The organism is Nocardia camponoti, assembly GCF_014646135.1.
Taxonomy (GTDB): domain Bacteria; phylum Actinomycetota; class Actinomycetes; order Mycobacteriales; family Mycobacteriaceae; genus Nocardia; species Nocardia camponoti.
Genome location: NZ_BMMW01000005.1, coordinates 1 through 54,663 on the forward strand (window position 1 = coordinate 1; position 54,663 = coordinate 54,663).

General features: G+C 64.9%; 49 protein-coding genes. 32 read left to right on the forward strand and 17 right to left on the reverse strand.

Translation table 11 applies throughout. The features are described 5' to 3' along the window. Window positions 1–93 precede the first annotated feature (93 nt). Genes bioD through IEX78_RS21080 form a run of 3 tightly spaced genes read right to left on the reverse strand, consistent with a single transcriptional unit; the run spans window position 94 to window position 3,241 of the window. Window positions 94–762, reverse strand: a complete 669-nt coding sequence (bioD, locus tag IEX78_RS21070) for a dethiobiotin synthase (protein ID WP_188830787.1) — start codon at window positions 760–762, stop codon at window positions 94–96. After that, window positions 759–1,922 carry an 8-amino-7-oxononanoate synthase gene (locus IEX78_RS21075; protein WP_188830788.1) on the reverse strand — a complete coding sequence of 388 codons (1,164 nt, stop codon included), beginning with the start codon at window positions 1,920–1,922 and terminating at the stop codon, window positions 759–761. The genes bioD and IEX78_RS21075 overlap by 4 nt, the downstream gene beginning before the upstream one ends. Before the next feature lie 26 nt (window positions 1,923–1,948). Further along, window positions 1,949–3,241 carry an adenosylmethionine--8-amino-7-oxononanoate transaminase gene (locus tag IEX78_RS21080; RefSeq protein WP_188830789.1) on the reverse strand — a complete coding sequence of 431 codons (1,293 nt, stop codon included), beginning with the start codon at window positions 3,239–3,241 and terminating at the stop codon, window positions 1,949–1,951. A gap of 105 nt (window positions 3,242–3,346) precedes the next feature. Here IEX78_RS21080 and IEX78_RS21085 point away from each other — a divergent pair, with 105 nt between their 5' ends. Genes IEX78_RS21085 through treY form a run of 3 tightly spaced genes read left to right on the forward strand, consistent with a single transcriptional unit; the run spans window position 3,347 to window position 8,539 of the window. After that, the gene (locus IEX78_RS21085; protein WP_188830790.1) at window positions 3,347–3,901 is read left to right on the forward strand and encodes a cupin domain-containing protein; all 555 of its coding nucleotides are present in this window, start codon (window positions 3,347–3,349) and stop codon (window positions 3,899–3,901) included. 47 nt (window positions 3,902–3,948) lie between these two features. Next, entirely contained in the window at window positions 3,949–6,126 is a 2,178-nt protein-coding gene (gene glgX, locus IEX78_RS21090) for a glycogen debranching protein GlgX (protein ID WP_188830791.1), read from the forward strand. Next, entirely contained in the window at window positions 6,110–8,539 is a 2,430-nt protein-coding gene (gene treY, locus IEX78_RS21095) for a malto-oligosyltrehalose synthase (protein ID WP_188830792.1), read from the forward strand. The genes glgX and treY overlap by 17 nt, the downstream gene beginning before the upstream one ends. Here treY and IEX78_RS21100 read toward each other — a convergent pair. Further along, entirely contained in the window at window positions 8,536–8,784 is a 249-nt protein-coding gene (locus tag IEX78_RS21100) for a hypothetical protein (protein WP_229684192.1), read from the reverse strand. The genes treY and IEX78_RS21100 overlap by 4 nt on opposite strands. Before the next feature lie 97 nt (window positions 8,785–8,881). Here IEX78_RS21100 and IEX78_RS21105 point away from each other — a divergent pair, with 97 nt between their 5' ends. Together IEX78_RS21105 and ilvA are read left to right on the forward strand one after the other, a co-directional pair. Beyond that, window positions 8,882–9,319: a nitroreductase family deazaflavin-dependent oxidoreductase gene (locus tag IEX78_RS21105; RefSeq protein WP_188830793.1), complete on the forward strand. Its 438-nt coding sequence runs from the start codon at window positions 8,882–8,884 to the stop codon at window positions 9,317–9,319. A gap of 96 nt (window positions 9,320–9,415) precedes the next feature. Next, window positions 9,416–10,729 (forward strand): threonine ammonia-lyase IlvA, encoded by a 1,314-nt coding sequence (gene ilvA, locus IEX78_RS21110; protein ID WP_373291640.1) that lies wholly within the window; start codon window positions 9,416–9,418, stop codon window positions 10,727–10,729. Here the strand turns inward: ilvA and IEX78_RS21115 are convergent. From IEX78_RS21115 to IEX78_RS21125, 3 genes are all read right to left on the reverse strand, one after another. After that, window positions 10,726–11,976: a serine hydrolase domain-containing protein gene (locus tag IEX78_RS21115; protein ID WP_188830795.1), complete on the reverse strand. Its 1,251-nt coding sequence runs from the start codon at window positions 11,974–11,976 to the stop codon at window positions 10,726–10,728. The two genes, ilvA and IEX78_RS21115, sit on opposite strands and share 4 nt — an antisense overlap. Window positions 11,977–12,043: 67 nt before the next feature. Next, window positions 12,044–13,768: a malto-oligosyltrehalose trehalohydrolase gene (gene treZ / locus IEX78_RS21120; RefSeq protein WP_188830796.1), complete on the reverse strand. Its 1,725-nt coding sequence runs from the start codon at window positions 13,766–13,768 to the stop codon at window positions 12,044–12,046. A 72-nt stretch (window positions 13,769–13,840) separates the two neighbouring features. After that, window positions 13,841–16,318 (reverse strand): hypothetical protein, encoded by a 2,478-nt coding sequence (locus IEX78_RS21125; protein ID WP_188830797.1) that lies wholly within the window; start codon window positions 16,316–16,318, stop codon window positions 13,841–13,843. Window positions 16,319–16,631: 313 nt separating this feature from the next. Here IEX78_RS21125 and IEX78_RS21130 point away from each other — a divergent pair, with 313 nt between their 5' ends. Further along, window positions 16,632–17,912, forward strand: a complete 1,281-nt coding sequence (locus IEX78_RS21130) for an ATP-binding protein (RefSeq protein WP_188830798.1) — start codon at window positions 16,632–16,634, stop codon at window positions 17,910–17,912. Here IEX78_RS21130 and dnaE read toward each other — a convergent pair. Next, window positions 17,886–21,431 carry a DNA polymerase III subunit alpha gene (gene dnaE, locus IEX78_RS21135; RefSeq protein WP_188830799.1) on the reverse strand — a complete coding sequence of 1,182 codons (3,546 nt, stop codon included), beginning with the start codon at window positions 21,429–21,431 and terminating at the stop codon, window positions 17,886–17,888. The genes IEX78_RS21130 and dnaE overlap by 27 nt on opposite strands. 290 nt (window positions 21,432–21,721) lie before the next feature. Here dnaE and IEX78_RS21140 point away from each other — a divergent pair, with 290 nt between their 5' ends. From IEX78_RS21140 to IEX78_RS21230, 19 genes are all read left to right on the forward strand, one after another. After that, a complete protein-coding gene (locus IEX78_RS21140) occupies window positions 21,722–22,057 on the forward strand; it encodes a hypothetical protein (protein WP_188830800.1) in 336 nt (111 codons plus the stop codon). Then, on the forward strand, window positions 22,054–22,692 hold the full coding sequence (locus IEX78_RS21145; RefSeq protein ID WP_188830801.1) for a DUF3558 domain-containing protein: 639 nt from the start codon (window positions 22,054–22,056) through the stop codon (window positions 22,690–22,692). Before IEX78_RS21140 ends, IEX78_RS21145 begins: the two co-directional genes overlap by 4 nt. 84 nt (window positions 22,693–22,776) lie before the next feature. Then, on the forward strand, window positions 22,777–23,133 hold the full coding sequence (locus IEX78_RS21150; protein ID WP_188830802.1) for a hypothetical protein: 357 nt from the start codon (window positions 22,777–22,779) through the stop codon (window positions 23,131–23,133). Continuing rightward, a complete protein-coding gene (locus IEX78_RS21155; RefSeq protein ID WP_229684226.1) occupies window positions 23,133–23,765 on the forward strand; it encodes a DUF3558 domain-containing protein in 633 nt (210 codons plus the stop codon). The genes IEX78_RS21150 and IEX78_RS21155 overlap by 1 nt, the downstream gene beginning before the upstream one ends. A 97-nt stretch (window positions 23,766–23,862) precedes the next feature. Further along, the gene (locus IEX78_RS21160; RefSeq protein WP_188830804.1) at window positions 23,863–24,549 is read left to right on the forward strand and encodes a hypothetical protein; all 687 of its coding nucleotides are present in this window, start codon (window positions 23,863–23,865) and stop codon (window positions 24,547–24,549) included. Between the two features lie 175 nt (window positions 24,550–24,724). Further along, a complete protein-coding gene (locus IEX78_RS21165) occupies window positions 24,725–25,063 on the forward strand; it encodes a hypothetical protein (RefSeq protein ID WP_188830805.1) in 339 nt (112 codons plus the stop codon). Between the two features lie 29 nt (window positions 25,064–25,092). Further along, a complete protein-coding gene (locus IEX78_RS21170; RefSeq protein WP_188830806.1) occupies window positions 25,093–25,692 on the forward strand; it encodes a DUF3558 domain-containing protein in 600 nt (199 codons plus the stop codon). A gap of 2 nt (window positions 25,693–25,694) precedes the next feature. Next, window positions 25,695–27,032, forward strand: coding sequence for a hypothetical protein (locus IEX78_RS21175; protein ID WP_188830807.1), 1,338 nt, complete (start codon window positions 25,695–25,697; stop codon window positions 27,030–27,032). After that, complete coding sequence (locus tag IEX78_RS21180) at window positions 27,029–27,706, forward strand: ESX secretion-associated protein EspG (RefSeq protein WP_188830808.1); 678 nt, start codon at window positions 27,029–27,031, stop codon at window positions 27,704–27,706. The genes IEX78_RS21175 and IEX78_RS21180 overlap by 4 nt, the downstream gene beginning before the upstream one ends. A gap of 3 nt (window positions 27,707–27,709) precedes the next feature. Continuing rightward, window positions 27,710–28,042, forward strand: coding sequence for a hypothetical protein (locus IEX78_RS21185; RefSeq protein WP_188830809.1), 333 nt, complete (start codon window positions 27,710–27,712; stop codon window positions 28,040–28,042). A 53-nt stretch (window positions 28,043–28,095) separates the two neighbouring features. Next, on the forward strand, window positions 28,096–28,641 hold the full coding sequence (locus IEX78_RS21190) for a hypothetical protein (RefSeq protein WP_188830810.1): 546 nt from the start codon (window positions 28,096–28,098) through the stop codon (window positions 28,639–28,641). A 128-nt stretch (window positions 28,642–28,769) separates the two neighbouring features. Further along, window positions 28,770–29,918 (forward strand): sensor histidine kinase, encoded by a 1,149-nt coding sequence (locus IEX78_RS21195; protein ID WP_188830811.1) that lies wholly within the window; start codon window positions 28,770–28,772, stop codon window positions 29,916–29,918. A 44-nt stretch (window positions 29,919–29,962) separates the two neighbouring features. Continuing rightward, window positions 29,963–30,742 (forward strand): LytR/AlgR family response regulator transcription factor, encoded by a 780-nt coding sequence (locus IEX78_RS21200; protein ID WP_188830812.1) that lies wholly within the window; start codon window positions 29,963–29,965, stop codon window positions 30,740–30,742. After that, complete coding sequence (locus IEX78_RS21205; RefSeq protein WP_229684194.1) at window positions 30,739–31,092, forward strand: hypothetical protein; 354 nt, start codon at window positions 30,739–30,741, stop codon at window positions 31,090–31,092. Before IEX78_RS21200 ends, IEX78_RS21205 begins: the two co-directional genes overlap by 4 nt. Continuing rightward, the gene (locus tag IEX78_RS21210; protein ID WP_188830813.1) at window positions 31,092–32,876 is read left to right on the forward strand and encodes a sodium/solute symporter; all 1,785 of its coding nucleotides are present in this window, start codon (window positions 31,092–31,094) and stop codon (window positions 32,874–32,876) included. The genes IEX78_RS21205 and IEX78_RS21210 overlap by 1 nt, the downstream gene beginning before the upstream one ends. An 83-nt stretch (window positions 32,877–32,959) precedes the next feature. Beyond that, a complete protein-coding gene (locus IEX78_RS21215) occupies window positions 32,960–33,313 on the forward strand; it encodes a DUF485 domain-containing protein (RefSeq protein WP_188830814.1) in 354 nt (117 codons plus the stop codon). Continuing rightward, window positions 33,310–34,941 (forward strand): monocarboxylic acid transporter, encoded by a 1,632-nt coding sequence (locus IEX78_RS21220; RefSeq protein ID WP_188830815.1) that lies wholly within the window; start codon window positions 33,310–33,312, stop codon window positions 34,939–34,941. Before IEX78_RS21215 ends, IEX78_RS21220 begins: the two co-directional genes overlap by 4 nt. Window positions 34,942–35,002: 61 nt before the next feature. After that, window positions 35,003–36,826: an acetate--CoA ligase gene (acs, locus tag IEX78_RS21225; RefSeq protein ID WP_229684195.1), complete on the forward strand. Its 1,824-nt coding sequence runs from the start codon at window positions 35,003–35,005 to the stop codon at window positions 36,824–36,826. 50 nt (window positions 36,827–36,876) lie between these two features. Further along, complete coding sequence (locus IEX78_RS21230) at window positions 36,877–37,467, forward strand: Uma2 family endonuclease (RefSeq protein ID WP_268240922.1); 591 nt, start codon at window positions 36,877–36,879, stop codon at window positions 37,465–37,467. Between the two features lie 395 nt (window positions 37,468–37,862). Here the strand turns inward: IEX78_RS21230 and IEX78_RS21235 are convergent, their stop codons facing one another. After that, window positions 37,863–38,153 carry a helix-turn-helix transcriptional regulator gene (locus IEX78_RS21235; RefSeq protein ID WP_229684196.1) on the reverse strand — a complete coding sequence of 97 codons (291 nt, stop codon included), beginning with the start codon at window positions 38,151–38,153 and terminating at the stop codon, window positions 37,863–37,865. A gap of 292 nt (window positions 38,154–38,445) precedes the next feature. On the opposite strand from IEX78_RS21235, the gene IEX78_RS21240 reads away from it, so the two are divergent. Continuing rightward, the gene (locus IEX78_RS21240) at window positions 38,446–39,078 is read left to right on the forward strand and encodes an LON peptidase substrate-binding domain-containing protein (protein WP_229684198.1); all 633 of its coding nucleotides are present in this window, start codon (window positions 38,446–38,448) and stop codon (window positions 39,076–39,078) included. 162 nt (window positions 39,079–39,240) lie between these two features. Here IEX78_RS21240 and IEX78_RS21245 read toward each other — a convergent pair whose 3' ends face one another. Together IEX78_RS21245 and IEX78_RS21250 are read right to left on the reverse strand one after the other, a co-directional pair. Continuing rightward, window positions 39,241–40,503, reverse strand: a complete 1,263-nt coding sequence (locus tag IEX78_RS21245; RefSeq protein ID WP_188830817.1) for a Fic family protein — start codon at window positions 40,501–40,503, stop codon at window positions 39,241–39,243. A 50-nt stretch (window positions 40,504–40,553) separates the two neighbouring features. Next, window positions 40,554–41,009, reverse strand: a complete 456-nt coding sequence (locus IEX78_RS21250; RefSeq protein ID WP_188830818.1) for a VOC family protein — start codon at window positions 41,007–41,009, stop codon at window positions 40,554–40,556. 113 nt (window positions 41,010–41,122) lie between these two features. On the opposite strand from IEX78_RS21250, the gene IEX78_RS21255 reads away from it, so the two are divergent. After that, complete coding sequence (locus IEX78_RS21255) at window positions 41,123–41,965, forward strand: TIGR03619 family F420-dependent LLM class oxidoreductase (protein ID WP_188830819.1); 843 nt, start codon at window positions 41,123–41,125, stop codon at window positions 41,963–41,965. 5 nt (window positions 41,966–41,970) lie between these two features. On the opposite strand, the gene IEX78_RS21260 is transcribed toward IEX78_RS21255, so the two are convergent. Next, complete coding sequence (locus IEX78_RS21260; RefSeq protein WP_188830820.1) at window positions 41,971–42,672, reverse strand: sensor domain-containing protein; 702 nt, start codon at window positions 42,670–42,672, stop codon at window positions 41,971–41,973. Further along, the gene (locus IEX78_RS21265; protein WP_188830821.1) at window positions 42,672–43,625 is read right to left on the reverse strand and encodes a hypothetical protein; all 954 of its coding nucleotides are present in this window, start codon (window positions 43,623–43,625) and stop codon (window positions 42,672–42,674) included. The genes IEX78_RS21260 and IEX78_RS21265 overlap by 1 nt, the downstream gene beginning before the upstream one ends. Window positions 43,626–43,683: 58 nt before the next feature. On the opposite strand from IEX78_RS21265, the gene lspA reads away from it, so the two are divergent. From lspA to IEX78_RS21280, 3 genes are read left to right on the forward strand one after another with little or no spacing between them, the layout of a single operon-like run. Continuing rightward, the gene (lspA, locus tag IEX78_RS21270; RefSeq protein ID WP_229684199.1) at window positions 43,684–44,358 is read left to right on the forward strand and encodes a signal peptidase II; all 675 of its coding nucleotides are present in this window, start codon (window positions 43,684–43,686) and stop codon (window positions 44,356–44,358) included. Next, complete coding sequence (locus IEX78_RS21275) at window positions 44,355–45,281, forward strand: RluA family pseudouridine synthase (RefSeq protein ID WP_188830822.1); 927 nt, start codon at window positions 44,355–44,357, stop codon at window positions 45,279–45,281. Before lspA ends, IEX78_RS21275 begins: the two co-directional genes overlap by 4 nt. Next, window positions 45,274–46,107: a hypothetical protein gene (locus IEX78_RS21280; protein WP_229684201.1), complete on the forward strand. Its 834-nt coding sequence runs from the start codon at window positions 45,274–45,276 to the stop codon at window positions 46,105–46,107. Before IEX78_RS21275 ends, IEX78_RS21280 begins: the two co-directional genes overlap by 8 nt. Window positions 46,108–46,109: 2 nt before the next feature. Here the strand turns inward: IEX78_RS21280 and IEX78_RS21285 are convergent, their stop codons facing one another. Together IEX78_RS21285 and IEX78_RS21290 are read right to left on the reverse strand one after the other, a co-directional pair. Continuing rightward, complete coding sequence (locus IEX78_RS21285; RefSeq protein WP_188830823.1) at window positions 46,110–46,274, reverse strand: hypothetical protein; 165 nt, start codon at window positions 46,272–46,274, stop codon at window positions 46,110–46,112. Window positions 46,275–46,292: 18 nt separating this feature from the next. Next, entirely contained in the window at window positions 46,293–48,680 is a 2,388-nt protein-coding gene (locus tag IEX78_RS21290) for a cation-translocating P-type ATPase (protein WP_188830824.1), read from the reverse strand. A gap of 35 nt (window positions 48,681–48,715) precedes the next feature. On the opposite strand from IEX78_RS21290, the gene rarD reads away from it, so the two are divergent. Next, a complete protein-coding gene (gene rarD, locus IEX78_RS21295; RefSeq protein WP_188830825.1) occupies window positions 48,716–49,630 on the forward strand; it encodes an EamA family transporter RarD in 915 nt (304 codons plus the stop codon). 125 nt (window positions 49,631–49,755) lie between these two features. Continuing rightward, window positions 49,756–50,649 carry an ADP-ribosylglycohydrolase family protein gene (locus IEX78_RS21300; RefSeq protein ID WP_229684203.1) on the forward strand — a complete coding sequence of 298 codons (894 nt, stop codon included), beginning with the start codon at window positions 49,756–49,758 and terminating at the stop codon, window positions 50,647–50,649. 281 nt (window positions 50,650–50,930) lie between these two features. On the opposite strand, the gene IEX78_RS21305 is transcribed toward IEX78_RS21300, so the two are convergent. Both IEX78_RS21305 and IEX78_RS21310 read right to left on the reverse strand, forming a co-directional pair. Beyond that, the gene (locus IEX78_RS21305; RefSeq protein ID WP_229684206.1) at window positions 50,931–54,161 is read right to left on the reverse strand and encodes an arabinosyltransferase domain-containing protein; all 3,231 of its coding nucleotides are present in this window, start codon (window positions 54,159–54,161) and stop codon (window positions 50,931–50,933) included. A gap of 11 nt (window positions 54,162–54,172) precedes the next feature. Beyond that, entirely contained in the window at window positions 54,173–54,418 is a 246-nt protein-coding gene (locus IEX78_RS21310) for a hypothetical protein (protein ID WP_188830826.1), read from the reverse strand. Window positions 54,419–54,663 lie beyond the last annotated feature (245 nt).

Consider the following 54,663-nt stretch of genomic DNA (forward strand, 5'->3'; position numbering starts at 1 on the left):
CGTTATCCCTGCCGGTGAAGGCCGGGTCGGTGTCCGTGTCGCTCTGACTCGAATAAAGTTACGTGTTGATCGGGACGATGTCAACTCCGCAGGTCAGGGGCACCATTTGGGCTCAAACCAGCTTGGCGCCGTGACTGTGAACCGCTCCTGCGACCACTTCCCGACCCCGGCGGGCACGATCCCGCGTACTTCTTCGCCAGTAATGCGCGGGAGATCGTCGCGATTGCATCGCTCGGCCAGTCCAGGCTCGCTCGGCCACGACCCAATGACCAGTCCCGCGCACTCCACGCCCGATGCCGCGAGCAGTCGGGTCGTCAGCTCGCTGTGGTTGAGCGTGCCCAGCCCGGCGGCGGCTACAACCAGGACCGGAGCGCCGATCTTTTGCGCTAGGTCGAGGAGGGTGAACTCGCCCATTCGCACGAGCAGTCCGCCCGCGCCTTCAACAAGAACCAGGTCGGCATCGCGCAAAGTGTCGATGGCAGAAGCGGTTTCGGCTAAGCCGAGCAGCGGCATCCCCGCGCGACGGGCAGCGGTGTCGGGTGCGAGCGGTTCGGGGTAACGCGCGAGTTCGAGCGTGCGCGTGACACCAGACAGCCGCGTGACCTCGGCTAGATCGCCCGGTTCACCCGGCGCGATCCCGGTCTGAGCTGGCTTACATACCGCGACGGTTCGACCGGCGGCGACTGCGGTGGCAGCGAGCGCGGCCGTGACGATCGTCTTGCCAACATCGGTCGACGTGCCACTAATCAGCAGGATGCTCACGCACTGACCGCCTCGCGCGCACCGGCGAGAACATCGCCGAGCACGTCAGCGATCACGTCAAGCTCAGCCGACGTCAAGTTCGCGCGAGCGGTCAATCGAAGTCGCGACGTGCCCGCCGGGACGGACGGCGGCCGGAAGCAGCCGACATCGAGCCCGCGTGCTCGGCACGCTTGCGCGGCGTCGAACGCGACCTGCGCTTCGCCAAGGACAACCGAGACGACCGCGGATTCCGGCGCGGGCACGTCAACGCCCGCCGCCCGCGCGACATCCGCGATGGCCGTCGCCCGCTCAAGCACCCGACCGGCCATTGCCGGATCGCGGCGAAGCAGCGCGAGCGCGGCGCGGGCAGCGCCGACGGCGGCTGGCGCGAGCCCAGTGTCGAAAATGAAACTGCGCGCGGCGTCGATGAGGTGCGCGCGTACGCGCGCATCGGCGAGCACAACGCCACCCTGGGCGGCGAACGCCTTCGACAGCGTCGCGGTGACGATCACGTCCGGTTCGCCAGCGAGGCCGACCTCGTGAACGAGTCCGCGCCCACCAAGACCACGGACGCCAAGGCCATGCGCCTCGTCGACAACAAGCAGCGCACCCGCAGCTCGGCACACGCGATGCAGCTCAACAAGCGGGGCTAGATCGCCGTCGGCACTAAAGACAGAGTCGGTGAGGACGAGCGCCCGCGCCTCAACCCGCTCACCAAGGAGGCGTTCGACGGCAGCGACATCGCGATGCGGCGCGACGGCGACGCGAGCCCGCGACAGTCGACAAGCGTCGACAAGCGACGCGTGACTGCCCGCATCGGAAACAACAAGATCCTCACGCCCAGCGAGCGCGGTCACCACGCCAAGGTTGGCCGCGTACCCGCTCGCGAACACCAATCCGCTTGCGGCACCGACGAATTCAGCGAGTTCATCCTCAAGCTGAGCGTGCTCGGCGGTGGTTCCGGTGACGAGTCGCGAGCCGGTCGCGCCGGTCCCCCACCGTCGCACTGACGCGATCGCGCCATCGACAACGTCGGGGTGCTTGGCTAGTCCGAGGTAGTCGTTGGACGCTAGATCGATCGCGGTCGAAACGGGTTCGCGCACGCGCAGGTTCCTGCGTAATCCGGCGTCGACGCGTTCGGCCGCGTAGCTGTCCAACCAACTCAACGGATCAATACTCACAGCTGACGACTGTACTTGAACGGTGTTCAGGACGGGTCAGGTTGGCCCGTTGACGCCGCGACGGCCGCTCGCACGCCCGCGGTGATCGTCGCGATGTCCGCGGTGGAACTAATGAACGGCGGCATCGTGTAAACGAGATCGCGGAATGGGCGCAACCACGCGCCGGCCGCGACGGCGGCGTCGGTCGCGGCAACCATGTTCACCGGCTCAGCCAGTTGAACAACGCCAATCGCGCCAAGAATGCGCACGTCAACGACGCCGGGCTCGTCGATGAGCGGCTTCAACCCGGCGGTCAGCTCGGCATTGATCCGCGACACCTCGCCGCGCCAATCGCGGGTGGCGAGCAGTTCGAGCGAAGCGACCGCGACCGCGCACGCGAGCGGGTTGCCCATGAAAGTGGGCCCGTGCATGAGCCCGCCGTGGGCAGCGCTGATCGTCTGGGCGATCTCGGACGTACACAGCGCGGCCGCCAGGGTGAGGTATCCGCCGGTCAGCGCCTTGCCGACGCACATGACGTCGGGTGCGACGCGCGCGTGGTCGGCGGCGAAGAGTTCGCCGGTGCGGCCAAAGCCGGTCGCGATCTCGTCGAAGACCAGCAGGACATCGTGTTCATCGCAGATGCGACGGAGTTCGGTCAGGTAGCGCGGATCGTGGAAGCGCATCCCGCCCGCGCCCTGCACGACCGGTTCGACGATCACCGCGGCGACCTCATCGCGATGCTCGGCAACGGCCGCTTCGAACACATCTACATAGGAAAGGTCGAACTCGGTCGGGGGCGCGGGGACAAAGACCTGCTCGGTGAGGACGTCGGTCCAGAGCGAGTGCATGCCGCCTTCGGGGTCGCACACGCTCATCGGGGTGAAGGTGTCGCCGTGGTAGCCGCCACGCCAGGTGAGGAGCCGATACTTCTCCGGTCGACCGAGCGCGCGCCAATATTGCAGGCACATCTTCGTCGCGACTTCGACCGAAATCGACCCCGAATCACACAGGAACACCTTGTCCAGTCCGTCTGGCGTCAGGTCGACAAGCAGTTTCGTGAGCGCGACGGCAGGCTCATGGGTGAGGCCGCCAAACATCACGTGACTCATCTTGCGCGATTGCGCGAGCAGCGCGGCGTCGAGGACGGGATGTTGGTAGCCGTGGACGGCGGCCCACCACGAACTCATTCCGTCGACGAGTTCCCTGCCATCGGCGAGGGTCAGTCGAGTGCCGGACGCGCTCGCCACGATCAGTGGCTCGGTCGTCGCGGGGAATCCGCCGTAGGGATGCCACACATGCTCGGCATCAAGGGCGGAAATCTGCTCGGGGGTGAGGTGCACGGCTATCCCGTCATCAGCGGCGTTGAAAATAAGCGGCCTTGAACGGTGTTCAAGTTAGCACTGAACCCCTCCCCCAAGCACCCGCATTCCGGCATAATTCAGTCTATGGCTGAGACGGGATCGGTCCTGAACTTCCGCAGCGGAAATCGCATCACCCTCGTCGACCAAGGCGCCGACGGCGATGGCGAATACCTGCGAATCGAACACGTGATTCCGCAAACGGGTCGGCTAGTTGGACCGCACTGGCATCCGATCCTGCAAGAGACCTTCCACGTCCGGGCTGGACAGCTCAGGTTCCGCGTCGACGGCGTCGAAACGACGGCCGGTCCTGGCACGACTGTTGTCGTGAAACCGCGTGCGACGCACGAGTTTTGGAATGATTCCAGCGAAACAGTGCTTGAGCACGAGGTTCGTCCACCGCTGCATCACTGGGAGATGTTCGAGTTCATGAGCCGCCTCGACCAGGCCGGGCGCATGACCAAGCTCGGCCTTCCACGCAACCCGCTCGCGCTCGGGTTGCTGTGGGAATACGGCGACGGGTACGTGGCAGGGCCGCCGCCCGCGCTGCAACGGGCGGTGTTCGGCAACATCGCCAAGCTCGCTCGCACGCTCGGATATGAGCGCAAACTAGTCGCGTCCACCAGCGCTGACCAGGGCTAATCCCGCAGCCCGCGCGGCGGCGACGGGGGTTCCATTACTGTCGTTACATGTCGAGCTCGCAGGATGCTGACTCCGATGCGAGTCCGCTGAACGTCTGGCCGGGAACCGCCTACCCACTCGGCGCGACCTACGACGGCGCTGGCACGAACTTCTCGGTCTTCTCCGAGGTGGCAACGGGCGTTGACCTGTGCCTGCTCGCCAAAGATGGCTCAGAGACTCGCGTTCCGCTCGATGAGGTGGACGGCTACGTCTGGCACGCCTACCTCCCGACGATCACGCCAGGTCAGCGCTACGGGTTCCGCGTGCACGGGCCGTTTGAGCCCGAACGCGGATTACGGTGCGACCCAAGCAAATTGCTGCTCGATCCCTACGGCAAAGCGTTCGACGGGCGCTTCGTCAACAATCCTTCGCTCTACACCTACGGCCTCGATTCGCTCGGGCACACGATGGCCGGGGTGGTGATCAACCCGTTTTTCGATTGGGGAAATGACCGTCCGCCGAATCGGCCGTACCACGAAACGGTGATTTACGAAGCGCATGTCAAAGGGATGACGATGACGCATCCCGACGTGCCGCCCGAATTACGCGGCACCTACGCGGGATTGGCGCATCCGGCGATCATTAGTCATCTGCAAAAACTGGGCGTCACCGCGATCGAACTGATGCCCGTGCACCAGTTCTTCCACGACCACGTGCTGACCGATCAGGGGTTACGAAACTACTGGGGTTACAACAGCATTGGCTATCTAGCCCCGCACAATCAATATTCCGCGCGCCCACGCGGCGACGCTGCCGTCGCGGAATTCAAAGCGATGGTGCGCGCCATGCACGCGGCAGGCATCGAGGTGATTCTCGACGTTGTCTACAACCACACCGGCGAAGGCAATCACCTCGGCCCGACGCTGAGTTTGCGCGGCATCGACAACGCGGCCTATTACCGACTGGACGAAGCCGACCCCGCCCACTACCGCGACTACACCGGCACCGGCAACAGCCTCAACGTGCGACACCCGCACACGTTGCAGCTGATCATGGATTCGCTGCGGTACTGGATTCTCGACATGCACGTCGACGGTTTCCGGTTCGACCTCGCCGCCACGTTGGCACGCGAATTGCATGATGTCGATCGGCTTTCCGCGTTTTTCGACTTGGTCCATCAGGACCCGGTGGTGAGTCAGGTGAAGCTGATCGCCGAACCTTGGGACGTCGGCGAAGGTGGCTACCAAGTCGGCAATTTCCCCAGCCTGTGGACCGAATGGAACGGCAAATATCGCGACACCGTCCGCGACTATTGGCGCGGCGAACCAGCGACGCTTGGCGAATTCGCGTCCCGGCTCACTGGGTCATCGGATTTGTATGAATCAACCGGCCGAAGGCCAGGCGCGAGCATTAATTTCATCACCGCGCACGACGGGTTCACGTTGCGAGACCTGGTGTCCTACAACGAAAAACACAACGAGGCCAACGGCGAAGACAATCGCGACGGCGAGAGTCACAATCGATCGTGGAACTGCGGGGTCGAAGGCCCAACCGACGATCCGGCGATCGAAACGCTGCGCGCGCGTCAGCAACGCAATCTGCTCGCGACGCTGATCCTGAGCCAGGGCACGCCGATGCTCGCGCACGGCGACGAGATCGGGCGCACGCAACTGGGCAACAACAACGTCTACTGCCAGGACAGTCCGCTCGCGTGGATGGACTGGTCGCTGGTCAACCGCAACGCCGACCTGCTCGCGTTCACCCAACGCGCGATCGCGCTGCGCACCGCGCACCCGGTTTTCCGGCGCAGACGCTTCCTGATCGCCGGGCCAAGTGACAGCGGCCAGCGCGAAATCGCCTGGTTCACCCCGGCAGGCACCGAGATGACTACCGCCGATTGGGACAGCGGCTTCGGCAAATCGCTCGCGGTCCTACTCGACGGCGACGGCATCGTCGAGCCAGGTCCGCGCGGCGAACGCGTCACCGACGACTCCTTTCTGCTGTGCTTCAACGCCCACGACGAGCCGATCGATTTCGCGCTCCCACCTGTGGAGTTCGGCAGAGGATGGACCGTCGCGCTGGACTGTTCAACGCCAACCGGGGCAGCCGATGCGAACTACGAGGTCCCCGCGCGCGGCGAGTCAACCGAACCTGCGACGCTGTCGGTACCCGGGCGCTGTTTGCTTGTGCTCCGGCGAACCGACACCCAACCGCCGACTCTCACCACCCATGACAACGAATTTTGAGACATACGTGACCGATCCCCTCACCCTGCTGCATCGTGCGCCCGTGCGCGGCAGCAACGTGCGCAGCACCTACCGGCTGCAGTTGCGCCCCGACGCGCTCACTTTCAATGATGCGCGGGTCATCGCGGAGTACTTGCAACAGCTGGGTGTTTCGCACCTGTATCTGTCGCCGGTGCTCACCGCCGCACGTGGGTCTACGCACGGCTACGACATCACCGACCCGACGACGGTGTCGCTTGCGCTGGGCGGCCCGACTGGGCTCAAAGCGCTGTCGGATGAGGTACGCAGTCGCGGCATGGGGCTCATCATCGACTGGGTGCCCAACCACGTTGGCGTCGCCGATCCGAGGCAGAACGCGTGGTGGTGGGATGTCCTGCGGCATGGGCGAGAATCCAAGTACGCCAAGTACTTTGACATCGACTGGAGTCCGGGCAACGGCGCTGGCGGTCGACTCGCGCTGCCCGTACTCGCGAATGAGAACGACCCCGCCGCGCTGACCGTCGACCGGTCGGGCCCCGAACCGATGCTTGCCCTGCACGACCTGCGCTTCCCCATCGCACCCGGCACCGACGGCGACAACGCGCTGCGCATTCACGACCGGCAGCACTATCGCCTCGTAAGCTGGAAAGCGGGCGTGTGCACCTACCGCCGCTTCTTCGCGGTGAGTAGCTTGGCGGCGATTCGCCAGGAAGATCCCGAGGTTTTCGAGGTCACGCACCGCGAGCTTGCCGCGTGGTGCGAACACGACCTCATCGACGGCGTGCGCGTCGACCATCCCGACGGGCTCGCGCACCCGAGCACGTATCTGACCCGCTTGCGCCGACTGATTGGTCCGAATCGGCTGCTGCTCATCGAGAAGATCCTCGCCCACCGCGAGCCGCTCGACGCGACGCTGCCGGTCGACGGGACAACCGGTTACGAAGCGCTCGCCGACATCGGCGGCGTGCTGATCGACCCGACCGGCGAAACAACGCTCACCGAGCTGTCGCAACACGTCGCCAACCACGGCAGCGATCGCGCCTGGTTCGGCGAAACCGAGCATCGGATCAAACGCGCGGTCGCCGAAACGATCCTCGCGCCCGAAATTCGACGCCTGGTCGCCGCCATCAAGCGCGACGGCAACGCAGGCAGTTTCGACACTCTCGCGATCAGTAACGCGACGATCGAAGTGCTCGCGTTCATGCCCGTCTACCGGGTCGACTACGCCCCGCTCGCGGGCGTGACCGCCGCGATTGTCGGCGAGGTCGAGCGACGCAATGCTGAACTGACAGCACCACTTTCGGTGTTGGTGACCGCGCTCGCGGCCGGTGGTGAAGCGGCGATGCGCTTCAGCCAGGTATGTGGGGCGATCACCGCGAAGTCGGTCGAAGACACCATGTTCTACCAGGGCGCGCGGCTGGTCTCGTTGCAGGAAGTCGGCGGCAATCCCGCGCGATTCGGCCACTCCCCCAACGACTTTCACCTTGCGAACAGCGAACGCGCGCATCGATGGCCCGCCACGATGACGACGATCTCGACCCACGACACCAAGCGCGGCGAAGACGTCCGCGCGCGCATCGGCGTGTTGTCGCAGGTCGCGGACAAGTGGTCGGCGCAGGTGCGCACGTGGCTCGAACTCACGCCAGCACCCGACGGCGCGACGGCATTGTTCTTGTTGCAGAACATGTTTGGTGTGTGGCCAGCCGACGGTCACCCGGCATCGTCGGTACCGGGCTTGCGTGATCGTCTGCATCGCTTCGCCGAGAAATCCATGCGCGAAGCGGGAACGAAGTCGTCGTGGGAAGAGCCGGATGCCCAGTTCGAAGCGGCGGTGCACGGGTGGCTCGACGCGGTAATCGACGGTCCGGTCGGCACCGGCATCGGCGATTTGGTGTACGAACTCGCCCCGCACGCGTGGTCAGATTCGTTGGCGCAGAAGCTCTTACAACTCTGCGCGCCCGGCATTCCCGATATCTATCAGGGCACCGAGTTGTGGGAAGACTCGCTCGTGGACCCCGACAATCGACGGCCGGTGAACTTCGCGCACCGCATTTCGAAACTGCAATCGCTTGCCGACACGCCCGCGCTCGACAACACCGGCGCGGCGAAGATGTGGGTGGTCGCCTATGCGCTGTGGTTGCGCAGAGAACGGCCGGAATGCTTTGTTGGCGGCAACTATTCGCCGCTGTACGCCGTTGGTGAGCACGCCCATCGCGTTGTCGCTTACGGGCGCGGGCCCGCTGGGGAGTCGCCTGAGGTGATCGTCGCGGTGACCCGACATTCGGTGGGCCTTGGTGCGAACGGCTGGTTGGACACGACGTTGTCGCTGCCCGAGGGCACCTGGACGGACCGACTGACCGGCAATGTGTTCGCGGGAGCGGCACGGATGGACAAACTGTTCACCCGATTGCCGGTGGCGTTGCTGGTGCGCTAGCCGTGGTGTGCGTGGCGCGAACCGACGAGCATCGCCGAACCGAGCACCCACCGCAGGGTGGCCGCGCCCGCGGCGGCAAGCACCGCGACGTCGACGCTTGAGGTGACAACCAACAGCAGCAGACCAACGACAAGCCCGACGACGAGCGCCTGCAGCTTGTACAGCGGCCACGCGCTGCCCGCGATATCCACGGTCGACGTCCCACCAAGGGACGCTGCCGTCGCGCGTCGGGTCACCATTGCCATGTCAATAGGATAGCCGGACGCCAGAGTTCGGTCCACCTAACTTTCGCCCAGCGCGACTGTCGGGAACATCACATCGGGCGAACTCGTTGTGCAGGTCATGCCACTACAAGGAGAGTACGCACCCAGCACATCCGAGTGGGCCCGCAAGCAGGCCGAGACGTATGAGAACTCAGGCGGCACCGCGGGCAATGAAATGCAGGGCGTCCCGATCGTGCTGCTCACCACGGTCGGCGCGAAAACGGGCAAGCTGCGCAAGACCCCGCTGATGCGCGTCGAGCACGACGGCGAGTACGCGGTTGTCGCCTCCCTGGGCGGCGCGCCGAAGAATCCGGTTTGGTACTACAACATCAAGGCCGACCCGCACGTCGAGCTGCGCGACGGCACAACAACCAAGGACTACACCGCGCGCGAGGTGTTCGGCGACGAACGTCAGCAGTGGTGGGATCGCGCGGTCAAGGTGTGGCCGGACTACGCCGAATACGCGAAGAAGACCGATCGCGTGATCCCGGTGTTCGTGCTCACTCCCGACAACTGAGCAGGTAGGGCAGGCCCCGGCGTGCTGACGCCTGTCAGCCGCCGGGGACGTGCTCGGTACCATAAGCGCGTGTCCTCCTTCGCGAACGTCGCCGACGTGCCCCTATCTCTGCCGCCGCTCACCGCGGACGAGATCGATGCTGCCGCGAAGCGAATTTCGGGGATTATCGAGCCGACGCCGCTGCAATACAGTCCGCGACTCTCCGCGGCAAGCGGCGCGAAGGTGTATCTCAAGCGCGAAGACCTCACCGCAGTCCGTTCCTACAAGCTGCGCGGCGCGTACAACCTGATGATCCAGCTCACCGAAGCTGAGCGGGCCGCTGGCGTTGTCGCGGCGTCGGCGGGCAATCACGCGCAAGGTGTCGCGTTCGCGTGTCGGGCGATGGGCATTCAGGGGCGCATTTACGTGCCGACAACCACGCCTAAGCAAAAGCGCGACCGGATTCGCGTGCACGGCGGCGAGTTCGTCGAACTCATTGCCATCGGCGAGACTTATGACGCCGCTGCCGCTGCCGCTGCCGCCGATGTCGAGCGCACCGGCGCGACGATGGTTCCGCCCTTCGACGACCCGCGCACCGCGGCCGGGCAGGGCACGATCGCGACCGAATTCCTCGATCAACTCGACACCACGCCCGACCTTGTTGTCGTGCCGGTCGGCGGTGGCGGTTGCCTCGCGGGCGTCAGCACCTATCTGCGCGAAAGGTCGCCTGGCACAAGCATTCTCGCTGCCGAACCGTCGGGGGCAGCGTCGATGACCGCCGCGCTCGTTGCTGGCGGGCCGGTCACGCTGCCCGAAATCGACCCGTTCGTTGACGGTGCCGCCGTGCGTCGCATTGGCGACCTCCCCTACCGCGCCGCCGCCGGGTTTGGCGCGCATGTGGTGTCGCACGCGTCGTTGCCGCTGGTCGCGGCGACGGATTCGTCGAGTTTCCAGATGATGCAGGTCGACGAAGGCGCGATCTGCACCGCGATGCTCGGGCTGTATCAAAACGAGGGCATCATCGCCGAGCCCGCGGGGGCGTTGGCGACAGCCGCGCTCGCCGAGGTCACGGTCACGCCGGGTGCCACCGTTGTCGTGCTGGTTTCCGGCGGCAACAATGACGTGTCACGCTACGGCGAGATCATCGAGCGGTCGCTTGTCCATCGCGGCCTCAAGCACTACTTCCTCGTCGACTTCCCGCAGGAACCGGGCGCGCTTCGCCGCTTCCTCGATGACGTGCTCGGCCCCGACGACGACATCACCATGTTCGAATACGTCAAGCGCAACAACCGCGAGACCGGGGCCGCGCTCGTCGGTATCGAACTCGGCGCGACCGACGACCTCACGTCGCTCATGCACCGCATCGCCGAGTCCCCGATTCAGGCGGAACGCCTGGAACCGGGGTCGCCCGCGTATCGCTACCTGACCTAGGCGGCAGCTTGGTCTTCGCGTGGATCGGGGGTGCGGCACGCACGTGCCCCCGAAACCACAAGTGGCAGTAGCCAACTCAGCGCGAATTGGTCGTACGGCAGCGACAGTTGGTCAAGTCGGTTGTGCACGAACGCAACTGAGAGGCCAGACGCCGGGTCGACCCAGCCGAACGAGCCGCCCAGGCCGATGTGGCCAAAAGCGTTGCGCGCGCCGGGCATTGGCATCGAGTGGTAGCCAAGGTGCCACATCATCGGGAAGTAGAACAGCGAGTGGTCGAGGCGGTAGGTCTGCACGCGCCGGATCTTCGCGTGCGTGCGTTCGCTGAGGAACGGCTGGCCGTCGACGGTGACGCCGTCGGCCAACCCCGCATACATTTGGGCCAGCGCGGGCGCGGTCGCTACCCCGTTGCCCGCAGGCAGTTCGCCATGCAGCACCGGCGGGTCGTCGCCGTCGAGGATGCTTGCGAAACCGGGGATGAACAGGCAACGCGCCGCCGCGCCGAGCGCACCGGGCATCCACGCGCCCACTTTGCTGAGTACCGCGGCGGCTAGTGGGTTGGCCGTGACGCTGAGATGCGCGCCCGCGAGTCGCGCGAAGTCGGCGGGGGCCCCGACGCTCGGGTAGCCGAGGCCGATGCCGGTGATGCCGAGCGGTTCGGTGACTTCGGTGCGAATCAGTTCGCTCATCGACTTGCCGGTGACCGCGCGGGCGAGGCCCGAGACGAGCCAGCCATAGGTAAGCGCGTGGTAGGCAGGCGTGCCGAGGAGGTGGTCGGGCTTGGCGAGCGCGATGCGGTCTTCCATGAGTTCGCAGTCGAGCGATTCTTCGGCCGAGTGCGCGACCGCGCCGAGCGAGGAAAGGCCGCTGCGATGGGTGAGGACGTCGGCGACGGTGATGCCGCCCTTACCGTTGGCGGCGAAGCGCGGCCAGTACTGCGCGACCGGAGTGTCGTAGTCGAGTAAGCCCTGGTCAGCGAGGCGATGGATGACCGTTGCCGCGATGCCCTTGGTTGCGGAGAAGACGATCGCGCCGGTGTCGGCCGTCCACGGGCGACCGCCCGCGCTGCCGGTGTAGATGTGGGCGAGTGGTTGCCCGTTTCGATAAATCGCGAGCGCACCGCCCGCGTCCGTGCGATGACCGATCAATGCGGAGAATGCCCGGACCAGCGGGCCGAACCCGGGCGGGGCGAATCCGCCCATGCCAGCGGGGAGGGCAGCGCGATCCTGCCCGTAAGCGTCGTTGCTCATCGCCTAACGGTACGGGTCAGATGTCCAAGTCGGCAATGAATGATTTTCGAATGTGGCCTTGTTGTGTTCAGTGCTCGTCAAGAACAGCGAAGCTGTGGGGCGAAAAGAGTGTGCCCGCGACGGTTTCCGTTGCTGGCGACCACGCCAGCAGCACCCGTCCCCGAATCGGGACGACCACTTCGTCCTCGCTCAAGTTCACGACAACCGCGACGTGGCCTCGGCGCAGGACGAACCAGCGTTGGGTTTCGTCGTAGTCGCACCACACGTTCGTGAGCCAGGGGTCGGTGAATTCCGGGCGGGAGCGGCGCAGCGTGAGCAGGCCGCGGTAGCACGCCAGCAGACGGGCGTGGGGGTCTGCGGCGAGCTCGGTCCAGTCGAGTTTCGAGCGGAGGAAGGTGGCGGGGTCTTGTGGGTCGGGGACTTCGTCGGCGGTCCAGCCGTGGTCGGCGAATTCGGCGCGTCGACCTTCGCGGGTCGCGTCGCCGATCGCGGGGTCGGTATGGGAGGTGAAGAATTGGAACGGGCTCGTCGCGCCCCATTCTTCGCCCATGAACAGCATGGGTGTTTGGGCGGAAAGCAGAACGAGTGCGGCTTTGCTCGCGAGTTGGCCGGGGCTCAGGTAGGCGCTTGGGCGGTCACCGGTCGCGCGGTTGCCGACTTGGTCGTGGGTGCAGGTGTAGCCGATCAGCGCGCTGGCGGGCACGAGGTCACGGCGGATCGGGGCACCGTGGGTTCTACCTCGGAAGCTGGAATAGGTTGCGGCATGGAAGAACCCGTGTGTGAGGGTGCGGGCGAGGCAGGCTAACGAACCGAAATCGCTGTAGTAGCCCTGTCTTTCGCCGGAGATGGCGGTGTGCACGGCGTGATGGAGGTCGTCGTTCCACTGCGCGGTGAGGCCCAATCCGCCTGCGGCGCGCGGGGTGACGACGCGGGTGTCGTTGAGGTCGCTTTCGGCGATGAGCGTGAGTGGTCGATTGAGATGTGTTGCGAGCGTTTCGGTTTCGCGGGAAAGCTCGGCGAGGACGTGGGTTGCGCGGTGGTCGACTAGGGCGTGGATCGCGTCGATGCGGAGGGCGTCGATGTGGAAGTCGGCGAACCAGCGCAGGGCGTTGTCGATGATGTGTTTGCGGACGGCGTCGGAGCCGGGACCGTCGAGGTTGAGTCGCTGGCCCCAGGTGTTGCGGTCGTCGGCGAGATAGGGGCCGAAGCGCGGGAGGTAGTTGCCGGACGGGCCGAGGTGGTTGTAGACGACGTCCAGGCACACGGCCAGGCCGCGCAGGTGGCAGGCGTTGACGAAGCGTTGCAGGCCGTCGGGGCCGCCGTAATTTTCGGTGACGGCATACCAGCCGACGCCGTCGTAACCCCAGTTGTGGGTGCCGTCGAAGGCGTTCACCGGCATGATTTCGACGGTGGTTATCCCCAGGTCAACGAGGTGATCGAGGCGGTCGATCGCGGCGTCGAATGTGCCTTCCTGGGTGAAGGTGCCGATGTGGAGTTCGTAGAGCACCGAGCCGGGGAGTGGTCGACCGGTCCAGTTGTGGTCGCTCCATTGCGTTGGGTCGACATCGTGCACCGCTGAGCGTGCGTGGACGCCGTCTGGTTGGCGTGGGCTGCGCGGGTCGGGCAGGACCTGCGGGTTGTCGTCGATGGAGTAGCCGTATCGGTCGCCTTGGTTGGCCGTCGCGCGAACCCACCACCAGCCGCCGCCGTTGCGGGTGAGCGGGTGGATGTCGTCGTTGAGGTGGAGCTGGACGGAGTGTGCGGTGGGAGCCCATACCCGAAACAGCCTCATCTGGCGATGATCGCATGTTGGGTGTGGGTGTGCAGGGTGGTGCTGCCGGTGGCTATTGGTGGCCACTGGCGGCTACTTGTGTGCGACGACGCCGACGGGGCCGACGCCGACGCAGATCGACTGGGTCGGGTCGAGAGGGCGGACGTGGAGGGCGCTGCCGCCGCCGAAGATGCGGACGTAGCGCGAGTTCAAGCCTGGTTGGAGGTCGACCTGGGTTTCTTCGCCGCCGTCGAACGAAACCGCGACCGTCGTTGCCTCGTCGGCCAAGTAATTGAGTTGAGTTGTCCAGTCGCGCACCTGCATTGGGCCGTTTAGGGGTAGGAGCGCGCCGGTTTGGCCGGTGACGCGGTAGCCGCAGTTCGGGTCGGGGCCGGGGGTTATCGCGCGGTTCCACCAGAGTTCGGCGTCGACTACGCGGCCGTCGTCGTTGAGCATGCGGAGCTGCGGGGTGCTCGTTGTGAAGGCGTCCGGGGCAATGGGGGCGAAGAAGTGGTCGGTGTAGTTGCGGGGAAAGGCTAAGGGGGCCAAAACATTCCACGGGACGGCCTGTGGGAGGAGCGGGGCGTCGAGTGGGAGTTGGGCGCGGAATTCGGTGACGTAGGTGCGGGCGGGGCTTGGGGACCAGGAGGTGGTGAAGGTTGCGGTGGTGAGGAGGGCGCTGGCGAGGTAGGTGACGGTTACGGCCGTCTGGATGACACGGGCTCGGGGTGGATTCCGTTGGGAGGGTGCGCCTTTCGGTGTTCTGGGCGCATTCCGTTGAGCGAGTTTGGCTTTCGGGGCTCTGGCCGCACTCCGGTGGGCGAGTTCGACTTTCGATGTTCTGGGCGCATTCCGCTGGGCGAGTTCGCCTTTCGATGTTCTGGGCGCATTCCGCTGGGCGGGTTCGCCTTTGGGCGTTCTGGTCGCATTGCGTTGGACGGGGTCGCCTTTCGGGGTTTGTGGCGCTAGATTTCCGGTCGATTCGCGTTGTTTGTTTGGGTGCTTGTCGGAGGCGTCAGTTGGCGTGGTCGTGTGCGCTGGCTGGCCGTTCGCATCGTTGGTCGCGTCCGAAGGTGCGTGGTCAGCGGTTCGGGGCGGTGCGGCGAGTCGGCCGGGTGGAGCGGTTCGCCGGGGCGCGGCGAGGCGGCTGAGTGCAGCAGTTCGCCGGGGCGCGGCGAGGCGGGGTGCAGCGGTTCGGCGCAGTGCAGCGAGTCGGCGCGGTGCAGCGAGTCGGCGCGGTGCGGCGAGGATCAGGGCCAGTGCGGCCGCCGCGATTACGCCGACGTCGGCGAAGTAGCGCATCGATTGGCCGAGAAAGGCGACGGTTTCCGGGCCGTCGCGCAAGATCATTACCGGCAGCAGCGCGACGACGACGTAGGCGGCGAAGCACGCCCACACCGCGCCGACCCGTTCGCGCGTTCGGATGGTCGCGACGATTACCGCGATCAGCAGGACCGCCGACGCGACGACGGCGAAGGTCGGCGGCGCTGCCCACGGGGTGGCGGGTTGCCAGCGTTCCCAGCCCCACGGTCCGCCAAAAAGGGCGGGGACCAGGGCGTCAGCAAAGGCACCTCGCAGGAGGGCGAGGGGCTGGCCCGGGCGGGAGAGGCCGTCGGGGCGTTGGACAACGGCGAAGTAGAACGCGGCCCAGGCGAGGGTGATGGCGGCGAGTGTGGTCCAGAGGATGATGCCGTCGCGGGCTACTTCTCGGACCGCTGGGAAACGTGAGCGGGCTTCTGGCCGCTCGGGTGATTTGGACCCGACGCTGCGGTTTCGGCCGACGGATGTGGGAGCACGCGACGCGGCGGCGTGTGCGTTGGTATCGGCTCCGCCGCCGCGAGCCTGGTCGTTATCGGCTCCCCCACCGCGAGCCTGGTCGCTATCGGCTCCCCCACCGCGAGCTCGGTCGGTGGCGCGGGGATCTCGGTCGAACTCCTGCTCCCTCGGGGCGCGATGCGCGCACACATGGACCGCGAGCACGGTGATGCCGAACGCGACCGGCGCGACAACCACGGCCTTCTCGAAGAACGCGAGACCGCCCGCGAAAACCAGCGCGGCGGAAATGACGTAGCGGCGGCGACCTGTTCGCAGGTAGGCGAGGGCGTCGGCGCTCACCCAGGCCAGTGCGAATTGCAAGGGCAGCGCGTTAATCGCCGCCGCCCACCACGCGAACGCGGGCAGGGTGAGTGGTGAGAACAGGTAGAAGGTGAGCGGGATCAGGACGGCCGGTCGCACGCCGAGCAGCGCGACTAGCAACCTGGCAACCGCGAGCGACGCCGCCAACTGCATGACAAGCAGCGCTCCGACCGCGACCGACCAGTTCATCGGCGAGATGGCCGTCACGAGCCAGGTGAGCGCGAACGCCCCTGGCATCACATGCCCATCGTGGCTGGTCAGGAGCAAATCAGCCGACCACAATGGTTCAGCGAACGCATGCTCGATGAGCAGAAAGTCATCCCAGTAGAAGAACCCGCGCCCGGCGACAACCCCCCGCACGACAAGCTGCGCGAGCACAAGCACGGCGATCCCCACCCAGACCCAGCAACCCGCCCGCCTACCCTGCACCGCCACGCCCGGCGACCCTAGTCGCTCGCGCGAGCCACATCCACCACCCACACTTGGCGGTTACGTTGCGATTGTTGGCAGCCGTTTTGCACGTCCGCGGCGAGATGCACTTGTGAGCGACCGGCCATCTCGCCTCAGCGGCAAGTTCGCCACATGAGCAGCGGCAAGTTCACCACGCGAGCAGCGGCAGATCCACCAGGACTCCAGCGGCAGATTCACCACAAGGTTAGCGGCAGCTTCACCAGCAACCTAGCGGCAGATTCACCAGTAGACTAGCGGCAGATTCACCACCAGCCGAGGTGCGAAAGGCGGATTTTCGATGCACACCCTGCTTGGACCTGCGGTTCCTCGGCACGCTGAAGCTGTCGTGAGTGAGGCGATGGACGACACGCGTGTGGTGTTGATCAACGGTGCCCGACAGTGCGGAAAAAGCACGCTCGTTCGGCTCGCGGGCAAAGGCCGCGACGCCCAGTGGCGCGATCTCGACACCGCACTAACACGCCAGGCCGCGCTTGCCGATCCGGACGGGTTTGTCGATGTCGGCGAACCGATGATCATCGACGAAATTCAGCGAGCTCCCGAACTGCTGCTATCGATCAAAGCCCGCGTCGACACCGACCCTCGGCCAGGTCGCTTCCTGCTCACCGGATCGGCGCGCGTGCTTGGACTGCGAGCCCTGCCCGATACCTTGGTCGGCCGGATGGAGACGGTTGAGCTATGGCCGTTTTCGCAGGGTGAGATCGACGGAAAACCCGACAGATTTATCGACGCGGCGTTCGCGCACGGCGACGAACTGCGGCATGAGTCGACGGTCAGCCGGGCCGAGTACGCGGAACGCATTGTGCGAGGAGGGTTTCCAGAAGCAATCGCGCGGATCAACGAGAAGCGCCGTCGGGCCTTCTTCAGCTCTTATCTCGGTGACCTCATCGCACGTGACATCACCCAACTCGCCGAAATAGAGCGCACCACCCAAATGCGTGCGTTGGTGAAGATGCTCGCCGCTCGGTCAGGACAGTTACTCGCGATTAGCACGTTGAGCAACGAACTCGGCATTAGCGCGTCAACGGTCACGCGGTATCTCGCGTTGCTCGAAGAAGTCTTCCTGGTCAAACGCATCCCGGCCTGGTCACGCAACATCAGCAGCCGCGCGACAAGCACCCCGAAGCTAGCTTTTGTCGATTCGGGAATCGCCGCGCACCAACTCGGGGCAGACGCGCGGAGCCTCCTTCGCCCAGATAGTGCGTTCGGTGGGTTGCTTGAGGGATTCGTGCTTTCTGAGCTTGCACGACAGATCACCTGGTCAGACGAAGATGTTGAACTCTTCCACTACCGCACCCGTGACCAGATCGAGGTGGATGCGGTACTGGAAAATCGTCGCGGCGAAGTTGTCGGTATTGAGGTGAAGGCAGCGTCGACCGTCACAGACCGCGATTTCCGTGGGCTCCGCCACCTAGCCGAGCGGCTGGGTGACGATTTCCGCGTCGGAATTGTTTTTCACACTGGTCAGCAGACATTTTCCTTCGGGCCGAAGATGCTTGCTGTTCCGATTTCGGCCCTCTGGGAAACGGCTGGGCTAGCCCAAACAGCCGGGGCCGAGTAGGGCCTTCAAATCGCCCATCAATGCCGATGACGGGGAGACGCGCCATGCGTCGTCCAGTTTCAGCAGTGTTGTTTTGTCGCGCGCACCAACGTGGCGCACGTGCACATCCGACGTTCCCGGGTGCCGAGCCAACACCTTCTTCAACTCGCCAACCTTGTCCGGGGTGCACATTCGCGTTGTCATCACCACCGCCACCGGCTTCGCGACGCCGATCGCGGACAGGTCGGGAACAACTAGATCGTTGGCAATCAACGAGATTCGGTCGTCGCGCACCGACACGCGTGCCTTCACCAAAACGACGGCGTCCTCGACCACGTCCATGCCATAGACCTGATACGACTGCGGGAAGAACAGCACCTCGACACCACCGGTGAGGTCTTCCAGCTGCGCGGACGCCCACGCGAGGCCGTTTTTGTTAATGCGCCGGTTGACCGAGGCGAGAATGCCGCCGATGGTCACCTGCGCGCCGTCCTTCACGTCGCCTTCGAGAATCGCCGGGATAGGCGTGTCGACCTGGGCGGCGAGCACGTGTTCAACACCGTTGAGCGGGTGCCCCGAAACGTAGAGACCAAGCATTTCCCGTTCAAGGGCCAGCTTGTGTTTGGTTTCCCATTCTTCGTCGGGCACCTTCACGTTGAATACCGACGCCATCGAGTCGTCGCCGTCGTCCATGCCGCCGAACAGGTCGAATTGGCCGATGGCCTCGGCCTTCTTCGTCGACATCACCGCGTCGATCGCATCGGAATGGATCAGCAGCAAGCCCTTGCGCGGGTGGCCGAGCGAGTCGAATCCGCCTGCCTTGATGAGGGATTCGGTGACCTTCTTCGAACACGCGATGGCGTCGATTTTGTTCAGGTAGTCAGAGAAGTCGGTGTATTTCGATTTCTCTTTGCGCGCGGAGATGATCGACGCGACCACGTTGGCACCGACGTTGCGCACCGCGCCGAGCCCGAAGCGGATGTCGGTACCGACCGAAGCGAAGTTCAGTTCGGATTCGTTGACATCCGGCGGCAGCACCGTGATGCCCATCTTGCGACAATCCGAAAGGTAAATCGCGGCCTTGTCTTTATCGTCACCAACTGAGGTGAGCAAGCCAGCCATGTATTCGGCGGGATAATTCGCCTTGAGATACGCGGTCCAGAACGAGACGAGACCATAACCGGCGGCGTGCGATTTGTTGAACGCGTAGCCGGCGAACGGGAGAATGGTGTCCCACAGCGCTTTAATCGCGGGTTCAGAGAACCCGTTGTCGAGCATGCCCTGACGGAAGCCAGCGTAAGCTTTTTCCAGCTCGGAAAGCTTCTTCTTACCCATCGCGCGGCGCAGAATATCGGCCTGGCCGAGCGAATACCCGGCGACCTTCTGCGCGATCTGCATGATCTGTTCCTGATAGACGATCAGGCCGAACGTGTCGGCGAGAATCTCTTTCAGTGGTTCTTCCAGCTCAGGATGAATCGGCTTAACTTCTTGCCGCCCGTTTTTGCGGTCGGCGTAGTCGTTGTGCGCGTTCATGCCCATCGGGCCCGGGCGATACAGTGCGAGCACCGCGACGATGTCTTCGAAGCCGGTGGGCTGCATGCGACGCAGCAGATCGCGCATCGCGCTGCCGTCGAGCTGGAACACGCCCAACGTGTCACCGCGCGCGAGCAATTCGTACGTGGCGGGATCGTCGAGCGGCAGATGATCCATGTCGAGGTCGATGCCGCGGTTGGCCTTGATGTTTTCCAACGCGTCACCGATGACGGTGAGGTTGCGCAGGCCAAGGAAGTCCATCTTGAGCAGGCCGATGGCCTCACATGACGGGTAATCCCAACCGGTGATGATCGCGCCGTCTTGGGCGCGCTTCCACACCGGAATCGCGTCGGTGAGCGGTTCCGACGACATAATGACCGCACAAGCGTGCACGCCCGCGTTGCGGATCAGGCCTTCAAGACCGCGCGCGGTCTCATAAATCTTGGCGACATCCGGGTTGTTGGCGATGAGCTCGCGAACCTCGGCTGCTTCCTTATAGCGCTCGTGATCGGGGTCGGTAATGCCCGACACCGAAATGTCTTTCGCCATGATCGGCGGCGGCAGCGCCTTGGTGATTTGATCGGCGATAGCAAAACCGGGCTGGCCGAAAAGGACGCGCGCGGAGTCTTTAATCGCGGCCTTGGTCTTAATAGTGCCGAAGGTAATAACCTGCGCGACGCGGTCGCTGCCCCACTTTTCGGTGGCGTAGCGAACCATTTCACCGCGACGACGATCATCGAAGTCGATATCGATATCAGGCATCGACACGCGCTCGGGATTCAGGAATCGCTCGAAAAGCAGGCCGTGCGGAATCGGGTCGATATTGGTAATGCCCATCGCATACGCGACGAGCGAGCCAGCGGCCGAACCACGACCCGGGCCGACGCGAATGCCCACGTCGAGCGCGTGGCGAATCAGGTCACCGACGACGAGGAAGTAGGCGGGGAAGCCCATTTCGCAAATAACGCCGAGTTCGTAGTCCGCGCGCGCGAGGTATTCCTGCGGCGGCCCGTCGGGGAAACGGCGATCGAGGCCGTCGAGCACCTCTTTCCGCAGCCAGGTGGCCTGCGTGTGCCCCTCGGGGACTGGGAAGACTGGCATGCGGTCGCGGTGTTTCCACACGTCTTCATACGACTGGACGCGTTCACCGATGAGCTCGGTGTTGTCGCACGCGCCGGGCACTTCCGCGTCCCAGATCGCGCGCATTTCGGCGGCTGATTTGAGGTAGTAACCGTCGCCGTCGAATTTGAAGCGCGTGGGGTCGGACAGGGTTTTACCTGTCTGAATGCACAGCAGCGCTTCATGATTGGTCGACTGATCTTTGGTGACGTAATGGCAGTCGTTTGTCGCGATCGGCGGAATTTCGAGCTGGTGGCTGATCGCGATCAGCCCCTCGCGCACCCTTCGCTCAATGGACAGGCCGTGGTCCATCACTTCGAGGAAGAAGTTGTCTTTGCCGAAAATCTCTTGCCACTTCGCGGCCGCCTCGAGGGCTTCGCGTTCGTGACCGAGGCGCAGCCGCGTCTGCACCTCACCCGACGGGCAGCCGGTCGTGGCGATAATGCCTTCGGCGTGCTCGGCGATGATTTCCTCGTCCATGCGCGCCCACTTGCCGAGCTGGCCTTCAATCGAGGCGAGCGACGACAGTTTGAACAGGTTGCGCAGGCCGGTCGCGTTTTCGGCGACCATCGTCATGTGGGTGTAGGCACCCGAGCCCGAGACGTCGTCGCCCTTTTGGCCGGGATCGCCCCACTGGACACGCTTGGTGTCGAAGCGCGAACCGGGCGCGATGTAGGCCTCGATGCCGATGATGGGCTTGATGCCCGCCTTGGTTGCCGAGTTGTAGAACTCGGACGCGCCGTACATGTTGCCGTGGTCGGTCATGCCGACCGCCGTCATCCCGAGCCGATTAGCTTCGGCGAACAGCGGCGAAATCTTGGCCGCGCCGTCGAGCATCGAGTACTCGGTGTGATTGTGCAGGTGAACGAACGATCCGGACGGGGCCAAGACGGTCCTTCCTGTGTACGGCGAGCGGCTCAGCGATTCTAGGGGATCACCGACGGGCACTGTGCCGAGCAGTCTTGCACCGCCCACCGACAAGTTCGGCGATCGAGGGGTTGAGGACGCTGCCAATTGGCTATCGTCGCAGGTGACAGACTTTCCCGCGCCGAAGCCGTCGGTTGCGCGCCGCTCAGTCGACGCTTGTCTAGTGTCATCGGCGCTGTTACCGTTTGGTGATCGAAGGGGATCGCTAGTTCAACGTGGAGGGGGTTCTCATGGCGGTTGGCGATAGTGCTGTGTCTCAGATGTGGGGCGCGGTTAATTCGGGGCAGTTGGAGATCAATCCAGAGTCGGCGCGCGAGGTCGCTTCGGCGTACTTTCGGTTCGCGCAGCAGTGCGATGGGTGGATAGCGGAAGCGCACAGCCTGAAACAGATTTCTGGATTTGGTGGCTTGGAGTCGGCGAAGCAGCTTCAGCAGGGGTTCTCCACAAAGGCAGGAGACCTTGGGGAGGTTCTGCGGCAGCTCAAATCCGCTGCTGAGTCGATGGCTAACGCGCACCTCACGGCCGCGCGCATCGTAGGCGAGGCAGACTCGCTGCACGCTGCGGCGATCAAGGCAGTCCAGTCATGATTCGCGCAACGCACGCAAGCTTGGCGACGGTTGCTGCGTCCGCGTTCGTCCTGATGGGGTGTACATCTGATCCCGCGCCGACGCCTGAAGCGGACGTGTCTACGGTGCACGACAACTCGACTGTTCGGCCGACCCTGACCAATCCAAAAATTCAGCCGCCTGACCAGGACAACAAGTACACGCGGTCGACCGGCCGCCCGCATGTTGTATTCGACCCCTGCACGTGGATTATGCCGGCGGACCTTGCCAGCATTGGCTATTTGGAAAACACCCGCAAACGTGGCGTCGACGTTGTCGCTGAGTACAGTTTTCTTTCCTGCCACTTCGAATCCGAGGACATGAACACCACCCTCGCCGTCAACTCGGGAAATGTGACGTGGGACGAGGATCAGCAAAAGAACGGTTCATGGCTTCGCGAAGCAAATGTCAACGGTCGACAGGCCAGTCAGGGGCAAGACCCCAACTCGGCTACGGCAGGCAAAGATAGCTGCGAAATTCATATGAGAACCAAGGTGGGCGTCGTCCTCGTCTCGCAACTCCTGCGCAGTTTCGGTGAACAACGCGGCATCGACCCCTGCGCCAACCTTGACCACATCGCATCCGTAGTAGAGAAATCTATCGGCAAGGAGAACTGACCGTCGGCGCTTGCCTCACCTGACCAGCGCTGTTACCGTTTGGTGATCGAAGGGGATCGCTAGTTCAACGTGGAGGGGGCTCTCATGGCGGTTGGCGATAGTGCTGTGTCTCAGATGTGGGGCGCGGTTAATTCGGGGCAGTTGGAGATCAATCCGGAGTCGGCGCGCGAGGTTGCGTCGGCCTACTTTCGGTTTGCGCAGCAGTGTGATGGGTGGCTGAATAATGCGCGCGAGCTCACGCAGATCTCCGGCTTCGGCGGGATCGAGTCCGCCAAGCAGCTGCAGCACGGTTTCGCGACCAAGGCCTCAGACCTCATCGATGTCCTGCTTCAACTGAAGTCCGCGACTTTATCGATGGCACAGGCGCATCTCACCGCTGCGGACATCCTCGGCGAAGAGGACTCACTGAACGCAGCCGCGATCAAGGCGGTCGGCCAGTGATGTCTGTGCGCTACGCCAGGTCAGCCGCATTGGCACTCGGGGCGATCGTCGTCGCTAGCTGTTCGTCCGTGGTCGGCACGGCTACCACGCCGGAGTCGACTACACCAGAACCCGCCCCCGTTCGACCCACGTTGACGGATCCGAAAATCCAACCGCCAGATCAGGACAACAAGTACACGCGGTCGACCGGTCGCCCGCACGTCGTTTTCGATCCGTGCACATGGTTCATGCCCGACGACGTCGCCAGCATTGGATACGACGAGCGGTCGAGAAAACGCGGCATCGACCTTGTCGCTGAATACTCCTTCCTGTCGTGTCGCTTTCAGACACCCGAATTCACGACCACATTGCGCATCAACTCAGGCAACGTAACCTGGGACGAGGACCAGCAGAAGAACGGTTCCTGGCTGCAGAACACCGAGGTCAACGGCAGACAGGCGGCGCACGGACAGGATCCGGCCACCAGCAAGGCGGGTTCCCCAACCTGCGAAATACATATGCGCACAAGGGTTGGAGTCGTCTTTGTTACTCAGTCACTTTCAACACTCGGGGAAAAGCGCGGAATTGACTCCTGCACCAACCTCGACCACATCGCATCCGTAGTAGAGAAATCTATCGGCAAGGAGAACTGACCGTGGGGGACGGATCAAAGCTCACTGACGTAGGCGGCGGGGCGATCGTGCGCCCTGTCGACCTCGGGCGCAGCCTGCACGGGCCAGAGTCTCAGAAATGAGACTGACGGTGGCGAAGACTTCAATGACGCTCTTGACGACGGTGATCGCCGCGGCACTTTCGCTTACCGCCGCATGCTCAGGCCATGGAGCCGTTGCACCCCTCGAGTCGACGACCAGCACAACAGTAACGACCAAGAATTTCCCGTATCCCGGGGTACGCACAGTGCAGGATGTAGTTCCCTCGATCGCCGGCACAGGGGTGCCCGCAGCAGAGATTGCGATCAAATGGGAACTACTGCACAGCGACTGGATGATCAGCCACCAGGAGGAGGTTCCGCACGAACTGCTGTCGATTGTCACCGCGAACAACAAACCCGAATGGATGCCTTCAAACGTCATGGAGGGAACGGGCGGCGAATTGATTCGCGCCGTAAACGTCCGCGAAATTGACCGAATCTCTTGGGAGGTGTCGGTGTGTAACTACGACACCCCTGGCGTTTACTACCCAGGCGAGGCCGGTCAGCTGAAGCTGGGATTCCCAACGTGGGCGCAGTATGCAAGCACCGCGACGGTTGTTCTCACATCAGGTCCAGACGGTACCGGAGCTACCTCGTCTGGGCCGCGACTGCTAATTAGCCGCACTACCCTGCCGCTCAATGACGAGGCGCACGCCATCTGCGACCCGTTCAGACCGGACCCATTTATCCAGCAACCCCCAGAACCGCTCCCAGCGCACAAGTAGCGCAATCAGTTTGGGTTCCGGCGCGCATCACCCGTGCAGCAATTCGGCTGCTCAGAGTTCTCGCAAAACGGCGCTTGCCTCGTGTCACCAGCGCTGTTACCGTTTGGTGATCACTGAACGAAGGGGATGTTAGCTAACGCGGAGGGGGCTTGTAATGGCGGTTGGCGATAGTGCTGTGTCTCAGATGTGGGGCGCGGTTAATTCGGGGCAGTTGGAGATCAATCCCGAGTCGGCGCGCACCGTTGCGTCGGCGTACTTTCGGTTTGCTGAGCAGTGCGATGCGTGGATCGACGCTGCACGTGAGCTCAGGCAGATTTCCGGCTTCGGCGGGATCGAGTCCGCGAAGCAGTTACAGCGGGGTTTCGCGACCAAGGCGGTAGACCTTGGCGAGGTCCTGTTGCAGCTGAAATCCGCGACGCTGTCGATGGCTCGTGCCCACCTCACGGCCGCGGATATTCTCGGCGAGGCCGACTCACTCAACGCCGCTGCGATCAAAGCGGTCCACCCGTGGTAGCGACACGGGCGGTAACGGCGGGCACGCTGATGGCTGGGGCGATTGCCCTCGCTGCCTGCTCTTCCGTGTCCGGGACTGCTACCGCTCCCGAGTCGACCGAGGCCGCTCCCGGGTCCGTCCGGCCGACGCTGACCGATCCGAAAGTCCAGCCGCCGGATCAGGACAACAAGTACACGCGGTCCACCGCTCGCCCCCATGTTGTGTTCGATCCGTGCACTTGGATGATGCCCGACGACATCACCGCAATCGGGTACGCCGACCGATCGAGAGAACGCGGCACCGACCTCGTAGCGGAGTACACCTTCCTGTCATGCCGCTTTCAGGCAAACGACTACACCACGTCGTTGCGTATCAACTCAGGAAATGTCACCTGGGACGAGGATCAGCAGAAAAACGGTAACTGGCTGCAAGCAACCGAGGTCAATGGCAGACAAGCCGCCCGCGGGCAGGATCCCGGTGGGGTCCAGGGCGGGGCCGGCACTTGCGAGATTCACATGCGCACGAAAGTCGGCGTTGTCTTCATCACCCAAGCGGTAAAAACCTTGGGCGAACAGCGCGGGGTCGACCCGTGCACCAACCTCGACCACATCGCATCCGTAGTAGAGAAATCTATCGGCAAGGAGAACTGACCGTGGGGGACGGATCAAAGCTCACTGATGTAGGCGGCGGGGCGATCGTCCGCCCTGTCGACCTCGGGCGCAGCCAGCAAGCGGGCGCCGAACGCCAACAACAGTCGTTGAAGCACAACGGGACCGACCCGGACTACATTCCCATTCCCGAAAAATTCGATGGTGCCGACCATTCTTACATTTACAACAATGTGCAATTAATGCAGCCCGGTACCATGCAACAATTCGGCGATAAATGGCTGGCTATTGCTTCCGAGATTTCCGGCGCGGTCACGGGGTTGTGGATTCAAGTTGGGCGAGCCAGTGCGGACATGAAGGGTGCGATGGCGACCGCAGCTGCCGAAGCGGGTAAGCGGCTCATCACCGACGCCACCGATATTTCTACGGTCGTCTCCACCACTGGGCACCGCGTGAAAGCCGCAGCGTACGGCGCGGAGTCGACGAAAATCGCGGTGCCGCCGCCGGTTACGGGCACGGTGGCGCCCCAGGCGTCGCTTGCCGAATTGCCAGCGGCGACCGCGCTGATCATCGATCCGAGTATCGCGAGTTCGGCGGCGGATCTGGAGAAGAAGAAAGAAGCCGCGCGCCTGGAAGCGGTCGCCGCGATGAACACGCTCTTCAACCCCACGTTCAAGCCGTCGGGCGACAAGGTGCCGAGCTTCGTCGCGCCGAGTCAGCCTGGTGGCGGTGACACTTCGGGCCCCGGTGGCGGCGCGAACGGCAATGGCGGCGGCGGAACTGGCGGGAAGAACGCGAACACCGGCGACAGCCCGAAAACTGACGGCGCGACCAACCCACGCGACACCACCCCCGAGACCCCAGGCAACAGCACCACAGACGACCCAGCCGACACGCAAGCCGCGAACACAACCAACGACAGCACGGCCAACAAGAACCAAAACCCGAGCGGGACAACACCTTCCACGACCCCAAACGGCACAACGCCCGGCACCTCCCCGGCAGGCATAACGCCCGGCGGATCAGGTCTGCCCGGCGGCACAGGTGGCAGGCCAGGGTCACCCGGCACCACGGGCACCCCGTCACCAGGCAAAGCCGTCCCCGGTAGCGGCCAAAAGGTCCCGGCCGCAAGCACTTCCGGCCTGTCAGCGGCGACACAGAGTGCAGGTCGCGGTATGGGCATGCCCGGCATGATGGCTCCCGGCGCACGGGGCGCCAAGGGCGAAGACGACAACGAACACAAAATCCCCGACTACTTGCGCGGCGTCCAGCCCGAACTCCTGGCCACCGCGGTGTTCGTGCCGCAAGCAATCGGCGCGGACGCCCCCGCGACGCGCCTCGCCGACGCGGACGATGCCGACCACGCGGAGCAACTACCGTGAGCTGGACCTTCACCCCGGACGAGTTCGTACACGTGTGGAATAGCGAAACCCGAACCGACCGTGTGCCTTTCCCGCTCACGATGGGCTCGGTAGCGAAGTGGGCCGACGAGGGCGACGCACTGGCCGCCGCAGCGCAACGCCGCTACCCAACGGGCGCGGACGACGAACTCTCCGCCGTCCTGCGCCTCGCCGCTGCCCCGGAAACCACGCTCGCCCTGTTCCACACTGCGGGTGAACCGGTTCGCGTGTATGGCGCGTGCGCGCAAGGACGAGGTGCTGTCCTGCACCAAACCAGCACGGGCGCAGTCGAATTGTTCGCGGGCAGCGCGAACATGGTGGCCCGCGCCATCGCGACTTTCATGGGCGACGAAAAACCAGGCCGAACGGCCCCGTTGCGCGAGGACATGGACCGCGTCGCCGCCTTTTACGACGACTGGCACCGCCCCGCCAACGCCCCGACGGCAAAAATCGACCGCCTAACCCGAGCCCGCCGCCACCGAAGCGGCCACATCGAGGTCCACCCCCGCCCGGGTGCCCCAGCGAACTACCTGACCTGGTTCGACGTAACCGGCGACGGCCGCTACCTGAGCTACCACCACTACAACGAGGTGCACCTACGCCCGGCAGACAAATCGGTGGTAGTGGAAGCAATCCTCAAACTCGCACAGATCTAACAGATGCCAGAAGACCAGCGAACTCATCCGAACCGCGCCCCGGGCGCTCCCATCGCGAACCAGGCACTCGATGTCCTCAGGCACGATGGCTACGACAAAGAAATCGAAGAATTCAATCCTGAGCCCAAATTCGACGGGGACGGAAAACCTCTTCCTGCCAGCGCGTTGACCGGCGGCAGCGCGCGGTCCGCAGTAAACGGAATCCTTGCGGACGCGAATCTAGGCGGTTACACGGGCGCCTACGAAACAGCATTCCGAAGCGCACTCACAGAGCGCCTATACATGTCAGGCGATGAGGCGAAAAAGTACACCGAAGGCACGGGGAACCCCAAATGACACTACGGACATCCGTGTTATGTTGCACCGCAGCGCTGGCTGCGGGACTGGGGGTGACCGTAGCGATCCTCCAGACCGATAACGACGCCACTCCAACAGAGCAGCCACTAATCTACCCAACAGCAATGAAGCTCTGTGATGACGTATTAGGAGATTTCGAGCGCAGAAATCAACTAACCTTAACCAAAATTGAGGACATGCATACCGCCTCATCTCCTCGTTCAGAAACCCCTGCATCGCGCGGATGCAATTTCCGTCACCAGACCTCAGAGTCGCACGAAATAGATTCATTCGATTTCTTGGTGGCAATCAGTACAGAATGGAATCACGATTACCCCGCGGTGCCGTTCCGGCCATTTTTGATCGCAGGCATGAATGGCGAGACTCGGTGTTTCCCCAATGGCGTCGCTGGCAGACCCATCCGGCCAGTCTGCGATATCAAGGTCAACCTGTCGGATGGCCAAGCGTGGTTCCGGCTTCGGTACGACGAGCCACAGGGCGGCGGCGTTCAAGAGTCCGAGGCAATAACCCAGGAGAAGCTAGTCGATCTCGCATCCCAGATAATCGTGAAGATACCCCCTGAGAAGCGGGCGCAATAATGTGCGCACAACGAGGTGAGGGGTCGCGATGACGGTCGGGAACAAGCGGCGGTGAGGAACAGCTCAATGCCTACAATTCCGTGCCCGCTAACACGCATACTCGGGGTCCAACCGACGTAAAGGCGACCATGACCACCACCGCAACCGCGTTCATCGCCACCGTGCTGGTGCTGCTCATCGCGCTGTTCGTCTGGCGCCGCACCCAACGCGTCGTCACCACTCCCGCCCAACGGGCCGTGCATGACGCGCTGCACACCGCGTCCCTCGCCGCCATGCCGCTGCGACGCGGGCTCACGAAAGGGTCCGCTGCCGAAGCCGCGCCGCACCTCCGGCAGCTCGCGGGGGCCGACGGGCTCGCCATCGCCGACGCCGATGGCGAAATCCTCACCTGGGACGGCACGCAGGCCGACTTCACCACCGCCGCGCGCAGAGCGCTCAAAGAGGAGCGCGCCGTCCTCGTCAACGGCGACGAGCACACCCTCATCGCCCAACCGCTCACCCCCGACAGCGGCCCAGCGCTCGGGGTGCTCGGGATCGTCGTCGCGGGCAAACCCGGTCCCGGCGTCCTTGGCGCGGCCGCCGAGGTAGCCCGTTACGCCTGCGGACAGCTTGAACTCGCCGAACTCGATGCCGCTCGCGCCCGCGTCGACCGGGCCGAAGTGCGTGCGCTGCGCGCCCAGATCAGTCCGCATTTCATCTACAACGCCCTCAACACCATTGCCTCGTTCGTCCGCACCGACCCCGACCGCGCCCGTGAGCTGATCATCGAATTCGCCGACTTCACTCGCTACTCGTTTCGCGCGGCAGGCGAGTTCACCGTCCTCGCCGACGAACTGCGCAATATCGAACGCTATGTCGCGCTTGAGCAGGCACGATTCGGCGACAAACTGGAGGTCAGGCTCACTATCGCGCCCGAAGTGCTCGGTGTCGTCCTCCCGTTTCTCGCGTTGCAGCCGCTTGTCGAGAATGCGATCCGGCACGGGCTCGCAGGCGGCGCTCGTGGCGGTCTGCTGACCATCACCGCGACCGACGCGGGCACCGATTGCCTGATCAGCGTCGAAGACGACGGCATCGGCATGGACCCTGAGCTGCTGCGATCCGGCGAACTCGACGCCGTCGACGGTCGCGAGTCCGCGCACGTCGGGTTGGCCAACGTCGACGACCGGCTGCGCGCCGCGTTCGGCAATGACTACGGGCTCGTCGTCGAAACGGCCCCAGGCGCTGGCACGAAGGTGAGCCTGCGGGTGCCGAAGTTCCGCGCTGGTGTGCGTGCCTGATTCCTGAGCCGCGCGAAACACCGCCCGGTTACGATAGGGGCGTTGTGAGCCAGAACACCGATGACCCCGATTCGACATTGCACGTGCTAGCCGTCGACGACGAGCGCCCTGCCCTCGACGAACTCGTGTACCTGTTGGGCGGCCAACCGGGCGTCGGCACGATCCATCGAGCTTCCGAAGCCACGGCGGCGTTGCGGTTGCTGCGCGGTCATCGCATTGACGCGGTGTTCCTCGACATCGACATGCCCGGCCTCACCGGCATGGAACTGGCCGACATCCTCGGCGGATTCGCCGACCCACCCGCGATCGTGTTCGTCACCGCCCACGACGACCACGCCGTTGCCGCGTTCGACCTCGGTGCCGTCGACTATCTGCTGAAGCCGCTGCGCACCGCGCGCCTCGCCGAAGCGGTCCGCCGGATCGCCGCCGCCCGCGTCAAACAGCCGACAGCGCAACCACCGACCGACGTGATCCCGGTCGAACTGGCTGGCGTCACCACCCTGGTTAATCGCGCGGACGTCGCGTGGGTCGAAGCCGACGGCGACTACGCCCGCCTCCACACCGCGACCGCGTCACATCTGGTGCGAATCCCGTTGTCGGCGTTGGAAACTCGTTGGGCCGACGCGGGCTTTCTGCGCGTGCACCGCTCGTACTTGATCGCATTACACCTGGTGACGGGCCTGCGGACGGTAGGAAGCGGAACGTTCGTTTGTCTCGGCGGAAACCACTCGTCCGCAATCGAACTTCCCGTGAGCCGTCGCCAGGTGCGCGAACTCAAGCAGCGCCTCATCCACGCCCCGCGCCAGAACTGGACGCAGCGGTGACCCAACGCGAACGCGTCGTCCTTGCCCGACGACGCGGTGCGCGCCAGGTCCGCACCCGAACCGAAGTCGTCGAGCAAACCGAACTCGGCGCTGCCCTCATCGGTGGGCTCATCCGCGCACAGCTAGGCCTCGCGCTGAGAATCAGTCTTGTCGTTGTCATCGGATTTGGCTGTCTCCCACTGCTTTTCGCCGTTGACCCGGTAGCCAACGCGACCGTTGCGGGCGTCCGACTCCCCTGGCTCATCCTCGGCGCGCTCGCCTTCCCCGCGCTCTATGCGGTCGGCCACCTCTACACGCGCCTCGCCCAACGCAACGAAGACGACTTCGCGCGCGTCGTCAGCGCAGACTAATGACCGCGACGCCCACGCTCACCATCTTCGCGCTCACCCTGGCCGCGCTCGCGACGATCGGCATCGGCCTCTACGGAGTCCTGTTGTCGCGCACGACATCTGACTTTCTCGTCGCGTCGAGGTCGGTTGGGTCGCGGTGGAACGCGGCTGCGGTTTCGGGCGAATACCTATCGGCCGCATCATTTCTCGGCGTCGCGGGACTCATCGCGAAGTACGGGGCCGACGCGCTCTGGTACCCGGTCGGCTTCACCGCTGGTTACGTCGGACTGTTGATGTTCGTCGCCGCGCCCCTCCGCAGGTCAGGCGCGTACACCGTGCCCGATTTCGCCCAGTTCCGGCTCGGCTCACTTCGCTTGCGGCGCATGGCCGCTGTGCTCGTCGTGCTGGTGTGTGGGGTTTATTTGATCCCGCAATTCCAGGGCGCTGGGCTCACGCTGCATCTCTTGCTCGGGGTGCCAGCGTGGGTCGGCGCGGTCGCGGTTGGCGCGATCGTGACGGCGAACGTGATCGGCGGCGGCATGCGGTCGGTGACACTCGTCCAGGCCTTCCAGTATTGGCTGAAACTCACCGCCGTCGCGATCCCGGCCCTCGCGCTCTGCGCGCACTTCCTCACCGAAGACCGGCCGGTCGTGAGCACACTCGGCCCGACCGTCGAACAGACAACAACGGTCGACATCACCACCGACGTCCGAGTCCACGTCGACCAGCCCGAGCGCGTCCGCATCACCGGCACCCTCGACAACGTCGACGTCAACGGCCCAACCGAACTCACCCCCGGCGACCACACCCTGGGCAACGGCACCACCCTCATCCTCGACGCGGGCGCGCAAGTCCCGGTGATCGCGGGCGCGCCCAACGCGGGCCACGAATGGGCGAGTCCGGGCGGCGGCTTCGGCGGACCACACCCCACTTACCAGGTGTTTTCGCTGATCATCGCGACATTCCTCGGGACAATGGGACTCCCCCACGTGCTCGTCCGCTTTTACACCAACCGCGACGGGGCGTCGGCGCGGCGCACGGCCCGCACGGTTATCGGCCTCGTCGGCCTTTTCTATCTTTTCCCGATTCTCCTTGGCATTTTCGCGCGACTGTATGTGCCGCAGCTACTGATCACGGGCGCGTCGGATGCGGCGGTCGTCCTCGTTCCGACCGCCGTTTTCGACGGCATCGGCGCGCGACTACTCGCCGCGCTGGCGGCAGCGGGCGCGATCGCGGCGTTCCTTTCGACGTCATCGGGTCTGCTCGTGAGCTTGGCTGGCGTGTTGAGCACCGACGTGTCGCGCGGCCGCATCCGCGACTTCCGACTGGCCGCCGCCGTCGCGGGCATTGTTCCGCTTGTGCTCGCGGTGACGGTCACGTCGCTCGACCTGTCGCGCACCGTCGCGCTCGCCTTCTCCGTCGCCGCGTCAACGCTGTGCCCCCTTCTCGTGCTTGGCATTTGGTGGCGCGGCCTCACCGCGACGGGTGCGGCGGCGGGCATGCTCGCGGGCGGTCTTACGTCGGGCGGCGCGACCGTCCTCGCCGTCGCCGGTGGCGTCTCGCCCACGGTCGCCAATGGCTGGCTCGCCGCGATCGTCGACTATCCCGGCGCGGTGAGCGTGCCGCTCGCGTTCGCGGTATCGGTGCTGGTCAGCTTGCGAACGAAACGCCAAGACCCCAGGGCGATCGCGAGCATTTTCGTGCGCATGCACGCGCCAGAACGGCTTGGGGTTGGCGCTGACCGTCAACCGCTTACCGCCGTCAATCGACCGCTCACCGCACCAAAACCCACCTTCGCCGAGTGACCCACGCCACATCACCAAAGGCTCATGGTCGCGGCCCTACCGTCAGTTCACCCACGCTCGTTTGATTGACGCTAGGAACTCCCGTGACCGATACCGACACCGCTAAAGCGCCCGACCCGGCGCCAAGCGCCGACGATTTTCTCGCAGTGCAGGCGAGCCCCGAGTTCCAAGAATTGCGAACTCGCTTGCGCCGCTTCATCTTTCCGATGACCGCGATCTTCCTCACCTGGTACTTCGTCTACGTGCTGCTCGGCGCGTACGCGCATGACTTCATGGCGCACAAGGTCGTCGGCAACATCAACGTCGGACTGCTGCTCGGCCTCGGCCAGTTCGTTTCGACGTTCCTGATCACCGGGCTGTATGTCCGTTTCGCAAACCGTGAGCTCGACCCGCGCGCCGCCGCGATCCGCGAGCAGATGGAAGGAGGCCGCGCGTGAACACGCTCGCCGCAGCAACAACCGTTGGCGAACCGCTCGCCAACATCGCGATTTTCGCGCTCTTCGTCGCGGTCACGATGGTGGTCGTCATTCGCGCGAGCCGCAATAACGCGAGCGCGTCGGACTACTTTACCGGTGGGCGCGGCTTCTCCGGCCCGCAGAACGGCATCGCGATCGCGGGCGACTACCTGTCGGCGGCGAGCTTCCTTGGCATCGCGGGCGCGATCGCCGTTTACGGCTACGACGGGTTCCTCTACTCGATCGGCTTCCTCGTCGCGTGGCTTGTCGCGCTGCTGCTCGTTGCCGAAATGCTCAGGAACACTGGCAAATTCACGATGGCCGACGTGTTGAGCTTCCGGCTCAAGGAAGGTCCGGTTCGCACCGCGGCCGCGTTGACCACGCTCACCGTTTCGCTGTTCTATCTGCTCGCGCAGATGGCGGGCGCTGGCGGGCTCGTCGCCCTGTTGCTTGACGTGTCGTCGAAGACCGGTCAGTCGGTCGTTATCGCGGCCGTCGGCGTGCTGATGATCGTGTACGTGCTGGTAGGCGGCATGAAGGGCACGACATGGGTGCAGATCATCAAGGCCGTGCTGCTGATCGCGGGCGCTGGCCTGATGACGGTCATGGTGCTGTCGAAGTTCGGTTTCAACCTCTCCGACATCCTCGGTTCGGCGCAGGAATCGGTGAGCGCGGCCAAGGCGAAGGCGGTCGCCGCGCGTGACGTGCTCGCGCCCGGCGCGCAATACGGCGGCAGTGGCACGTCGAAGCTCAACTTCGTCTCACTCGGCCTCGCCCTCGTCCTCGGTACGGCTGGTCTCCCCCACGTCCTCATGCGGTTTTACACCGTCCCGACCGCCAAGGAAGCGCGTCGCTCGGTGGTGTGGGCGATCGGCCTGATCGGCGCGTTCTACCTGTTCACGCTGGTGCTCGGCTACGGTGCCGCCGCGATCGTCGGCCCGGACAAGATCCTCGCCGCCGCAGGCGGACAGAACTCGGCCGCCCCGCTGCTCGCGTTTGAGCTGGGAGGCGTTGTGCTGCTTGGGATTATCTCCGCGGTCGCGTTCGCGACGATCCTCGCGGTGGTCGCTGGGCTCACCATCACCGCGTCAGCCAGCTTCGCCCACGACATCTACGCGAGCGTGATCAAGAAGGGCAACGTCGACGAAGACAAGCAGGTGCGCGTCTCGCGGATCACCGCGGTCGTGATCGGCATCCTCGCGATCGGCCTCGGCATCCTCGCCAACGGGCAGAACATCGCGTTCCTCGTCGCGCTCGCGTTCGCGGTCGCGGCGGCGGCGAACCTGCCGACCATCCTGTATTCGCTGTTCTGGAAGCGGTTCAACACCACCGGCGCGCTGTGGTCGATGTATGGCGGGCTGCTTTCGACGATCGTGCTCATCGTGTTCTCGCCTGCCGTTTCTGGCAGCAAGACGTCGATGATCACCGGCAGCGACTTCGCCTGGTTCCCGCTGTCGAACCCGGGCATCGTGTCGATTCCGCTCGCGTTCGCGCTCGGCGTTGTTGGCACCTTTGTCGGCGGTCGCGGCGGGTCTGACCTGGCCAAGGATGCGGAAATGGAAGTACGTGCGTTGACTGGCGTTGGCGCGGAGAAGGCGATCTCGCACTGACGCGTGTGCGCCGGTGGTCAATCTTGGCCGCCGGCGCCTAGATTTTTGAGGAGATTTACTGGTGACTGCGGAACTGTGGGCTGACGAGGCTCGAAAATTGCACTGGCACAAGCCGTTTACCGAGGTTCTTGATTGGTCGGACGCGCCGGTGGCGCGCTGGTTCGGCGACGGTGAACTCAACGTCGCGTACAACTGCCTCGATCGGCATGTGCTCGACGGGTTTGGCGACCAGGTCGCGATCCTGTGGGAGGGCGAGCCGGGCGATTCGCGTGCGATCACTTACGCCGAGTTGTTGGCCGAAGTGTCGCGTGCCGCGAACACTTTCACCGCGTTGGGGCTCGTCGCGGGTGACCGGGTCGCGGTGTATATGCCGATGGTGCCCGAGGCGATTGTCACGATGCTGGCGTGCGCGCGGCTCGGGTTGACGCATTCGGTGGTGTTCGCTGGGTTTTCGCCGACGGCGTTGCGACAGCGCGTTGACGACGCCGAAGCGAAGCTCATTGTCACCACCGACGGGCAGTGGCGGCGGGGTTCGGCCGCGCCGTTGAAGTACGCGGTCGACGAGGCGTTGGGCGACGACCCGACGTCGGTCGAGCACGTGCTCGTCGTGCGGCGTGTTGGGCTCGACGTGCCGTGGACGACCGGGCGTGACCTGTGGTGGGACGAAACCGTCGCGCTCGCTTCACCTTCGCACGAGGCGGCCGCGTTCGGAGCCGAGCACCCGCTTTTCATCCTCTACACGTCGGGAACGACCGGTAAACCGAAGGGCATTCTGCACACCAGCGGCGGCTATTTGACCCAGGCGAGCTACAGCCACCGCGCGGTTTTCGACCACCGTCCCGGCGAGGACGTGTACTGGTGCACCGCCGACATCGGGTGGGTCACCGGGCACAGTTACATCGTGTACGGGCCGCTCGCCAATCGCGCGACGCAGGTGGTTTACGAGGGCACGCCGGTGTTCCCGAATGAGCATCGGCATTTCGAGATCATCGAAAAGTACGGCGTGACAATCTATTACACCGCGCCGACGCTGATTCGGACGTTCATGAAGTGGGGTCGCGAGATCCCCGATTCGCACGACCTTTCCTCGATCCGGTTGCTGGGTTCGGTTGGCGAGCCAATCAACCCCGAAGCGTGGCGGTGGTATCGGGAAGTGCTTGGCGCAGACCAGGTTCCGGTGGTCGATACGTGGTGGCAGACCGAGACGGGCGCGATCATGATTGTGCCGCTGCCGGGCACGGAGGTGAAGCCGGGCGCGGCGATGCGACCACTGCCCGGGGTGAGCGCGGCTGTGGCCGACGACGACGGAAAACCGTTGGGCGACGGCGATTCTGGGCTGTTGGTGATCACCGAACCGTGGCCGTCGATGTTGCGCGGCATTTGGGCCGACATGGACCGCTTCCGCGAAACGTACTGGCAGCGTTTCGCGGAGCAGGGTTGGTATTTCGCGGGCGACGGTGCCAAGCGCGACGATGACGGTGACCTGTGGATTTTGGGTCGCGTTGACGACGTGATGAACGTGTCGGGCCACCGCATTTCGACAGCGGAAGTGGAGTCGGCGCTGGTCGGCCACCCGTCGGTCGCTGAGGCGGCGGTGGTCGGGGCTTCCGACGAGACGACGGGCCAGGGCATCGTGGCCTTCGTGATTTTGACAGGCGCGGCAGTGGCTGACGACGCCTTGGTTGGCGAGCTGAAATCGGCTGTGTCGCTGGAGATTAGCCCGATCGCGCGCCCGCGCGAGATCCATTTGGTGCCGGAACTGCCGAAGACCCGAAGCGGGAAGATCATGCGCCGGTTGTTGCGCGATGTGGCCGATGGTCGGGAATTGGGCGACACGTCGACGTTGGTAGACCCGACGGTTTTCGAGGCGATTGCTCGGGGATAGAGGTTGGGCCCCGCGCGTGATGGGCGCGCGGGGCCTGTCGCGCCCTCGCGATAGACTCGCACCCGACCCAGCAAGCCCGTAGTGCGCCGATTCGAGGGGAGAAGCGGATGTCGGCTCCTTCGGGTCCGCCCGAGCATCAGCGCTTCGCCACCCGACTGCGCAACGCGCTGGAAGCCGCCGCAAGGCGAAGCATGAAAGTCAATCCAGGCGAGTGCTGGCAGGTTGATACCGAAACCAATGTCTTCCTCAGCCGCGCCAAAGACGACTTCCTGACCCCGGATTTCATGGTCTACCACTGCCCCGACGAGCCGTGGACACCCATTTTCGCCGAAGATGTCGTGATCGTTGGCGAGGTCCTTTCGCCCTCAAACCACATCGGGCAGATGCTGACGAAGCAAGCTCGCTACGCCGAGGCGGGCATCAGCGAGTACTGGGAAGTGTTGCTAGACAAGCAAGGTCGCCGGATCGACACCATCCTCACCTACGTCCTCGCCACCCCGACCGACCTCCCTGCGGGCGTCACCCCTTTGCGCCCACGGCAGTACGCACTGGTCAGCGAGTGGTCACCGGACGTTCACCCCGAAATCGAACTCGGCCACCCCTTCCCCTTGACCCTCACGTGGGAGGAACTGGACTACTGAAGAAATCACCGCCCGGCGCATTCCGTGCCCAGCCGATGACCACCGATCAGATGGTTGCGCTCATCGAGCGACTGACCGCATAGGGTCTACGCCACCGGACCTGTATGCGCCGCAACAGGATTGGCCCGACTGCAGCGAAGAAAGCCGCACTACCCGCCATCACCACACCGATGTGCGCGGCTCGATTGGGCATGCCCTGCCGGGCTGCGAACAACACAGCTCCCGCGTCGAAGAGGTCCATCGCGATTCCCGCTTTCAGCGTGGCGCGCCGCACGGCTTCGTGGGGATGCAGCGCGCCGGCCCCGAGAACGACATCGCGGACGCCGAACGTCTAGATGCGCGACGCGGGTCCCGTAGAGCCAAAACGTCTAGGCCCGCCTTCTTCTGTGCCATCGTCACCGCCCTTCGACAGTTACTCGACTGAATTTGGGCACAAGGACAGCCTCGTATCCGCACTCCGACAAGGCGCGCATCGCCGTTTCCATGCTGACGCCTTCGCCCCGTTCTAACCGCGACACCGTCATTCGCGTCACTCCGACTCGCTCGGCCAACTCGGCCTGCTGCAGTCCCCGCTGCTCCCGGGCCCGACGCACAGCTTGACCTAGCTCTCCAGCCGTCAGAGCACGCAACTGATCCATATTTCGATCATAGCGTTCGCGAGCGTCGATGATCGAAATTTCGTTCATCAATGATCAATGGCGCAAAGAGCGATATTTCGATCACCAAGGTGACTAAAGGCATCGCCCGCACGGACGCTGGATTAAATCCCCAGTGCAATACTTCCAGTTCGGATACTGCCAGCAGAGATAGTATCTCCAATGGGTGTGTTCCAGCTCACAGTCTTGTGGTCGCCGCGAGTGGGGCTTCTCGCCACCGTCCCCAATGTGGGCGCTCCGCGATCGCAGCCCATCGCCTGGTGCATCAGCGACTGACGGGCTCGCCAACGACAATTGGCGGGGTCTCCCCCATGATGGGGCAATGGAGATGCCCATGTTCCCGCTCGGGGCCGTGCTTTTGCCCGGGGAGTCGCTTTCGTTGAACGTGTTTGAGCCGCGTTATGTCGCGCTGCTTGAGCGGTGTCTTGATGGGGAAAGTGAGCCTGAGTTTGGGGTCGTGCTTATCGCTCGGGGGCGCGAAGTGGGGGGTGGGGACGTGCGGACGGACGTGGGGACCATTGCCGGGCTCACCAATGTTGTTGAGTTGCCTGGCAAGCGGTTTCGGGTGCGTGCGACGGGCACCGAACGCATTCGGATCAACACCTGGTTGCCCGACGACCCGTACCCCATCGCCGACGTCATGCTGTGGCCCGACGAACCCGGTCTCGACGACACCACGCTGCTCGCCGACCTCACCACCCGCGTTGACGAGCTCCGCAACCTCACCATCACGGCCGCGAAGAAGGCGGGCATCCGCCGCCCAACCCTGCCGTCCGCACTCACCAAACTCCCGACGGATCCCACCGAGCGCTCCTACGAAATCTGCGCCCGCTTACCCATCGGCGCGACCGACCGCCAGGCGGCCCTCGCCGCCCCCGACCCGACAACGCGCTTGGCGGCACTGATCACGGCAGTTGACGACGCCATCGCCATCCTGCGCTTCCGTTTGCAATAGGCGTCGAGCGTGGCGCTTTCGCACTTGAACCCGGGCTTGCCGCCATCACGCCACGCGTACGGCCCCCGCGCAAGACCGGCCGTGACCCTCGTGCCGCGCAACCCCCTTGGCCCGCCGAACGTGAGTGTGAAGCCCAGTCCGCGACTGAGCGAGCGAGGAAACTCAGCGCGGCACGGGTCGCGACGGAAGTCGCGTATTTCCATCAGGATTCGCGAGACAACGCTCCAGGTCGGTGAAGACCGCGAACACCTCAGCCGCCTCATACGCCCGGTTGCGTCGGCCAACCGAAACCTGGCGCAGCACACCAGCTTCAACAAGCCGTTCGATCGCCGCGCTGGCCGAGGGGAAGCTCCGTCCAGTGAGCGTGGCCGCCGTCGGAGCCGTCACGATCGGTGCCCCGACTAGGTGCGGAAGCAGCAGTGACGCGGTCGAGTCGGCACGGAGCGAACCCAACCGTGCGCGCCAATCCTCAATCAGCGCAACGATTCTCGCGTCAAAAACGCGCGCGTCGGCGACCGCTTTCGTGCACGCGGCAGCGAACCGGCCAACCCACTCGTTGACCCCAGCAATCGCGGCGCCCGAATCCCCTTCGCCCACATGGCGATAACCGTTGAGCCCATCGATGTAATCGCGTGTTCGAGTAGCGAGCACCAAAGAGATCGGCGCGATCACCCGGTCAGCGAGCCCGCGTCGACGCAAGATCTGATGAATCAACACACGCCCAGCCCGCCCGTTCCCGTCGACAAACGGGTGGATCGTCTCGAACTGCGCATGAGCGATCGCCGCCTGCGCGACGGCGGGCAGAGTGTCCGCATTGCTGAACTCGACAAGATCGCGCATCAGCGCGGGAACGAGTTCGGCTGGCGGTGGCACGTACACCGCCGATCGCGGGTTGTAGGTGCTGCCGCCGATCCAGTTCTGCTGATCGCGGTAGCGACCACCGTGTTCCGCGAGGCGCGAACCAGCGAGCAGTCGACGGTGCACGTCGAGCAAGGCCGACTCGGTGATCAGCTCACCTTGGGAAACGCTTCGCACGCCCGCGGCCATCGCATCAATACTGGCAAGCACCTCGGTGGCCGTGACGTCAGAGCTTGGCTCGTCGAACTGCGCTGCCGCCTGCGCGCGCAGCAGCCTCCGCGCACCAACCTCGAGTCCCTCAATTCGCGACGAAGCGACCGCTTCCGCCCGTAACAACAACCGGGATAGCGCTTCGGTGTTGGCAAGCGACGTCGACTCCACGTCAAGGCGGGTGATCGCAACCTCGGCGTCGGCGACGTCCGCGCTGGTGAGTCCGTCAAGCACAAACGCGCGCCCGACCAGCGGATCGGGCACATACGCCTGATACGTGCCGCCGCTACGGTCGCGTCGCGACAGCCCACCCCGGTCGAACGCGCTGACCCATTCACGTGAGACGAACTCCGCCATCGCGCACCTCCTTATTAAAGGTTAGCGGCTAACCTTTAATAAGGAGGTTCCTAACCTTCAAACTCCGCCATCCTCTTCTTCATCTCCGCATCGCTAACGTCCTCCACATGCGAAGCCACCGTCCACCGGTGGTTCCACGGGTCGGTGAACGCGCCGGTGCGGTCGCCGTAAAACTGGTCTTCCACCGGCCGCAACGGCGTCGCGCCCGCGAGGATCGCCTCGGTGAAGACCTTGTCGACGTCGGCGACGTAGGTGTAGAGGCTCACGCCTTCGGGACTGGTTGACGCGCCGTAGCCCATTTCGGGCATCGGGTCCGACACCATCACGACCGACTTGCCGATTTGAATTTCCGCGTGCATGACCGTGTCGTTGGGCCCAGGCATTTTCATGCGCACGCTGGCACCGAGGATTTTCACGTAGAACTCGATCGCCGCGTTCGCGCCAGCACAGACAAGACCGGGCGTGACCGTCGGGTAATCGGTGGGGATGGGCGAGACGTTAGACATCGTCGAACCTCCGGATCGTCGAAGCGAATGTCGCTCGGATAAGTCGAGCCTATTCCCCTTTCCACACCTCAGCTGGTAGAACTTGTTTCAGTTTTGAGTGCGGGAGGTCGCAAGTGCGGTACGGAGTCGTGTTGTTCACCAGCGATCGCGGGATCACGCCCGCCGACGCCGCGCGCACTGCGGAAGAGGCGGGATTCGACAGCTTCTACGTGCCCGAACACACCCACATCCCCGTCGTGCGGGCCGCCGCGCATCCGCAAACCGGCGACGCGTCACTGCCCGACGACCGCTACCTGCGCACCCTCGACCCGTGGGTCGCGCTCGCGACAGCGGCGGCCGTCACCGAGCGCATTACCTTGTCAACGGCGGTTGCGCTGCCTGCCGAACATCACCCGATCACGCTCGCGAAAACGATCGCCTCACTTGACCATCTGTCGGGTGGCCGCGTTGAGCTGGGCGTTGGATTCGGTTGGAACACAGACGAACTCGCACATCACGGGGTGCCTGCGAACCGGCGACGCACCGTCTTGCGCGAACACCTCGATGCGATGCGCGCGCTATGGACCGACGAGGAAGCCTCGTTTGATGGCGAATTCGCGCGCTTCGGCGCGAGCTGGTCATGGCCGAAACCCCTTGGGCGCGTACCGATCTTGCTTGGCGCGGGCGGGACGGAAAAGACCGTCGGGTGGCTAGCGAAGCACGCGGATGGATGGATCACGACGCCGACCGAAGGCGAACTCGGCCCGAAAATCGAACTGCTGCATCGTGTTTGGAAGGATGCGGGTCGCGACGGACTCCCGCGCGTGATCGCGTTGGCAGGCCGCTTCAACGCGGAGCAGCTAGCCGAGTGGGCCGAATTGGGCGTCACCGAAACAGTTTTCGGCCTCCCCGATCGCTCAGCCGACGACGTCCGCGGGTACATCACGCACCTCGGAACGAAGATCGGCCAACAGTAGGGCTCCTACCCCCGCAACTTCCGCACCTGCGCGCCCATCACGTCGCTCAGCACGCCAGGGTCAATCGACTCCGGCGCGGTGACAACCACCTGAACCAGCGTGTTGCCGACCTGCGCCAATGCCGCCGACGACGTCAACGTCATGTCGTCGCTCTTCGCGGTGACGACGAAGGCCGTGCTCGCGTCGCCGAGGGTCGGCAAGGTCGGCAAGGTCGGCAAGGTCAACGGCTCGGTGCGGTAGTCGACAGCGACGCCCGCGTCCTCACTTGAATACTTCCCACACCGGCGCGGCTGGGCCTGCAACGCATCGAACGCGGGCGTCAACGCGGCATCCTGGTAGCTGGCCATATCGACGTCGATCGTCGCGTAACTCGGCCCGGCGAACTGCACCGACGCGGTTCCGCTCGCCCCGGGCCACTGCTTGGCGATCGTGGTGAGCAGCCGCGCGCAGTCGGCCGGGTTGGTGAGCGCGGATTCGGGCACCGGCGAAGTGCTCGCGTCGGTCGACCGTGGCGGCATCGCGGTGAAGTCGCCAGGCAGGTCGGACCCGCCGAGCATGCGTGCCGTCAATTGCGTCGAATCAAGAACGGCCCCCGTGCCTTTCGCGGCAGACACCGTCGCGCCAAACGAAGGCTCGTCGTTCGACCCGCACGCGACCGCGAGCACGCACGTTGACGCCGCGACGCCAACCCGGAGAACTCCGCGCATCACTCCGTCCACGAAACGCGCGTCGACTGCGTCTGCACCAACGTGCTCACGCTTCGGGCGTCGCGGTAAATCTGCTGACCGCCCACTTCCACGCTGCCCGAAACCGGCAGCGGCAGACCAAGATCCACGGTGATCGTGCCGACGCCATCCATGACGTAGGAGTCAATGTCGAGCACGCCAGCGTCGTTCGGCAGCGTCCACTTCTCGGACATGGGCTGTTGGGTGACGTGTAGGTCGATGGTGAGGCGGTCGCCTTCGCGCGCGACGAGCGTGGCGGTGGTGACCTGATCGAGGGTGACGCCGCCGGTGATCTGCTGACGCACCGTCCACACCGCGCCGACACCGACGGGCGAGTCGGGGAACGCGATCGACCGGTAAACCGCCTGATAGAACGCCTGTTCCAGCGCGGCGCGTGCGGCGTTCGGCGTGTCGGGCGACGGGGCCATCCGCAGTTCGGTGATCGCGCCAAGGTCGCTCATCGCGAGCCCAGCGTGCGAACCGTCGGCGGAGGTGAACGCCTTCGTGAGCGCGGGGTCGGGCGTGGTGACCGCGCCAACAGTGAGATCAACCCCATTCGCGCCGGTCTTCGCCGTCATCGGGATGGTGAGCGCGGCGGGCGAGAAGTCGCGCGTCGGCTGATCGTTGACCTGCTGCTGAATGTGGTACTCGGTGCGCAGCGTGACCTCTTGAGTCGTGCCGGGCGCGTAAGCGGGCCGCAACGACGAACGCGGCTCCTCCCCCGCCGACACCAACGTGGTGACCGCGGCGGTGATGGGCACCGTGACTTCTTTGCCGATGCCGAGCGGCTCAAGCCCCTCGGCCTCGGCGACCGACGAGGACCGGTCGGCGCAGCCAGCGCCGAAGGTCGCGAACCCGAGCACGATCGCAACGAGTAACACCCCGGGACGCGCGACGCGGGGCAAGCGAGCAGAAGACAACACCGTCACAGGCATCAGCGTACGACCGGTTCCTGAGTAACAGCTCAGACTGCGAGTAGGGAATGATGGACGAGTGAGTGAAGACCGGCCAACCGACAACGCCGTCCCCGTGACCGGCCAACCTGAGCAGCCCGAACAGTCCGACAGGTCCGAGGCCCTGTCATCGGAGTCATCGGACGCCAAACCGACGCTAGCCAAGGTCGACGACACCGAGCCACCAGCGAGCGAGCCGAGTGCTGGCCCGCGTCGACTCACCACGTTGCTCGCCGTCGCCGTCGTGCTCTTCGGACTCGATCTGCTCACGAAATGCCTGGTTGTCGCCAATATCGACGAGCGCGGCTCGGTCCCGATCATCGGCGACTTCGCGCATCTGACGCTGGTACGCAACCCCGGTGCCGCCTTCTCGATGGCAACCGGCATGACGTGGTTGCTCACGCTCATCGCCGCCGCCGTCGTCGTCGGAGTGATCCGCATCGGCCGCACCTTGCGTTCGCTGTGGTGGGCCATCGGGCTCGGCATGGTGCTTGGCGGCGCGCTCGGCAATCTGGTCGACCGAATTTTCCGAGCACCCGGCCCGCTGCAAGGCCACGTCGTCGACTTCATCGCCGTCGGTTGGTGGCCGGTGTTCAACGTCGCCGACTCATCCATCGTCTGTGGCGCGATCCTGCTTGTCGCACTCACTGTCTTCGGTTTCGAACCCGACGGCACCCGTCACGGCCGCACGCACACCACCGAGGAGTCTGAATGAGGGAAACAAGGACAATGCCCGTTCCCGACGGGCTCGATGGGATGCGGGTCGACGCTGGCCTGTCGCGTCTGCTTGGCCTGTCGCGCACGGCGGTGGTCGCGCTCACCGAAGAGGGCTCGGTGCTGATCGACGGTGCCGCCGCCGGCAAGTCCGACCGGCTCACCGCTGGCGCGTGGCTTGAAGTGATCTTCCCCGAACCCAAGCGTGAGCTGGTTGTCGAAGCGACGCCGGTCGAAGGCATGAACATCCTGTACGCCGACGACGACATCGTGGCCGTCGACAAGCCAGTTGGCGTCGCCGCGCACGCGGGCGTCGGCTGGACCGGCCCGACCGTCGTTGGCGGACTCGCCGCGATGGGCTACCGCATTTCCACCTCGGGCGCGCACGAACGTCAGGGCATCGTGCACCGACTCGACGTCGGCACGTCCGGGGTGATGGTTGTCGCGCAGTCCGAACACGCTTACACGATGCTCAAGCGCGCCTTCAAGGAACGCACCGTCGACAAGCAATACCATGCCCTTGTGCAGGGACATCCCGATCCGAGCAGTGGCACCATCGACGCGCCGATCGGTCGTGCGCGCGGCAACGCGTGGAAGTTCGCGGTCACCGCTGACGGTCGTCCGAGCATCACCCATTACGACACCATCGAGGCGTTCCAGGCGGCGAGCCTGCTCGACATTCACCTCGAAACTGGTCGCACCCATCAGATTCGCGTGCACTTTTCGGCCGTGCGCCACCCCTGCGCTGGCGACCTGACCTACGGTGCCGACCCGACGCTCGCTAAGCGCCTCGGCCTGGAACGGCAGTGGTTGCACGCGCGCAAGTTGGGCTTCCACCACCCGGCCGACGGCCGCTGGTTGGAAATCGAAAGCGAATACCCCGAAGATCTATCGGGCGCTTTGGACGTACTACGTAATGCCTGACGAGCCGGGGTCGCCCGATCCGTCGTCGGAGCAGTTGCCGACGACGGGCGATCCCGGTTTTGGTTCTGACAATGCACGCGAATCCGCCGCCGCCGCAAGCGAACTCGACGCGGCGCACGAGGACGCCAGTACCGCTTCGGACGAATCCGCCGACGAGTCCTCTTGGCGTCCCTCGCGCGGAGTTCTCATCGGCGGTGCGTTCCTCCTCATCGCGGCCGTCGCGTCGATGATCCTCGGGATCACCAATCCCCGTCCCTCCCTTGGCATTACGACCGACCGACTCGGTCCCGCACCCGGTCAGCAGATTGAGCAGTACTTCGATCAAGCGCGCGACTCCTTGCACGGCACCGACAGCGACCCGCACTGGGCGCTCGTGTCGTTCACCGAATATCTGACGGCGCAACAACTTCCGCAGGCCGTCGACGGACTGCGGATCTCCGGGGTGATCTGGCACGTCCCCATCGACCGCGTGCAGACGCCGGTGCTCACCGTCGCCACTCCCGCGGGCGACACACCGGCCGTGAACTCCGCCGACGCGGCAGCGGGATTGCTTGCCGCCCAACAGTTTCGCGATCAGCGCAGCGCCGACATCGCGAAGGTGACTGAGTCGCGGTTGCGCGCGGGGTGCGCGTGCGCGGCGGGAATTGTCGTGCGCGGCACGCTGACTCAGCTCAATGAGCTCGCTGCGAAGCCGGATGTGCGTGCGGTGCAAGCACTTCCTGCCGACGCGGTAGCGGGCCGGTTCGCCGTCTCACCTCTGCGCCCCGATCAGGTCGGCATCGCGACAACCACGGTCCCCGACGACGGCCCCGTCCCCACCGAATAGCGTCACCGTAAGCGACGCTGCTCGGCTAACTCCCACAGCTTGGCCGCCATATCAACATCGCCCGCGCGGTCGTAGGCGTCGGCCATGAAGTCGACGTCGTCGGCGTCGAGTTGGTCGAGGGTCACGATGAGCGGAAAGAACAGCTCGTCGAGGTCGTCGGGGGTCACCGCGCAACGGTACTCCAGTTACGAAACTGATTCCGTAACAAGGGTTCTCGCGCGCCGCGACTGCACAAGCCACGCCGCTTCGACCAATACGATGCCGACCGCGCCGCACACCAGCGCCGCCGTCGTGAGTCGCGGATTCGACGGATCGAGCTTGAAGAATTCGCGGGTGAACGGAATCGAGAACAGCGCGACATACGCCGCGACCGACCCGCCGATCAGCAGGTATTTCCACCAGACGAACGGTCGCGCGACCAACGCGAGCACCCACATCGCGATCATGATCAACGTGATGAGCGCGGTAGTGCTGGCCTGGACCTTCTGCGTCTCGGTCGCTTCCGGTCCCGCGTAAGCGATCAGGTAGGCGATGAACGTCGCGACCCCAATGACCACGCCGGACGGGACAGCGAGCCGCATCACGCGACCAACGAAGCCCGACCGCGCGCGCTCGTTGTTGGGCGCGAGCGAGAGCACGAACGCCGGGATGCCGATGGTGAACCAGGCCGCGATCGTGACGTGGCGAGGCAGGAACGGGTAGCCGATCGGGTCGTAGCCGAAGATCTGCGAACCGACGCCCGCGACCCCAACGAGGAACGCGAGCAGCACCGAGTACACGGTCTTGGTGAGGAACAGGTTCGATACGCGTTCGATGTTGCCGATCACCCGGCGGCCCTCACCGACCACGTAGGGCAACGTCGCGAACTTGTTGTCTAGCAACACAATTTGGGCGACCGCACGCGTTGCCGGACTGCCCGCGCCCATCGCGACGCCGATGTCGGCATCTTTGAGGGCGAGCACGTCGTTGACGCCGTCGCCGGTCATCGCGACCGTGTGCCCACGCGACTGCAACGCCGTGACCATCGCGCGTTTCTGGTCGGGTCGCACGCGCCCGAACGTGGTGTTGTCCGCCACGACGTCGGCGAGTTGGGCCGGGTCGTCGGGCAGCTTGCGCGCGTCGATGGGGTGGTCGCCGCCGGGCAGGCCGAGCGTCGAAGCGACCGCACCGACCGAAACCGCGTTGTCGCCGGAGATCACCTTCACCGCGACGTGCTGGTCAGCGAAGTATTCGAGGGTTTCCTTCGCGTCGGGCCGCACCTTTTGCTCAAGGACGACGAGCGCGGCGGGGTCGACGGTGCCGGGCGCGTCAGCGGCGTCTACGGGCCGGTCGCTGCGAGCGAGCAGCAGCACGCGAAGCCCACGCGCGCCCAATTCTTCGGCTCGCTCGGCGGTCGCCGATGACGGGTCGAGCAGCACGTCCGGCGCGCCGAGGAGCCAATTCCCTTCTTGCCCATAGGAAATGCCGCTCCACTTCTTGGCCGACGAGAACGGGGCGACAGCGGTGCTCGTCCATCCCGGTGTGTCGGGCATGTCTTCGGCGATGGCGGCGACGCTCGCGTTGGGACGCGGGTCGTCAGACGCCAACGCGCCCAACACCTTTCGGACCTGGCCGTCGTCGAAGCCGTCGAGCGCGATCACCTCAGCGACGCGCATCCCGTTTTCGGTAAGCGTGCCGGTCTTGTCCGCGCAGACAACGTCAACGCGCGCCAACCCCTCGATCGCGGGCAGTTCCTGCACGAGGCACTGACGCTTGCCGAGTCGAATCACGCCAACCGCGAACGCGATTGACGTCATCAGAACCAGGCCCTCGGGCACCATCGGCACGAGTGCCGCGACCATGCCGGTGACGGCGGGTCGCCACGATTCCTTGCTCGACACCAGCTGGTTGTAAATGCTGAGCAGGCCAGCGGGGATGAGCAGGTAGGTGATGAAGGTGAGGATCTTGTCGATGCCCGAGCGCAGCTCCGACTTCACCAGCGTGAACTTGCTCGCCTCTTCGGCCAGCTTCGCGGCGTAGGCGTCGCGACCGACCTTCGTCGCGCGGTAGGCACCCGAACCGGAAACGACGAAGCTGCCCGACATCACCGGCGCGCCGACGGCCTTGTCGATCGGATCGGCTTCGCCGGTAAGCAGCGACTCGTCGACTTCGAGCGCGGATGCTTCCTCGACCTCACCGTCGACAACGATCTGGTCGCCGGGGCCGAGTTCGATGAGGTCGTCGAGCACAACGTCGGCGGGCGAAACCTGGGTCGCGACACCGTCGCGGCGCACGGTCGGCTTGGCCTGGCTAACAATCGCGAGCTGGTCAAGGGTCCGTTTCGCGCGGATTTCCTGGATGATGCCGATCCCGCTGTTGGCGATGATGAGCAGGCCGAACATGCCGTCGATGGGGCTGCCCGCGACCAAGACGAGCACAAGGAGCACGCCGAGGATGGCGTTGATCTTGGTGAAGACGTTGGCGCGGATGATCTCGCCCACGGAACGACTCGCGCGCGCTGGCACGTCATTGGTACGGCCGTCTCGTTGACGCTCGGCGACTTGGGCCGCCGTGAGACCGGAGGAAAACGACATGCGGGTCAGGCTACGGCAGTCGTAACATGGGATGAATGCAGCGCAGCGCAAGCGTCCCCGGTGCCGCGTTCGGCGTCGGGGCGTATTTGATTTGGGGACTATTTCCAGCATTTTTCGGGCTGCTCGCGTTCGCTTCGCCCGCTGAGGTCGTCGCGCAACGCGTGATTTGGACGCTTGTTGTCGTGACGCTTGTGCTCGCGCTCACCGGGCGGCTGCGCGAACTGCGCGGCATCGACGGTCGCACGTGGCGGTTGGCCGCCGTGGCATCCGCGGCGATCGCGACCAACTGGGGCGTTTACGTGTTCGGCGTGCTTACCGGGCACGTTGTCGAATGCGCGCTTGGATATTTCATCAATCCGCTGGTCACGGTAGCTTTCGGGGTTGTGCTTTTTCGGGAACGGCTCAGCATCGCGCAGTGGTGTGCGCTCGGGTTAGGCGCTTTGGCGGTGGTGGTACTGACCGTCGACTACGGCAGGCCGCCGATCATCGCGCTGATCCTCGCGTGCTCGTTCGCCACCTATGGGCTGGTCAAGAAGGTGATTCGACTCGACGCGTTGCGGTCGATCGCGGCGGAAGGGATTGTCGCGGCGCCGTTCGCACTCGCGTTCGTGCTTGTTCTACTGTTCACCGGCAACAGTCAAATGACAAGCAGTCCAGCCCATTTGGGCCTGCTGATGATGACCGGTCCGATCACTCTCATCCCACTGCTGTTGTTTTCCGTTGCGGCCCAACGAGTTCCGCTCTCCACGATGGGCATCCTGCAATACCTCACGCCCGCGTTGCAGATGGCGTGGGGCGTCGCGGTGATGCACGAGCCAATGCCCGCGTCGCGCTGGATCGGGTTCGCGCTGATTTGGGCGGGCCTTGCGGTGTTCACGACCGATGCGATCGTGCGCGGACGCCGCGCCGCGACGGTGACGGCCGTCGCCGAACCCGACCCTGTTCGTTAGCGAAGCGACGCGGCGCGAAAGTGTTGGCGCGCACCGGCCGCCCGGTACGCTCAGCGAAGACATTTCCGTCGCTGAGGTTGGCACGAAAGGTGTGGTCGTTGCACGAGTCGGGGTTTTCTGATCGAGTGGCTGGCGTGCTGGTTGGCGGCGCTGCGGGCGACGCTCTCGGCGCGGGCTACGAATTCTCCATCCCCGGTCGCGACGCGGTGATCGGCATGGTTGGCGGCGGGCCCTTCGACTGGGCACCGGGCGAGTGGACCGACGACACGTCGATGGCGTTAGCCGTGGCGTTCGCGTCGATCAATGGGCCTGGCACCGACCTCGAAGCGGTCGCGGCGGGCTTCATCGCCTGGTACGACTCGCGCCCGCCGGACATCGGCAACCAGACCCGCAAGGTGCTGTCGGCGCGGCCCGCGTCCGCGCAGGAGATGCAGCTCAAGGCGATGTCGCTGACCGGGCGCACCGGCGGCAACGGTTCGCTGATGCGTACCGCGCCCGTCGCGCTGGCCTACCTCGATGACGCCGACGAATGCATTGCGGCGGCGGGCCGCATTGGCCTGCTCACGCATGCCGACGAGCACGCCGTCGAAGCGTGCAAGTTGTGGACGTACGCGGTGCGGCACGCGGTGCTCAACGCGAACTTCGACGGGGTACGCGAGTATGTGGCGACGTCGCCGCAGGCCGAGTACTGGACCGAGCGACTCGACGAAGCCGAACGCGGCACGCCGCCGGACTTCGCCAACAACGGCTGGGTGGTACACGCGCTCCAAACCGCTTGGTGGGCAATCACTTCCACCGATCAGTCGACGCCCGATCACCTGCCGCTCGCACTCACCGCGTGCGTGCGGGCGGGCAACGACACCGACACCACCGCCGCGATCGCGGGCGGGCTGCTCGGTGCGCGTTGGGGCGCGTCGGCGGTGCCTGCCGAGTGGCGTTCCCTGTTGCACGGCTACCCCGGGCTCACCGGCGCTGACCTTCCCGACCTAGCCCTTCGGGTCGCGTCCCGAGTTTCGTAGTGCCATAACGTATTCAATGTAAAACGGCACATCTTCACACTCGTGCCCGGTAGCGTGCGCCTTGGCACAGTGCCAGTGACCGCGCCGGTCACGTGAGAGAGTATGGAGTCGCCAGTATGCGCGTACAGAACATCGCCGAAGCAACCGTTGGTATCGACCTGAACGCGATCCTGGCCCTGCTCGCTGGTTCGATCAGCACCGGTTCCGTGCAGGCTGGCATTTCCTGAACCGCTTTAAACCGAAAGAGGCTGTCGCGCGCACTAGCGACAGCCTCTTTCGCATTACCAGGCAGTGATCGTTTGCCCGGGAGACCAAGTGCCCCAACGTGATTGGGTGCTGACACTCGACTGTGCGGGGGTTGCCGCGCTGTCGAGCGGCAGGTAGCGCTCAACCGAACCCCAGTCGCGTGACCAGTCGTTATTCAGATAGGTCGGCAGGGTGCGCGCGGTGAACAGCAGTTGCGTCCAGCCGAGCGGACCGCCACCGTCGTGGCCCTGCCACAGGTTGGTGATAGTCGCACCGTTGCGGTCCGGCAGGATGCGGAACTCCGGCAGCTCGGCGATGCCGTTGTGGGTCGGCATCAGGTTCTGGCACGGGAAGTGCAGCGCGACGGCCCAGTCGAGCAGCACCGGGGTGCGTTTGCCTAGATAGTTGTTCAACGTGACCGTCTGCGGCATGCGCGGCGGGGTGACGGCGAGCCACTGGTCAGCGCCGAGGTTGCGGTCGGTGGCGACGAGGCGAACCAGGTTGGTGTCGGCGGGCAGCTGATCGAGCGGCACGCGCAGGTTGCGCCATACCGGCGACGGGCCGATGTCGATTGGATCGACGCGACCCCCGACCGTGGGCAGCCCATCGGCCCCGACCGTGCCGTATTCGACCGCGAGCTCCTGGCCGGGGTGGACGATGCCGTCGGCGTCGACCGAACGGATACGGCCAGCCGCCGAGATCGCGAGCAGCGGGCCGCGCGGGCCATCAGGGAGGCGGTACCAGCCCGAAGTCAGCGTCGCCGGTTCCTGCGTGCCCGTCCGGTAACTGCCGAAGACAGGCGTTGTCGGGTCGAGGCCGAAGGGCAGACTTAGCGAGTCGCGACGAGTTTCCGCACCTGCCGATGTGGACGCGTCGCGCAGCTTCGCGGGGTCATCGGAGACCGAATTCGCTTGCCCCGTTGTGGTTTCCACCTCGTCGGAGGTGAGGACGGGCGCGACACCACCGGCGACAAAGCCGGTCGACTGGCCAGCGAGCGTGGCGCTGGCGTCACCGGCGAACGGGGCGAGCATGCCGACGTTCGGGTCGGGTTCGACGAGCACCTGATCGGCCATGCCGCAGCCGCCAGCGAACGCGCCCGCGAAGTTTGACGAGGCGAGCGAGTACGAAGGATATTGCGATACAGCCGCTTTGGCGAAGGAGCCAAGTTCGACGAACACCATGAACACGGCGGCGATCGCCAGCGGGGCGAAGGTGAACCTGCCGCGCGGCTTGTCCGACTTCGGCCGTGGGTCGATGTGATGCCAGGCGGCGACGGCCAGCGCGATGGCGGTGAAGCCCGCGAAGACGCTCGACAGGCCGATGCCGCCGATCGTGATTGGCTTGTCCCAGAACGGGATTCGCCACGCAGATGCGTACCAGTAACCATTCGCGGCGACGAACGTCATCGCGAGGGCGAAGCTGACCGTCGCGGCGAACAGGGCTCGGTTGCGCGGCGACACCTGCACGCGACGACTCACCGCGACCGCCGTGAGTGCGCCGACGCAGGTCGCGAGGCCGGCGAATACGCCGAACTGGTGGGTCCACTTTGTCGGCGAGAACATCATGAACGCCATCGCGGCGACGGTGATGCCGAGCAGTCGACAGGTGGGGCCGGTCGCGGTGCCGGGGATGTGGCCGCCGCGCCGCAGCATCGTGATCGCGCAAACGACGAGGCCGAGCAGCATCATGAACACGCCGAAGCGGCGGGTGAGCCAGCCGTCAGCGTTGAGGTCGAGCAGGTATTGATAGCGCAGGAATTCGAAGAACCACGACTCGCCGGGGCCGATCAGGTTGTGCACGCGCATCATCTCGCGGGCGCCAGCGAAGGTGCGGTCGGCGAAGACGACGGTAAGCACGACTACGCCCGCCGCACCGATCGGGAGCAAAAGCGGAAGGTAGCCAACGGTTTTCGCGCGTCGGACGAGGGTCGCGGTCGCGGCGCGAGCGCCCGCGATGAGCGCGCCGATGCAGATCAAGCCAGACGGGGCGACGGTGAGCGTCATCGCGGCGGCGATCACCGCGAAGGCGAACGGCAGCAGTCGATGCGTCGCGATGGCACGTTCGACCGAGACCCAGGTGACCAAAACACCAAGGGCGACAACGAATTCCGCGCGAAGGCCGTTGTTGTAGGGCAGCCAGAAAGCGAGGAACACTGCGGCGGCGGTGGTCGTCGCGATGCGTTCGCGGCGGAGCGCGACGCCCAGGCGCGGCAGCACTTCGCGGCTAATGAGCCACCAGGTGAGGATCGCCGCACCGAGCGCGGGCAGTCGCACGATGGGGCTGGCGGCGGAGAAGTGGCTGATCCAGCCGATGATGTCGGTGTAGGGCGTGTAGAACGGGCCTTCGTCGACGCTGAACCAGCGGTAGTAGTTCGACATGTAGCCCGAGCTGGCCGCGCCTCGTGCCATGCCGAGGATGTAGCCGTCGTCGGAGGTGTTCGCGCCGATGAAATGCCAAATCGTGAGGACGGCGAAGACGACCCAGTCGGTGGGGCGCAGCCGCCACCAGCGTTGCGGGAGGAACCGGCGGGGTGAGCGGCCGTCGAGCGCGTCGAGCTGATGCAGGGCGACGAGCGCGGCGGCGGTGGCGATCAAGCAGGCGATGATCGCGGCGAGTTTGAGCAGTGTGGGTGAGGTCGTGTAGCGGGAGTCGACGGTGATGCCAACGTTGAGGGCCGCTGGCGCGCTGCCGGTGAGTTCGCTGAAGACGCCGACGACCTGCGGGCGCAGGTCTTGCGCGAGCGTCGCGCCTTCGTTGGCAACGCCAGTGACGTCGACCGTCGCCGCCTGCGGGGTGATGCTGGTGGCGATCGCGCAGTCTTTGCCAGCGAGGTCGGCGAGCGGGGCACTCCACAGCAGCGTTGACCGCGAGACCACGTCAACGCGACCCGGCCGCTCGGCGGTGTCACCGACGACCTTGACGACAAAGCCGTAACGCTCCATGTCGGCCGATTGGCGCGGGATGGTCGAGGTGACCACGCCGCCCTGGCTCAGCGTGGTGATCGACGCGCACGGCACGGTGGCCGTGAGCGCGGCAGGCGCGTAAGCGACAAGCGGAGCTTCGACCGAGGCAGGCGACCCTTGCTGTGGCCACGCCACCCGCGCGGTGTCGACTTTGACGGGGAGAAACGGAATCGCCACCGCACACAAGACGGCAACGAGCCCCGCGACGAGCGCGACCCACTGAGCAATCGAGGAATAACCCCCCGACCGAACCGCCGAAGCACCCACGGGCGGATGCCCCTGCCGAACGATCAAACCAACCACGGGCCCCGATACTAGTGTGTTTGCCGATTCGGTGCCCCGGCGCGGAAGTAGTCGTTGATCGTGCGGAAGATCGCGTCGGAGTCACCCTCCCACGCGGGAACGGGATCGGCGCGCGTGAAGCCCGGCCCGCACGCACGTTTGCACCATTCGAACGTGCACGGGTCGCGCACCCGAATCTCGACCGTCGCGCGCAGTTCCCGATGCGTAGCGAGGCACGCGCCCCGCAATCGATACGTCGGCGTGAAGTCGGCCCGCACAAACGTTCACGACATTCGAACGTGCACTGTCGAGCACCCGAATCTCGACCGTTGCGCGCAGCCCGCGATGCGAAGCGAGCGGTCGCGCCCCTGCAATCGACACGTTCGCGGAAACTCAGCCAACCACCCGCGACCTCGAGGAGCGGCGGCCCCGAAGGGGCCGGTCGCGGCCGTCCGTCCGTTCAGGTGCCGTTGCGTAGGCGACGAAGGAGCAAGCAACGGTGCCTGAACGGACGGACCTCAGG

Coding starts and splice junctions, on each gene's coding strand:
- IEX78_RS21085 (WP_188830790.1), top strand. CDS start 3,347: ATGGCTGAGACGGGATCGGTCCTGAACTTCCGCAGCGGAAATCGCATC.
- glgX (WP_188830791.1), top strand. CDS start 3,949: ATGTCGAGCTCGCAGGATGCTGACTCCGATGCGAGTCCGCTGAACGTC.
- treY (WP_188830792.1), top strand. CDS start 6,110: ATGACAACGAATTTTGAGACATACGTGACCGATCCCCTCACCCTGCTG.
- IEX78_RS21100 (WP_229684192.1), bottom strand. CDS start 8,784: ATGGCAATGGTGACCCGACGCGCGACGGCAGCGTCCCTTGGTGGGACG.
- IEX78_RS21105 (WP_188830793.1), top strand. CDS start 8,882: ATGCCACTACAAGGAGAGTACGCACCCAGCACATCCGAGTGGGCCCGC.
- IEX78_RS21115 (WP_188830795.1), bottom strand. CDS start 11,976: ATGAGCAACGACGCTTACGGGCAGGATCGCGCTGCCCTCCCCGCTGGC.
- treZ (WP_188830796.1), bottom strand. CDS start 13,768: ATGAGGCTGTTTCGGGTATGGGCTCCCACCGCACACTCCGTCCAGCTC.
- IEX78_RS21130 (WP_188830798.1), top strand. CDS start 16,632: ATGCACACCCTGCTTGGACCTGCGGTTCCTCGGCACGCTGAAGCTGTC.
- IEX78_RS21145 (WP_188830801.1), top strand. CDS start 22,054: ATGATTCGCGCAACGCACGCAAGCTTGGCGACGGTTGCTGCGTCCGCG.
- IEX78_RS21150 (WP_188830802.1), top strand. CDS start 22,777: ATGGCGGTTGGCGATAGTGCTGTGTCTCAGATGTGGGGCGCGGTTAAT.
- IEX78_RS21155 (WP_229684226.1), top strand. CDS start 23,133: ATGTCTGTGCGCTACGCCAGGTCAGCCGCATTGGCACTCGGGGCGATC.
- IEX78_RS21160 (WP_188830804.1), top strand. CDS start 23,863: ATGAGACTGACGGTGGCGAAGACTTCAATGACGCTCTTGACGACGGTG.
- IEX78_RS21170 (WP_188830806.1), top strand. CDS start 25,093: ATGGCTGGGGCGATTGCCCTCGCTGCCTGCTCTTCCGTGTCCGGGACT.
- IEX78_RS21185 (WP_188830809.1), top strand. CDS start 27,710: ATGCCAGAAGACCAGCGAACTCATCCGAACCGCGCCCCGGGCGCTCCC.
- IEX78_RS21195 (WP_188830811.1), top strand. CDS start 28,770: ATGACCACCACCGCAACCGCGTTCATCGCCACCGTGCTGGTGCTGCTC.
- IEX78_RS21210 (WP_188830813.1), top strand. CDS start 31,092: ATGACCGCGACGCCCACGCTCACCATCTTCGCGCTCACCCTGGCCGCG.
- IEX78_RS21235 (WP_229684196.1), bottom strand. CDS start 38,153: ATGAACGAAATTTCGATCATCGACGCTCGCGAACGCTATGATCGAAAT.
- IEX78_RS21240 (WP_229684198.1), top strand. CDS start 38,446: ATGGAGATGCCCATGTTCCCGCTCGGGGCCGTGCTTTTGCCCGGGGAG.
- IEX78_RS21245 (WP_188830817.1), bottom strand. CDS start 40,503: ATGGCGGAGTTCGTCTCACGTGAATGGGTCAGCGCGTTCGACCGGGGT.
- IEX78_RS21250 (WP_188830818.1), bottom strand. CDS start 41,009: ATGTCTAACGTCTCGCCCATCCCCACCGATTACCCGACGGTCACGCCC.
- IEX78_RS21260 (WP_188830820.1), bottom strand. CDS start 42,672: ATGCGCGGAGTTCTCCGGGTTGGCGTCGCGGCGTCAACGTGCGTGCTC.
- IEX78_RS21265 (WP_188830821.1), bottom strand. CDS start 43,625: ATGCCTGTGACGGTGTTGTCTTCTGCTCGCTTGCCCCGCGTCGCGCGT.
- IEX78_RS21275 (WP_188830822.1), top strand. CDS start 44,355: ATGAGGGAAACAAGGACAATGCCCGTTCCCGACGGGCTCGATGGGATG.
- IEX78_RS21280 (WP_229684201.1), top strand. CDS start 45,274: ATGCCTGACGAGCCGGGGTCGCCCGATCCGTCGTCGGAGCAGTTGCCG.
- IEX78_RS21290 (WP_188830824.1), bottom strand. CDS start 48,680: ATGTCGTTTTCCTCCGGTCTCACGGCGGCCCAAGTCGCCGAGCGTCAA.
- rarD (WP_188830825.1), top strand. CDS start 48,716: ATGCAGCGCAGCGCAAGCGTCCCCGGTGCCGCGTTCGGCGTCGGGGCG.